Annotated in this window: 50 protein-coding genes and 1 pseudogene (1 of these 51 running past the window's edge); 28 read left to right on the forward strand and 23 right to left on the reverse strand. The window is 48.8% G+C overall.

What is annotated here, in order from left to right; genetic code table 11:
- Positions 1–65 precede the first annotated feature (65 nt).
- On the reverse strand, positions 66–716 hold the full coding sequence (locus tag A8O23_RS17615; protein WP_066624177.1) for a response regulator: 651 nt from the start codon (positions 714–716) through the stop codon (positions 66–68).
- Positions 717–1,234: 518 nt separating this feature from the next.
- On the opposite strand from A8O23_RS17615, the gene A8O23_RS17620 reads away from it, so the two are divergent.
- Positions 1,235–1,570, forward strand: a complete 336-nt coding sequence (locus A8O23_RS17620) for an STAS domain-containing protein (protein ID WP_066624183.1) — start codon at positions 1,235–1,237, stop codon at positions 1,568–1,570.
- 265 nt (positions 1,571–1,835) lie between these two features.
- On the opposite strand, the gene A8O23_RS17625 is transcribed toward A8O23_RS17620, so the two are convergent.
- Both A8O23_RS17625 and A8O23_RS17630 read right to left on the reverse strand, forming a co-directional pair.
- Positions 1,836–4,910, reverse strand: a complete 3,075-nt coding sequence (locus tag A8O23_RS17625) for a PAS domain-containing sensor histidine kinase (protein ID WP_066624191.1) — start codon at positions 4,908–4,910, stop codon at positions 1,836–1,838.
- A gap of 51 nt (positions 4,911–4,961) precedes the next feature.
- Positions 4,962–7,937, reverse strand: coding sequence for a CheR family methyltransferase (locus A8O23_RS17630; RefSeq protein WP_082883144.1), 2,976 nt, complete (start codon positions 7,935–7,937; stop codon positions 4,962–4,964).
- A gap of 364 nt (positions 7,938–8,301) precedes the next feature.
- Here A8O23_RS17630 and A8O23_RS17640 point away from each other — a divergent pair, with 364 nt between their 5' ends.
- Both A8O23_RS17640 and A8O23_RS17645 read left to right on the forward strand, forming a co-directional pair.
- Positions 8,302–9,432, forward strand: coding sequence for a chemotaxis protein CheB (locus A8O23_RS17640; RefSeq protein WP_161486763.1), 1,131 nt, complete (start codon positions 8,302–8,304; stop codon positions 9,430–9,432).
- A 282-nt stretch (positions 9,433–9,714) separates the two neighbouring features.
- Complete coding sequence (locus tag A8O23_RS17645) at positions 9,715–10,008, forward strand: hypothetical protein (protein ID WP_153042266.1); 294 nt, start codon at positions 9,715–9,717, stop codon at positions 10,006–10,008.
- A 79-nt stretch (positions 10,009–10,087) separates the two neighbouring features.
- Here the strand turns inward: A8O23_RS17645 and A8O23_RS17650 are convergent, their stop codons facing one another.
- The gene (locus A8O23_RS17650) at positions 10,088–10,267 is read right to left on the reverse strand and encodes a hypothetical protein (RefSeq protein ID WP_066624199.1); all 180 of its coding nucleotides are present in this window, start codon (positions 10,265–10,267) and stop codon (positions 10,088–10,090) included.
- A 452-nt stretch (positions 10,268–10,719) separates the two neighbouring features.
- Between A8O23_RS17650 and A8O23_RS22005 the strand changes: the two genes are divergently transcribed.
- A complete protein-coding gene (locus tag A8O23_RS22005; RefSeq protein ID WP_262506464.1) occupies positions 10,720–10,848 on the forward strand; it encodes a hypothetical protein in 129 nt (42 codons plus the stop codon).
- Between the two features lie 419 nt (positions 10,849–11,267).
- Here the strand turns inward: A8O23_RS22005 and A8O23_RS17655 are convergent, their stop codons facing one another.
- Positions 11,268–12,203 (reverse strand): isoaspartyl peptidase/L-asparaginase family protein, encoded by a 936-nt coding sequence (locus A8O23_RS17655; protein WP_082883146.1) that lies wholly within the window; start codon positions 12,201–12,203, stop codon positions 11,268–11,270.
- A 566-nt stretch (positions 12,204–12,769) separates the two neighbouring features.
- On the opposite strand from A8O23_RS17655, the gene A8O23_RS21485 reads away from it, so the two are divergent.
- From A8O23_RS21485 to A8O23_RS17670, 3 genes are read left to right on the forward strand one after another with little or no spacing between them, the layout of a single operon-like run.
- Positions 12,770–12,958: a hypothetical protein gene (locus A8O23_RS21485; RefSeq protein WP_153042267.1), complete on the forward strand. Its 189-nt coding sequence runs from the start codon at positions 12,770–12,772 to the stop codon at positions 12,956–12,958.
- Complete coding sequence (locus tag A8O23_RS17665; RefSeq protein ID WP_066624208.1) at positions 12,925–13,113, forward strand: hypothetical protein; 189 nt, start codon at positions 12,925–12,927, stop codon at positions 13,111–13,113. The genes A8O23_RS21485 and A8O23_RS17665 overlap by 34 nt, the downstream gene beginning before the upstream one ends.
- 48 nt (positions 13,114–13,161) lie before the next feature.
- Positions 13,162–13,497: a hypothetical protein gene (locus tag A8O23_RS17670; RefSeq protein ID WP_066624210.1), complete on the forward strand. Its 336-nt coding sequence runs from the start codon at positions 13,162–13,164 to the stop codon at positions 13,495–13,497.
- 114 nt (positions 13,498–13,611) lie between these two features.
- Here A8O23_RS17670 and A8O23_RS17675 read toward each other — a convergent pair whose 3' ends face one another.
- Positions 13,612–14,076, reverse strand: coding sequence for a phospholipase D-like domain-containing protein (locus A8O23_RS17675; RefSeq protein ID WP_066624213.1), 465 nt, complete (start codon positions 14,074–14,076; stop codon positions 13,612–13,614).
- A 165-nt stretch (positions 14,077–14,241) separates the two neighbouring features.
- A complete protein-coding gene (locus A8O23_RS17680; RefSeq protein ID WP_074988429.1) occupies positions 14,242–15,018 on the reverse strand; it encodes an XRE family transcriptional regulator in 777 nt (258 codons plus the stop codon).
- 308 nt (positions 15,019–15,326) lie between these two features.
- Between A8O23_RS17680 and A8O23_RS17685 the strand changes: the two genes are divergently transcribed.
- The 9 genes from A8O23_RS17685 (at position 15,327) to A8O23_RS17725 (ending at position 27,808) form a co-directional block, all read left to right on the forward strand.
- Complete coding sequence (locus tag A8O23_RS17685; protein ID WP_066624219.1) at positions 15,327–15,545, forward strand: hypothetical protein; 219 nt, start codon at positions 15,327–15,329, stop codon at positions 15,543–15,545.
- Positions 15,546–15,590: 45 nt separating this feature from the next.
- On the forward strand, positions 15,591–15,989 hold the full coding sequence (locus tag A8O23_RS17690; protein ID WP_066624222.1) for a YbjN domain-containing protein: 399 nt from the start codon (positions 15,591–15,593) through the stop codon (positions 15,987–15,989).
- Between the two features lie 11 nt (positions 15,990–16,000).
- Positions 16,001–16,735: a PspA/IM30 family protein gene (locus A8O23_RS17695; protein WP_066624229.1), complete on the forward strand. Its 735-nt coding sequence runs from the start codon at positions 16,001–16,003 to the stop codon at positions 16,733–16,735.
- A gap of 340 nt (positions 16,736–17,075) precedes the next feature.
- Positions 17,076–17,267 (forward strand): hypothetical protein, encoded by a 192-nt coding sequence (locus A8O23_RS21655; protein WP_066624237.1) that lies wholly within the window; start codon positions 17,076–17,078, stop codon positions 17,265–17,267.
- A gap of 100 nt (positions 17,268–17,367) precedes the next feature.
- Positions 17,368–18,000: an OB-fold-containig protein gene (locus A8O23_RS17705; RefSeq protein WP_066624239.1), complete on the forward strand. Its 633-nt coding sequence runs from the start codon at positions 17,368–17,370 to the stop codon at positions 17,998–18,000.
- Between the two features lie 11 nt (positions 18,001–18,011).
- Positions 18,012–20,183: a flotillin family protein gene (locus A8O23_RS17710; protein WP_066624241.1), complete on the forward strand. Its 2,172-nt coding sequence runs from the start codon at positions 18,012–18,014 to the stop codon at positions 20,181–20,183.
- 624 nt (positions 20,184–20,807) lie between these two features.
- A complete protein-coding gene (locus A8O23_RS17715; RefSeq protein WP_066624244.1) occupies positions 20,808–21,494 on the forward strand; it encodes a hypothetical protein in 687 nt (228 codons plus the stop codon).
- Positions 21,495–22,089: 595 nt separating this feature from the next.
- Positions 22,090–27,078, forward strand: a complete 4,989-nt coding sequence (locus A8O23_RS17720) for a DNA repair ATPase (protein WP_066624246.1) — start codon at positions 22,090–22,092, stop codon at positions 27,076–27,078.
- Between the two features lie 64 nt (positions 27,079–27,142).
- Positions 27,143–27,808 (forward strand): hypothetical protein, encoded by a 666-nt coding sequence (locus A8O23_RS17725; protein ID WP_066624248.1) that lies wholly within the window; start codon positions 27,143–27,145, stop codon positions 27,806–27,808.
- Between the two features lie 191 nt (positions 27,809–27,999).
- Here A8O23_RS17725 and A8O23_RS21925 read toward each other — a convergent pair whose 3' ends face one another.
- On the reverse strand, positions 28,000–28,155 hold the full coding sequence (locus A8O23_RS21925; RefSeq protein ID WP_239693437.1) for a hypothetical protein: 156 nt from the start codon (positions 28,153–28,155) through the stop codon (positions 28,000–28,002).
- A gap of 160 nt (positions 28,156–28,315) precedes the next feature.
- Positions 28,316–28,519 (reverse strand): hypothetical protein, encoded by a 204-nt coding sequence (locus tag A8O23_RS21930; protein WP_239693438.1) that lies wholly within the window; start codon positions 28,517–28,519, stop codon positions 28,316–28,318.
- Positions 28,520–28,785: 266 nt separating this feature from the next.
- Between A8O23_RS21930 and A8O23_RS17735 the strand changes: the two genes are divergently transcribed.
- From A8O23_RS17735 to A8O23_RS17745, 3 genes are all read left to right on the forward strand, one after another.
- Positions 28,786–29,292: a DinB family protein gene (locus A8O23_RS17735; protein WP_066624250.1), complete on the forward strand. Its 507-nt coding sequence runs from the start codon at positions 28,786–28,788 to the stop codon at positions 29,290–29,292.
- 105 nt (positions 29,293–29,397) lie between these two features.
- Positions 29,398–30,336 (forward strand): alpha/beta hydrolase, encoded by a 939-nt coding sequence (locus A8O23_RS17740; protein ID WP_066624252.1) that lies wholly within the window; start codon positions 29,398–29,400, stop codon positions 30,334–30,336.
- 274 nt (positions 30,337–30,610) lie between these two features.
- Positions 30,611–31,696: a fatty acid desaturase family protein gene (locus A8O23_RS17745; RefSeq protein WP_066624255.1), complete on the forward strand. Its 1,086-nt coding sequence runs from the start codon at positions 30,611–30,613 to the stop codon at positions 31,694–31,696.
- A 91-nt stretch (positions 31,697–31,787) separates the two neighbouring features.
- Here A8O23_RS17745 and A8O23_RS17750 read toward each other — a convergent pair whose 3' ends face one another.
- The 4 genes from A8O23_RS17750 to A8O23_RS17765 all read right to left on the reverse strand — a co-directional run bounded on the left by A8O23_RS17750 (position 31,788) and on the right by A8O23_RS17765 (position 34,201).
- The gene (locus A8O23_RS17750; RefSeq protein ID WP_239693439.1) at positions 31,788–32,042 is read right to left on the reverse strand and encodes a hypothetical protein; all 255 of its coding nucleotides are present in this window, start codon (positions 32,040–32,042) and stop codon (positions 31,788–31,790) included.
- 142 nt (positions 32,043–32,184) lie between these two features.
- The gene (locus tag A8O23_RS17755) at positions 32,185–32,745 is read right to left on the reverse strand and encodes a GNAT family N-acetyltransferase (protein ID WP_066624260.1); all 561 of its coding nucleotides are present in this window, start codon (positions 32,743–32,745) and stop codon (positions 32,185–32,187) included.
- Between the two features lie 60 nt (positions 32,746–32,805).
- Positions 32,806–33,462 (reverse strand): CatA-like O-acetyltransferase, encoded by a 657-nt coding sequence (locus A8O23_RS17760; RefSeq protein WP_066624262.1) that lies wholly within the window; start codon positions 33,460–33,462, stop codon positions 32,806–32,808.
- Positions 33,446–34,201 carry a Crp/Fnr family transcriptional regulator gene (locus A8O23_RS17765; protein ID WP_066624264.1) on the reverse strand — a complete coding sequence of 252 codons (756 nt, stop codon included), beginning with the start codon at positions 34,199–34,201 and terminating at the stop codon, positions 33,446–33,448. Before A8O23_RS17765 ends, A8O23_RS17760 begins: the two co-directional genes overlap by 17 nt.
- Before the next feature lie 162 nt (positions 34,202–34,363).
- On the opposite strand from A8O23_RS17765, the gene A8O23_RS17770 reads away from it, so the two are divergent.
- The gene (locus A8O23_RS17770; protein WP_066624266.1) at positions 34,364–36,379 is read left to right on the forward strand and encodes a glycoside hydrolase family 97 protein; all 2,016 of its coding nucleotides are present in this window, start codon (positions 34,364–34,366) and stop codon (positions 36,377–36,379) included.
- 386 nt (positions 36,380–36,765) lie between these two features.
- On the opposite strand, the gene A8O23_RS17775 is transcribed toward A8O23_RS17770, so the two are convergent.
- Together A8O23_RS17775 and A8O23_RS17780 are read right to left on the reverse strand one after the other, a co-directional pair.
- Positions 36,766–37,116: a hypothetical protein gene (locus A8O23_RS17775; protein WP_066624267.1), complete on the reverse strand. Its 351-nt coding sequence runs from the start codon at positions 37,114–37,116 to the stop codon at positions 36,766–36,768.
- Between the two features lie 277 nt (positions 37,117–37,393).
- On the reverse strand, positions 37,394–37,804 hold the full coding sequence (locus A8O23_RS17780; protein ID WP_066624268.1) for a hypothetical protein: 411 nt from the start codon (positions 37,802–37,804) through the stop codon (positions 37,394–37,396).
- Positions 37,805–37,948: 144 nt separating this feature from the next.
- Between A8O23_RS17780 and arsC the strand changes: the two genes are divergently transcribed.
- Positions 37,949–38,290, forward strand: a complete 342-nt coding sequence (gene arsC, locus A8O23_RS17785; protein WP_066624269.1) for an arsenate reductase (glutaredoxin) — start codon at positions 37,949–37,951, stop codon at positions 38,288–38,290.
- Positions 38,291–38,523: 233 nt separating this feature from the next.
- Positions 38,524–38,847 carry a hypothetical protein gene (locus A8O23_RS17790; protein WP_066624270.1) on the forward strand — a complete coding sequence of 108 codons (324 nt, stop codon included), beginning with the start codon at positions 38,524–38,526 and terminating at the stop codon, positions 38,845–38,847.
- A 189-nt stretch (positions 38,848–39,036) separates the two neighbouring features.
- Here A8O23_RS17790 and A8O23_RS17795 read toward each other — a convergent pair whose 3' ends face one another.
- The 3 genes from A8O23_RS17795 to A8O23_RS17805 all read right to left on the reverse strand — a co-directional run bounded on the left by A8O23_RS17795 (position 39,037) and on the right by A8O23_RS17805 (position 42,109).
- Positions 39,037–39,231, reverse strand: coding sequence for a CsbD family protein (locus A8O23_RS17795; protein ID WP_066624273.1), 195 nt, complete (start codon positions 39,229–39,231; stop codon positions 39,037–39,039).
- 158 nt (positions 39,232–39,389) lie between these two features.
- Positions 39,390–40,475 carry a hypothetical protein gene (locus tag A8O23_RS17800; RefSeq protein ID WP_066624275.1) on the reverse strand — a complete coding sequence of 362 codons (1,086 nt, stop codon included), beginning with the start codon at positions 40,473–40,475 and terminating at the stop codon, positions 39,390–39,392.
- A gap of 170 nt (positions 40,476–40,645) precedes the next feature.
- On the reverse strand, positions 40,646–42,109 hold the full coding sequence (locus A8O23_RS17805; RefSeq protein ID WP_066624277.1) for an aminoacyl-histidine dipeptidase: 1,464 nt from the start codon (positions 42,107–42,109) through the stop codon (positions 40,646–40,648).
- 288 nt (positions 42,110–42,397) lie between these two features.
- Between A8O23_RS17805 and A8O23_RS17810 the strand changes: the two genes are divergently transcribed.
- From A8O23_RS17810 to A8O23_RS17830, 6 genes and pseudogenes are all read left to right on the forward strand, one after another.
- Positions 42,398–43,336, forward strand: coding sequence for an NADP-dependent oxidoreductase (locus tag A8O23_RS17810; RefSeq protein ID WP_066624469.1), 939 nt, complete (start codon positions 42,398–42,400; stop codon positions 43,334–43,336).
- Positions 43,337–43,711: 375 nt separating this feature from the next.
- Positions 43,712–46,006, forward strand: coding sequence for a GH92 family glycosyl hydrolase (locus tag A8O23_RS17815; protein WP_066624280.1), 2,295 nt, complete (start codon positions 43,712–43,714; stop codon positions 46,004–46,006).
- Positions 46,007–46,343: 337 nt separating this feature from the next.
- Positions 46,344–46,409, forward strand: a pseudogene (locus tag A8O23_RS22120) (hypothetical protein); the annotation flags it as partial.
- Positions 46,410–46,562: 153 nt separating this feature from the next.
- Positions 46,563–47,201, forward strand: coding sequence for a dienelactone hydrolase family protein (locus A8O23_RS17820; RefSeq protein WP_455430886.1), 639 nt, complete (start codon positions 46,563–46,565; stop codon positions 47,199–47,201).
- 70 nt (positions 47,202–47,271) lie between these two features.
- The gene (gene mgrA / locus A8O23_RS17825; protein WP_066624286.1) at positions 47,272–48,261 is read left to right on the forward strand and encodes an L-glyceraldehyde 3-phosphate reductase; all 990 of its coding nucleotides are present in this window, start codon (positions 47,272–47,274) and stop codon (positions 48,259–48,261) included.
- Positions 48,262–48,432: 171 nt separating this feature from the next.
- On the forward strand, positions 48,433–49,242 hold the full coding sequence (locus tag A8O23_RS17830) for an NIPSNAP family protein (RefSeq protein ID WP_066624288.1): 810 nt from the start codon (positions 48,433–48,435) through the stop codon (positions 49,240–49,242).
- A gap of 273 nt (positions 49,243–49,515) precedes the next feature.
- Here the strand turns inward: A8O23_RS17830 and A8O23_RS17835 are convergent, their stop codons facing one another.
- The 5 genes from A8O23_RS17835 to A8O23_RS17855 form a co-directional block, all read right to left on the reverse strand.
- Positions 49,516–51,822 (reverse strand): GH92 family glycosyl hydrolase, encoded by a 2,307-nt coding sequence (locus A8O23_RS17835; RefSeq protein ID WP_066624291.1) that lies wholly within the window; start codon positions 51,820–51,822, stop codon positions 49,516–49,518.
- A 214-nt stretch (positions 51,823–52,036) separates the two neighbouring features.
- Complete coding sequence (locus tag A8O23_RS17840) at positions 52,037–52,291, reverse strand: acyl carrier protein (protein WP_066624294.1); 255 nt, start codon at positions 52,289–52,291, stop codon at positions 52,037–52,039.
- 213 nt (positions 52,292–52,504) lie between these two features.
- On the reverse strand, positions 52,505–55,690 hold the full coding sequence (locus A8O23_RS17845) for an efflux RND transporter permease subunit (protein ID WP_066624297.1): 3,186 nt from the start codon (positions 55,688–55,690) through the stop codon (positions 52,505–52,507).
- A gap of 36 nt (positions 55,691–55,726) precedes the next feature.
- On the reverse strand, positions 55,727–56,779 hold the full coding sequence (locus A8O23_RS17850; protein WP_066624300.1) for an efflux RND transporter periplasmic adaptor subunit: 1,053 nt from the start codon (positions 56,777–56,779) through the stop codon (positions 55,727–55,729).
- A 22-nt stretch (positions 56,780–56,801) separates the two neighbouring features.
- Positions 56,802–57,671: the 3' portion of a TolC family protein gene (locus A8O23_RS17855; RefSeq protein ID WP_066624303.1), read on the reverse strand. It continues 489 nt past the right edge of the window; the window shows 870 of its 1,359 coding nt (coding positions 490–1,359); its start codon lies off the right edge, out of view; its stop codon occupies positions 56,802–56,804.

The following is a 57,671-nucleotide window of genomic DNA, read 5'->3' on the forward strand; positions in this document are numbered from 1 at the left end:
TTTAGGAAATTTTACGAAAGTCAGCAAAAACAGACGTCGGATTTTATTTATGCTCTTTAGGAAGGTCAATCAATCAGACCTTGCTGCAGTGCATATTTTATAAGGGTAGCCGTGTTTCTTGATTTCGTTTTTTCAATCAGGTGTTGGCGATGCGATTCAACGGTACGCTTGCTGGCAAAAATCTTGTCTGCTATCTCGGCGTTGGTATAGCCCTCGGCAATTAGTTTCAGAACCTCCATTTCGCGTTTAGACAGCTCTGGCGAAGCAACCTGCCCATTGCCGTTGCCTGAGCCATCACCGTTGTTGGTTCGGTTCAGCAGGTTTAAGGCTACTTCAGAACAGATATAGGGATTATTGTTGGCCACGGTTTTAACGGCATGCACCAGCTCTTCTTTTCCCGCCGATTTTAGTACAAAGCCATGAGCGCCCGCGTCACGCACTTTTTGCACGTAACTGTTCTGGTTGAGCATGGTTAGAACCAGCACTTTAATATCAGGGTGCTTTTTCTGCAGATGCTGCAGTGTCTCAAAACCGTCCATCACTGGCATGTTCAGGTCCAGCATGACTACATCTGGAGTGACTTGTTCCAGCAACTGCAGCAGTTGCTGCCCATTTTCCGCTTCGCCAACAATCTGAATAGACCGCTCAGTTTTCAGCAATGATTTCAAACCATCTCTTATGATAGTGTGATCATCTACAAGAATTAACTTTACCATGTATCTCCTGTCTCTTCGTTTTCATAAAATGTAACTGCCCTTCTAATTTGAAATAGTAAAGGTTTAGGCAATTTATAGATTTTTCAGGTAATGATGCCGTCAGAACTTGCTCTGGTGGCACTTTTGCTAGGAAACCTACCAAATAGGGTATTTATACTTTACGTATAATTCAGTATTTGTGACATCAAAAAGGTAAAATACTTGTGGTAACTTTGTAATAGCAGTAGATGTGCACATAGCTAAGAATAGCAGTAGCCATGTGTGTATACAGTAGGGTAGGAATAATAGCTGTACAATCTTCAGGATTTTATTCATCTTTACACAGCCATTGGTGTAGTTCTTATTCTCAACTTTAATGGTATATAGCAATATAAAAAGACGTTAAACTGGCTCTTTAGCCATTTAGTCTCTCTTTATATAATCACATTAAAGGTAGTAAAGAGCCTCTTTGAATTAAACCAGCCCAGAAGTAGAGTTGCATTACTATAAATATTTTTTTACTTTACTAAAAAAAGTCCATGAAGATTGTCATTGAAGAAGAGCCGCAGGCGTACATTCTGCGGCTTAGTGGGGAGTTGGATGCCTCTACTTGTTTAGAGCTGGATAGGGAGATAGAAATGGCTTTGTGCAAGCCCATAGAGCAACTATGGCTTGATTTTCAGGACTTGAAATACATTTCATCGGCTGGTTTAGGGGTTTTGATTTCCCACTTAGGAACATTTGAGGCCCGCCAGATCAACCTGGTTTTGTACGGAATGAGTGAGCAGGTAAGGAACGTTTTTGAGTTACTGGGCCTGCACGTCATCATGACCATAGTGCCCTCTAAACAAGACGCACCCTTGCAATTAAAATAAACATTTGGTTAAATTTTACGCTGGCAACTCAAAAATTTCTTTTAATGGTGTTTTAAAACATCATTTCTTTGAATGGCTTTAGATGTAACATAGTAAAGCCCGCTTATACCAACCATACAAACAAGCAACAACGCCAGTAGCCTATTAGCTGCTGGCGTTGTTGCTTGTTGCCTGACCAAATTGTATTTTGTGTAGCGGAACGGCCGCTGTTTTGGGCCTCTTTTTCTAAAGACAAGCCCAAAACAGCGGCCGTTCCTCCTTTAATTTATTTGATAAGCTCTACTGTGATAATGGTGCCTTCACCTATTACAGAGTGTATGTGCATAGTTCCTTTCAAGAGCTTTGCCTGGTTCTTAATAGTAGCCAAGCCCATTCCCTTAGAGAGTACTTTGTCAGTTAATTTCATTCCCTTGCCATTGTCTTCTACCCGCACCATAATCTTTGGTCCTTTGTCAGTTACCTGCACCAGCGCTTCGGTGGCGTTGGCGTGCTTCATCACGTTGTTGAGCAGTTCCTGCACCATGCGGTACAAATGAGTCTCTAACACATAATCAGTGGAAAGGTCAAAGCCGGTGACAACGCATTGTACGGTTAAGTATGGAGTGCTTAACCGTTGCGCCAGTTCTTTCAAGGCTGTTTTTAGCCCGAAGTCTTGCAGAGCCCTCGGTATGAGCTCATGGGCCAGGGAGCGGGTTTCTTTAATGGCATCTTCCAGAAAAGCAGAGATGCGGTGCAGCGGATCGCCGTTCTTGCCCTTGTAACTCGCCTCAAAGTTTTCTAAGTTTAGCTTAGCGGCGTACAGCAACTGGGCCAGGCTGTTGTGCAGGGCTTCGGCAATACGTTTACGCTCTTCTTCCTGAGCTGAGATAACGGCGTTGGCCACCGCTTTCTGTTTATCAAGCTTCGTCTTCGTCTCTTCTTTCTGACGCTTCTGTTGCAAGGTGACATCATGCAAAATAGCCAAGGCCCCAATCACTTCTTTTTCTGGATTGAAAAAGGGAACCAAATTAATTTCATATGATCGGTTATTGCCTAACACAGGAGATTGGTACGTGGTAATGCGTTCTCCATTCAACACTCTGGTAAGGTGGTGGCGTAAATAAGCCTGCTGCTCTTTCTGGAAAAGGGAGAGCAGCGGTTTACCCAGTACGTCCGCCTTTTTCTTGGCCATGATTTCTTCCATGGTTTTGTTCCAGGCGGTCACGTTCATGTCAGGGTCAAAGGCAAGAATACCGTCAATGCTGTTTTCCAGAAGGTTTTCAGAGAATTCTTTCTCGGTCAGCAGCTTTTCCTGCATCTCTTTTAGCTCGGTCACGTCCAGGCCAAAGGCAATGCCCATGTTGCGTTGGGGGTCCAGGAACCCGAAGTTCTGGAAATGGACTCTTTTTCCCTGATAAGGGAAGTGGGCCGAGAAGCTCTTCACTTGCCCCTCCAGAATATCAGAAATATTATCTTTCAGGAACGGAAACAAATCAAATACATTTTTTCCGTTCAGCTCATGGTCTTGCAGGCCAAGGCTACGCAAGCCTTTGCCTCTTGCCTCTACATAGTAGCCGTTTTGGTCAATTAGGGCCAGCACCATGGGTATGTTTTGCAGAATCTGGTTCAGGAGCATGGTTTGCCGTTGGGCTTCCACCTCGGCCTGTTTCTGGTGGGTTACATCCAGGCAAAAACCAATGGCCTCGCCCGTTAACGATTCCTGGAACAGGTACACTTGTTTGTACACCTGCCGCCCTTCAATATCAAACTCGGCTAAGGTGTTTATTTTATTCCCCTCCAGCGCTTTAGTAATATGGCGCTCCAGTTCATTGTGCACGGGGGCAAAGGTTTGGCCAATCATCTGGTGCTCCTGCAGGCCCAGGGCTTTTAGGCCCGCGCCTCTTGACTCGCGCACGTGGCCGTCTTTGCCGAAGCGCCAGAGCGTAACGGGCAGGTTCTGCAGAATGGCCGTCACCGTCTCGTTCAGTTGCCGTATCTCGCGTTCGGCCCGCAGCTTTTCAGTGATATCTTGCGCCGTGCCTACCAGTTGGGTGGGTTTGCCCGAGGCCCCGCGCTTGAACACGGTTTCGCGGAAGTAGATATTGCGCCAGCTGCCGTCTTTGGCCAACACCCGCACATGAGACTCCAGAAACACCCCGTCTTCTACTTCTTCAAAACGCTTTGGCCGGTCAAACAGCAGGTGGGCGTCTTCGGGGTGGTAGAGGGTGTCTAGTAAGTCGCGCGGGTGGTTTTTTATGTCGGCTTTGGAGTAACCCAGAAAGGCCAGAAAATCGCGGTTGTTGTAGATGTTGCGGTGCTGGAGCAGGTCTTCCACGTACAGGAAATCGGGCATGGCCTCGGCCATTTTCTTTAGCAGCAACTGGCTTTCCTGCAGTTTCTCGTTGGCAATGCGTTGTTGGGTTACGTCTTCAAAAGTGAGCACGAAGCCGTCTTCCAGTTTTACCGCCACGCAGTTCAACCAAAAGTCCTGCTCTTCTTTTTTGAAATGCGCAGTGAAAGTGGCGGGCAAGCCGTTCTCCACCACCTGCATAAACGTGGCTAAATGGCCTTCGGTCACGGTGCTGGGAAGTATGTCGGTCAGGCGGCTGCGGTGCAACTGCTCCAGCGTATGGTCCAGAAAAAGCTCGGCGGTACGGTTAAGCAAGAGCCACTCAAAATCAATGATGGTCCCCTCGCTGTTGCGCACGGCTTTAAACACCTGTATGGCATTGAGCGAGCTGTTGATGATGGCCGACAGCATGTTTTCTTTGTTAGAAAGCGCAATGTGGGCGGTTTTACGCTCGGTCACGTCTACAAAGGCAACGCGGCACTGGTCGGTATCATTCTCTCGCCGCAGCAATTGCCCTTCCAGCTGGGCATAAAAGACGGTGCCAATGTTGGTCAGTATCTGCAGCTCCACGGTTTGCACGGTCTCTGACAGCAATACTTTCCGGAAGAAGCCGTAATAGGCGTCAAGGCTGTCTGAATGAATGAACTGGCTGAAGCGGCGGGACTCCAGTTGCTCTCTTTTGGCGGAAAGCAACTGCATGCCTTTCTCATTGGCTTCTTCAATGATGCCATGCTCGTCTAGCGTCACATACCCGAAAGGGGAGTAGTGGTAGAGGTTCTGGTACTTGGCTTTGGTGACTTCCAGTTCCTGCGTGGCCTGTTGCAGCTGGTGGTTCTGCATTTCCAGCTCCACCTGGTGTATCTGTAGCTCCTGAATCAGCCGCCGTATCTCATGGTCGGGCATGTTCTGCACATCTTCCATGCTAACGGGTTTCTGCAGTTTTTGCGCCTCTTGCCGCAGCAGCGAAAAGTCATGGGCCATGCCATGGCGGAAATTCTTTTCTTCACTCATAGGAGAACGGGTTCAGGAATTTAAACAAGCTCTTGCAACAGCGGGAGGCGGCTACTTCTCAAAAACCTCCAGGGCCAACAATATTTTAAAGGGTTTGTTTTCGGTTTGCTCCACGCGGCGGGTGTTCAGAGTCATGCGGCGGTAGCCCAGTACCGGAAACTCGTGCTCCAGTTCTTCATTCTGAATTTCTATGCCTTCCAGCAGCACCTTGTTCATGAGTTCTTTGAGCGGCGGAATGTCCCATTGGCCATTGCCCAAATGGTACAGCCACTGGCCTTTCAGTTGCTCTGGTATAAGTTGAAACGCCTGGGCAAAGGCATTGCTGGCGCACTCTACCCGCAGCTGCCCGTCTAGTACCACCAGCGGCTGCTGAATAATGTCTATGATGTTGGCGGCGTACAGGCTGGTGGCGGCTACGCTGGCCTCCAGGTTCTTGAAGGTGGTGATGTTGGTGAACGTGACCACCGCGCCGTCTATAAAGTTGTCGGCGGTGCGGTAGGGGAGCACGCGCATAGAATACCACTGCTGCCCGTCTACGGTTTGCAGGTGCACTTCTTTGCTGCGTAGCCGGTCCAGTACCTCGCGCACGTCTTCGGCAATGTGCTGGTACTTCAGGTTGGAAGCAATGTGCGTGATGGAACGGCCAATATCGGCCCGAATCAGGTTGAAGATCTGTGTGGCCTGCGGCGTGAAATTCCTAATGTTGAGCTCGTTGTCCAGAAAGATGGTGGCAATCTCGGTGCTGTCCAACAGGTTCTTCATGTCGTTGTTGGAATTGGTCAGCTCCTCGGTCTTGGTCTGGTATTGGAGATTGATGGTCATGAGCTCCTCGTTCAGAGACTGCATTTCCTCTTTGTTTGTCATAGACTCCTCGTTGGTGCTCTGCAGTTCTTCGTTTGCGCTCTGCAGCTCCTCATTGGTAGATTTTAGCTCTTCTAAAGAGGAGTTCATTTCTTCAATGGTGGTTTGTAGGCGCTGCTTAGTGTACTGCAGCTCTTTCTCCAGCTCGGCAATGCGCGCGTCTTTCTGTGAGGCGTCTTCGGTGGTGGCTTTGCCGCCCCGCTTGGCTTTGGGCTTTGGCTTGGGCATGTCTTCAAATACCACCATCAGCATGCCCTGTAGCTGGGCGGGCTCTTTGATAGGAGTCACCGTCAGCCGTATGAAATGGTCGCCGTGGTCGGTTTTTACCTGCAGGTTTTCTACCGTGGCTGGCTCATGCAGCACACTGGCCCGGTTCACCAGATTATTCAGCTCAAAGGTGAGGCCCTCGCGGGCCATGTCGAACACGTTGAGGTTGGCTTGGCCCTGGGCGGGCTCCAGATACTTGCCGGTGCGGCCATGTATGTAAAAAATATCGCCTTTGGGGTTGACGATGACCGAGGGCGGGGCAAAATAATGCAGCATGACGCGCTGTACCAACTGGCTCATGTTGCCCTCTCTTTTAACGTGATTGGTGGGTTCTGGGTGTGGTTTCACGGTTTCAAAGGAAGTAAAGTTGAACGGAAACTCTACCAGGCGCGCCAGGGGAACGGCGGTTTCATTGCGGCGGGAAATTTTCCATTTAGAGTCAAGGGTGGTAAACATTTCAGGGAAGCCGGAAATGGTTTCAGAGGAGCCCAAAAAAAGCAGCCCGTGGGGGTTGAGCGAGTAGTGGAACACCGGAAAAAGCTTCTTCTGCAAATCTGAGGAAAGGTAGATGAGCAGGTTGCGGCAGGTGAGCAGGTCAAGCTTGGTAAAGGGCGCGTCGCGGTTTATGTTGTGCACGGCAAACACTACCATATCGCGCAGCTCTTTCTTGACGTGGTAGTGGTTTTCTACTTTGGTGAAGTACCGGCGCAGGCGCTCCGGCGAAATATCACCTGATATATTATCCAAATAATAGGCGGCGCGGGCGCGGTCAATGGCCTCGGGATCAATGTCGGTGGCAAAAATCTGTATTTTCAGGTGCAGGTTCAGTTTGTCAATGCATTCCTGTAGCAGAATGGCAATGGAGAATGCTTCTTCGCCGGTTGAGCAGCCCGCCACCCACACCCGCACATAATCGCCGTCTTTTTTGGTTTTGAGCAGCTCAGGCAGGTATTTCTCCTGCAGCAGGTAAAACGCCTCGGGGTCTCTAAAGAACTTGGTCACGCCAATGAGCAGCTCCTTGAACAGCATTTCCACCTCCTGCGGATTTTCATGCAGCAGCTGTACGTATTCAGAAAATTGGGCAATCTGGTGACTGTTCATACGCCGCTCAATGCGCCGAAAAATGGTGTTGCGCTTGTACAGCGAAAAGTCATGCCCAGTCTTGTTGCGGATGAGCGTGAAAATCTTCTGCAGCATTTGGCTGGACTTGTGCGCCTCTACCACGTGATTGCCTTTGATAGGCGGCATGTTGGCGTAGGCCACCAATTTCTCCGGCATGTTCTCCACGGGCAGCACGTGGTCTACAAACTCGGTTTTAATGGCGTTGCGGGGCATGGCATCAAAGCGGGCGGTGTGGGGGTCTTGCACCATCACCATGCCAAAGTTCTCCATAATCATTTTCACGCCCAGGGTACCGTCTGCGCCCATGCCCGAGAGCACAATGCCAATGGCGTGCTCGCGGCGGTTCACGGCCAGACTCTGGAAAAAGAAATCAATAGGCATGCGCTGGCCCTTGGGGTGCTCTGGGTCATGCAGCCGGAACAGGTTCCGCTCCAACGAGGTTTCTTTATTAGAGGGCACCACGTACACGTGGTCCGGCTCCACTTCCATGTTGTCCTGAATCTGCACCACGGGCAAGGAAGTATAGCGCTTGATTATTTCGGTCATCATGCCCTTGTGGGTGGGGTCAAGGTGCGGCACTACCACAAAGGCCATTCCGGTATTGGCTGGTAAATGCTGGAAAAACGTCTCAAACCCCTCTAAAGAGCCCGCCGAGCCACCCAAGCCCACTACCTGAAAATCAGTGTTGGGTTTGGTGGGGGGGATAATCTCTTTGGTAATTAAAAGACCGGGGTATTTGGCTGACGTGACTTTTTCGTCTGGTTCTGCATTCTCCATAAAGGCTTTACGTAATAGAAGGGCTTCCGTCTTTGGGGTGACTACATTCAGGCCTGGAAATTGGTTAGTTTTCTGCCCTCCCAGAAAACTGTTTCCTCTCTTTTCCTGAACTCTACAAGGTACAAAAATTACCGCAGAAACTTGTTAAATCAGGCTCTTACGCCCGTAAGAATCCGCATAAATACGGTGGGGTAGGAGGTATAAATTGGTATTTAAGTGGGCATTAACCCTACCTGCCTAGTCACCTCAGAAAGAACACTGGTTCAAGCGCAAGAAGTGTTCATTTCCGGTGCTTTCGTGTACCATAGAAACTGTTTCAGAGCGGCAGTAGAGAATGACACAGTCTTGTTCAGGCTTGGCGGTTATGGCATCGCAACTGCCAAGGCATAAAAAGAAGGGTTCAGATGGACTGTGCCCGCCGTTTGCGCGTATTAATTCAAATACCAACCCAACCTGCATGAAACTTCCGCACCACGACATAATAGTGATAGGTACCTCGGCCGGCGGCATGGCCGTCCTCTGTGATTTGCTGGAAAAATTACCCGGCGATTTGCCAGCTTCTATTTTTATTGTGCAACACCTGTCCCACGACTCCAACTCAGATATACTGGTAGAACGGCTGAGTAAAGTAACCGCCTTCAAATGCCAGGTGGCGCAGCACGAGCAAACCATTAAACAGGGCCACCTGTACTTTGTACCGCAAGACAAGCACCTGCTCCTGCAAAAGGGCAGGATGTTGGTGACCAAAGGCCCCCGCGAAAACCTGTTCCGCCCCGCCATTGACCCGCTTTTCCGTTCGGCGGCGGCCGCGTACGGTCCCCGTGTGATTGGTATTGTGCTCACCGGCATGCTGCAAGACGGCACCGTGGGCATGGAAATGATTAAGCGGAGCGGCGGTATTACCATGGTGCAGGCCCCCTCTGAAGCCGAATACCCCGACATGCCCCAGAGTGTGCTGAACGAGATAGAGGTAGACTACGTGGCCACCGTGGCCGAAATGGCCGATTTGCTGCCGGAGCTGGTTTTTGTGCCCGCCTCGGCCACCGCCGAAATTCCGGAGGACATTACTTATGAAGCCAGCATTGCCGAACGCTTGATGCTGGATTCCGGAAAAATTGAGGACACCGACCTGATGGGCCCGCGGTCGCCTTTTTCGTGCCCCAGTTGCGGCGGCGCGCTCTGGGAAGTAAACCAAGGGCACGTAAGACACTACCGCTGTCACGCCGGCCACGCCTTTACCCCTGAGGCCTACCTGAACGCCAATGTGGAGTCTGTGGAAGAGACGCTATGGGTGGCCTTGCGCATGCTGGAAGAGCGCCGCACCATGCTCAGTGCCATGGCCGAGCAAGACCGCCGCAAAGGCCACGCCCACTGGTCAGAGGCGCAGGAAGACCGCGCGAACGAACTCAAAATCCACATTGCCCGCATACGCCACCTGCTGCTCTCTAACGCCAACGCCAAACACCGCCACGACGGCCAGAGCGAAAGTGCTTAGGGAGTGGCGTTTTGGGTCTGTTTTTGGGAAATGGGGCCTAAAACAGGAAAGGCTAAAAGCAGCCGCTTATTTGCTTTTATAATCCGGATGTAGAAAGCACAGGAGAATCTCTCACACGCATGTTAGTTAATTCCTCCTATTGAAAGTAAGGGGTAACCTTTCCCAGTAGGTGAATTGGAAATCCGTTTCTTTCTAATGTTTTTATACCTAGTTTTTTCCGTAGAAATACAACCTCCTCTGAAAGACTCCGTTGAAATACATGCAGTTAAAAATTTGAAGGGAATGATGCGCGCGGAAGAAAAAGTGTTAAAGCAGATATATAAACTTGTAAAGGGAGATACCTCTCCTGTGCATTTGCCGGTGTCGGCGGAAATAGTAGGGGAAGTAACTAACCTACCGCTGGAGCGGGTGCTGGCGTGTTGTAAAGTACTGGAGAACCATGGCTTTTTAGTCAGCAGCAACGGCCTCACCGGGCCCCGGTTCTACATTACCAAAGCAGGCATGGCAGAAGCCCAAAAGCCTAACGTGTCGTTGTTTGTGCATGCGCCAGCCAACGGTTCAAGAAGACGGGTGTAAAACCATTTATTCTAAAAAAGATCTTTTCTCCTGTTTCGGGGCTGTTTTCTGAAAAACAGCCGAAACAGGAGTTTTTGTGTTAGCGGCGGGGATGCTCTTTTCGCCAACCCACCACCAGCAAGATAATCCAGACCGGATAGAAAGGACTCGCCACGGAGCCTAGGTAGGGGTCTGCCACAAAAGGCAGTACCAAAACCAGCAGCAGGTTCAGCACCAACCCAATAGCTCCTATCTTGTAATATACGTTCCAGTTCTTCATACGCGGCTACAGTCTTACTCTTTCTCATTCGGATAAAGGGGAGAAAGGTTGCTTAAAGGTATTTTTGGGCGATAAAGTGGCTGAAGAAGTTTGTAAGAATAGGTATTGGCCTGCTATAGAAAGGTGTGGCTATCGGCCCCTCCTAAACTAGGAGGGAAGTTCTCTGCAGCTGTGTTTTAGGAGAATGCTGATTCCTGAAAACCGTGGGAGACAAGGCAGTGCCTGATCCCTACAGAACCAATACCTCTTGCTCAAATGACCTGGCAGCGTCTGCACCAATGCAATGAACAGTGAACAGTAACCAGTGAGCAGTAAATAGTGAGCAGTGGCGCCAATCTGGAGATTGGCTGTCCGGCAGTGCGTAGAGCGCTGTCGCTAACTCTACGCACAACAACAATAACAACAACAACAACAACAACAACAACAACAACAAAAGAAAGAAAGAAAAGGAGATGCGCGTTAGCGCGAGTGACTCTACCCAGGAACTGCAGAAGCAGAAAACCAACAGCAGTATTTCAACAGCAACACAGGAAGCAGGATTGGAACTGTTACCAGGCGTGGGGATGAGCGCCTCGCTTTGAGCGGTGCCGCGCCAGCGGCAAGACCGAAGGTCTAGTAAAAAGGGCAGTGCGAATCCACAGGGCGGGGCCTCGCGGCCGTGAGCGCACGGAGCCAAAGAGACGGAGAAGGCAAAATGTGAGACCTTGGGTCAGCCACCACCACGCCAGCTCGGCAGCGGAAAAAAGATAATGTACGGACAGGTCGCGACCTGTCCTTTGCGTTGGCTAATACATTGTCGCCTGCAATGGAACATATTCGTTAGATCCCTCGGCGATACTCGGGATGACCACAAAAGAGAAGGATCAGGAATGCGTGGATCGGCTTGTGTAAACATCCCCCTTCGCCCCCTTCAAAGGGGGAGTATCAAATATGCGTCAGCAGCTTTTGACTTAGCTAAACTTAGGTTATTTAAAAGTGTAAAAGCAGCAGCTTCTACCTTTTATCCTTCCTTCTCCCAATTATCTTCGTCATCTGGCCAAACCGCCACATACATAGGAGCGTCTCCTTTTTTGCAGGCCCGGAACATAAGGCTGGTTTCAAAGCTGAATTCCACATTACCTTTGGGGTCCATGGCTATGAAGTTGCGGTCGCCATCTATGCGGTCTTTATACAGAGTCATGGCGGCTTTGCTGGCTTCTTGTAAAGACAGGCCCTTGTATTTCATATGGGCGTACACCTCATGGGCAGTGTTGGCGCGCATAATGCCTTCGCCATCGCCGGTGCAGGACACGGCACAGACGTCATTGTTGGCGTAGGTGCCAGAGCCAATGATAGGGGTGTCGCCTACACGACCCTGGTACTGGTTTACTAAACCGCCAGTGGAGGTGGCGGCGGCCAGATTGCCGGTTTTGTCTAGGGCCACGGCGCCCACGGTGTCTTTTCCTACCGTCTCTTCTTCTTTCTTTGCCTCTTTCAGCGCTTTCTCCTTTTCTTCGGTTTTAAAGTATTCCTCTGCCTTGAACGGTAAGTCATGGTCACGAGCAAAATCTTCCGCACCGGTGCCGCAGATAAGCACGTGCTTTGACTCTTGCATAATGGTCTTAGCCACGGTAATAGGGTTTTTTACGTGCTTTACCCCAGCCACGGCACCGGCTTGCATGGTTTTACCGTCCATAATACAGGCGTCAAACTCGTTGCTTTCATCTTTAGAGAGGCTGCCGCCCCTACCAGCGTTGAAGAGGGGATTGTTTTCCATGCTCCGGACGGCGGCCTCTACGGCATCTACGGCGCTGCCGCCGTCGTTCAGAATATGCCAGCCGGCCATGAGGGCGTTTTCCAGCCCCTGTTCATAGGCAGCCTGTTTTGAATCACTCAGTTCGTCGCGGCTCTTGTTCTCTGCGCCTCCGTGAATGGCAATTCCCCAGTTGTTTTCCATAGTGGTAGTGTTAGGTCGGTCTTTCTGTTGTCTCTCCTGATAAGGAGCGCTCCAATGTACGGACAGAGGGCTGGGTAGTTGAACGGATAAATACCAGTTTAGCCGGTGTTTCTACTGATTAATTTTTCTGGTAAAATGCTGCTTGGCTTATAGAGGATAGGCTTGCCACCACAAAAAGCAACTTTATCTGCTGATTGTAGTGCAGTAATAAGACCAGTTGAGGGAAAAAGCCGTGTTTTTCACCAGAATTTGCCGTGTTTTTTCCGGCACTTTCTGGCGCGGCAAAAGCGTATAATATAGAGCAAGCCTACAGCTGCCCAAAAGCCTACGCTGGCGCAACACAGGCTGCTAAAAATTATATTCTTAACGCAAACCATACAAACTTACTTATGATTCGGCACCCCAGACTAAACAAACAATGGCTGAAAGCAACTCACACTGAAAAGAGCAGAAAGCGGCGGGTAGGCTGGTTTTTTAGAGGGTGGATGCCTTGCCAGGAGTGCAAGAAATAAGGATAAGAGAAATTTTATACATATAAGGCGCAAGCCACACAGGCAGGAAAGGATATGCAGAAAATCATCACGGAGAAGATTGGCAGAAAAGTGATCATAGTGTTGCAGGGTGATGTAGATGCCTCAGATGCCAGGCTGAGCAGGCGCTTGCACCCAGTCCGGCAAGTAATTCAGGAGGTTCATGTTTGGATAGACTGTGCTGAGGTAAAGTGCATAAAATCCACGGCATTTGCCATTTTATAAACCAGCTGCTGCTCCTGAAAGAAGCCAACGTGCGTATTACGTTGCTGAACATGCCCCTACCGCAGCGGCAAATCCTGCGGATAATGGGCCTGGAGCCGCTTTTTACTTTTGTGCCAGACTTTGAAGAGGCGTATCAGTTGGTACAGGCCTCCTGAAAACCTGCCAGAGCAGTTGGATATCATTAAGAGAGAAAGGCAGAAGCTATGAAACTGGAACAATTTTCTGATTTAGATGAAGCATTGGCCTACCTGCGCCAGCACCACTACTTATACTCTTTTAAGTGCAGCAAACGCGGCTGGCGCTGTATCCAAACCAATGACACATTCTTTCCGGAGGAATTGAGCATAGACGCTTGCCACAGGTTCCGGCAATGCGGAGGCGCCCACACTGTGGCAGTACTTTATGCCGTGAGCACGCCCTGCGGTAAAAGAGGGCTAATCCTGGACAACTGCAGTACTTACGGCAACCCGCAGTTCGGCGATTTTCTGGTACGTATGAAGTTACAGCAGATGCTGCCGAGCAGGAAAAACGCCAGTTAGCACAAGCTCTGCCAACAACTCTTTGAGGCTACTCTGTATTTGGGGTAAATCCTGTTTTTGCCTTATTTTGAAGAAAACAGGCCCAAAACAGAATTTCATTCCTGAATTTGCGGCTTATTCAAACGGCACCATTTCTTTCCACAATCTGTCAAACTCCTGGCAATACGCTACAGCAGTATGCTTGTCTGAAGTGATCAGAATGTTCTCGTGGTTGTAGAGGGCTGCGCTGCGGGTCCAGTTGTAAGAGCCGGTGAGCACATGCCGGTTATCTGCAATGGCAAATTTATGGTGCATGTGGTTGTGGGTATTATCTACCCTTATCTCCAGCCCCGCGGCCGCCAAATCCCTAATATCAGAGCCCTTGTCATAGAGTTTCTCGTTGTCGGTAAGCAGCAGTACCTCTACGCCCCGCTCATATGCCTCCACAATGGCTTTTGAAATACGGTCATCAGAGATGGTGAACACGCAGATTTTCAAAGAGGCCTGTGCGCCTTTTATAAACTTCAGAATAGCTTGTAAGCATTCATCGCCGGGGCTAAAGAAAACACCTGTTTCAACGGTAGAAGTCCGGAACAACATAACTGTAGGGTATATTTTAGGGAAGAAGAGAAGAATTGCAACAATTTACAAGCAACAGAAGCAGACTGTAGTTAAAGCGTAGTCATTCAAGCATTTTTGCTGTTTCAGGGCTTATTTTCTAAAAACAGGCCTAAAACGCAATATGTAGTTGTCAGTCAATTAACTTCATTCTGTCATTAGTTTTCTCACCAGGCTTTCCAGTCGTGTGAGCCGCTCCTCAACCGAGGAAGGTGACTTTAGATACGTACTGTACATGCCGTCTACGTGCCAGATCTCCAGAATTTCATCTGCCGGAACGGTAAGGTGGTCGTAGTCTGGGTTATCAGCTTTGAGCAGGAGGTTGTTTTCTTCGGTAAGGCCCTGCAATCGGCGGGCGGTCAGTTTAGTTTGGGTAACTATTACATACACCTCATTTAGCTTCAGCTGACTTGCATCTAAGGGAGTGGCAGAGCAATAGAGAATATCACCGTGTCGAAGACCGTATTGCTGGTACTGCATTTCAGAACCGGTATGTTCAAAGGCGCGGTGCAGCATTTGGGGTTCACCTGGCAAAATGAGCGAGGGAAGGCCATTGATAAACTGTGTCTCTTGCCGCCGCACGAAATACTCTTCCTGCTGGTTAGCCATTACCAACGCGGCTCTATACACGGGGGCGGCTGTCTCCTCTGCTACTTTTATTAGCAGTTGTTCCTGCTCTTTATTTCTTTTAAAGATATCGAAACCGTATAAATCATTGACGGTTAGCTCTTTGGTGATAAGTAAATCAAGGCTTATGCCGAAATGACGGGCAATTTGCACCAACGTTTCAATTTTGGGTTCAGAGCGGCCCTCTTCATAGGCACCCACGCTAGGTCGCGCTAAATCAAAGAGTTGCGCAAAAGCAGCTTGGCTCAAATTCTTGACTGTCCTGATCTTCTTGATGTTCTTCCCGATGCTCGACATGAAAAATATTTTAAAAATATTTGTGCTACAATTTTGAGCTAATCTATTTTTTGTAGTATAATTGCCTTCGAATTCAGGGCAAGTTAAGAAGATATTTTGAAAATGGCTATAAGTATGAGCAGTAGCAGGCGTTTTGAAGAATTTGACTTGTGCCGGATGACAAGAAGAAAAGTAGATAGAGTGGTCAGGATTATGAGCAGTGGAACGGAGAGGGGAAATTAAGATTCCTTTTTTCTTGAGTGGTTTCAGAAGTTAAGCCAGGCAACAGACATTCAACACAAAGCATTCAACCATTGAGACCAGTTACTATGAAACCAGGCAGCAGATTATTTGATTTTGTTTCGCTCACTATCACTTACCTTGTTGTAAAGATAGGGCATGCCGCCCTGGGCTTTCAATATGACTTCTTTAGCAAAGAGATGTTCTCGGTTAACCTGCTTATAGATGTTTTATCTTGGGCGGTGGTGTACACGTTGGTCCGGTATCTTCTAAAAAAGATAGCCCCAAGCAAAGAATCCTACAGTTAAAACAAAGCGAACGCTGCCACTTTTATATTGAATCATAAATAGGATATGAAAAAAAACTACTTTCTGATAGTCAAAAATTATTTGCTGGAACTGGACTTTGAGATTACTCACCAAGACGAGCAAGATTGTGTGTTGGTAGTGGATAAAGAAAGTCTGGGCATTAAAAACCTGGTGCTGGGCTGCACAGACCCGCTCCTGATTATGGAGCAGTACCTGATGGAATTACCCCATGTAACGGTAGAAATTTGCCAAAACCTGCTCCAGAAAAACCGAGACATCATACACGGGGCTTTTGTACTGGATGAGAGCGGTCGCCGGCTCATTTTCCGGGACACCCTGCAAATGGCTAAGCTTGACCTGCACGAAATTGAAGCTTCTTTGAACTCCCTGGCGCTCTTGCTGAGCGAGTACTCTGACCAACTCATCAAATTCTCTAAAAACTAACCCTACCTACCATGAATATTCTGCAACGCATTCTAAAAATAGGCCAGGCCGAAGCGCATGCCGCGGTTAACCAGCTGGAAGACCCCATTAAACTGACGGAGCAAGGCATAAGAGACATGCGCGAAGATCTGGACAAGAGTCTTCTGGCGCTGGGCGAGGTAAAGGCCATGGCCATCAGGGCCCGGAACGAGGCAGAGGCGCACCGCCGGAAAGCCAGGGACTATGAAAACAAAGCTGTGCAGCTGTTGCAGCGGGCTCACCAAGGCGATTTAAATTCTGCCGAGGCTGACCGCTTGGCGGGTGAGGCCCTGGCCCGCAAGGAAGAGTGCAGCCAACTTTCTGCCGCCTCACAAAACGAACTGACCAGCTTTGAGAAAACGGTAGCGCAAATGGAGCAAAACGTGCAGGCCCTGAAAAGCACCATCAGTAAATGGGAAAACGAGCTGCGGGTGCTTAAGTCAAGGGTAACGGTGAGCAACGCCACCAAAACCATGAACAAGCAGCTGGCTCAGATAGATTCTTCCGGTACGGTGGCTCTGCTGGAGCGCATGAAGCAGAAAGTAGCGGTGGAGGAGTCCTTGGCAGAGTCTTACGGAGAAATGGTTCAGGAAAGCCGCTCCCTTGATCAGGAAATAGACCAGGCGCTGGATGTCAGCGCTGCCCAGAGATCAGCCCAAAGCGTGGCAGCCCTGAAAGCAAAGCTCGGTCTCATGCCAGAACCAGAGAAGCCCTCAGAACAGGAATAGCCAAATGCGTTTTAGGCCTGTTTTTCTGAAAACAAAGCCAAAAACAAGAATTGCGTGGTGGTTAATTTAGAAATCCGCTGTCCGCTCTTCCGGATTTGCAATCCGGGAGTTACTGCTCTGGGTTTTGAAATCTCAGTGCCGGCAGTTCCTGATTTGGTCACTGAAGGGGGTTGCAAATCCTGAACAGTAATAAAGGTTTTCTAGATACCAAAGGAAGCAAAACTGCTGGCCAAACAACTCGCTTACCACCCGTTTTAGGCCTGATTTTCACAAAACAGCTCTAAAACGAAAAGATCAGCAACTCTTAACTCATAACTTTTAACTCAAAACTCCTTTCAAGATGGGAAAAATAGGATTCATGTTATCTGCAGCGATTGGTATTTGGGTAATGACGGGTGGAAGTGGAGTAGACCAAGAGGTATTGGCGGTGTGGCCAATCTTTACAGAGGTAAAGATGACAGTGGCCTCTGTCAGCGCTGAAATGTGGCAGACTGTTCTGGTAGAACTGCTGCCTGCTAAGTGGATTCCATAAGGCAAGGGCGCCTTGCCTGTGAAAATTTTCAGCAAGAGCCCATAAATGTCTTTAGAAGTGTGTAGGAATTTGTAGATTTAGAAAGAGAAACAGATTGCGTATGGAAGAACTTTTACAAGCCGCCGTAGCCCCAGCCAATGTCTTTGCCACGGGCTTACTCATCTTCGTGATGCTGTATTGGGTAACTGTTATTCTGGGCGTGTTTGACATCAGTTCCTTTGATATTGAATTTGAAACCAATGTAAACACCGATACCGATGGCGTTTCATCTGTGGCTTGGCTGAACTCCGCGTTGGCTTTCTTTAACCTGGGCAAAGTGCCGCTCATGTTCTTCCTTACGTTCTTTGCGCTGCCTTATTGGGTGCTCTCGGTATCTGTAAACTATTTGTTAGGTACGCAGGATATTTGGCTGGGGCTTGTGCTTATTTTACCGCTCATGCTAGTGTGCCTGGTGCTCTCTAAATTTATGACCTGGCCCTTCGTGAAATTGTTTGACGCCATGGAAAAGGACGGAGAGTCAAATCAGGTGATCATTGGCCAGACCTGTACCATTCTACTGCCTGCCAATCACCAGCAAACTGGGCAGGCCTCAGTGCGCACCAAAGGATCTCCCTTGCTTCTGAATGTGAGAACAAGCCAGGGGCATCTGGTGCAGAAAGGCGATACCGCCCTGGTTATAGAATACCTACCTGAAACCAATCTTTATTTAATAGAACCTTATCAAACTCTTTAACCCTCTATTTTATGTTTGAAGCAATTACGCTTACCTCCACCGTGCTCATTGCGCTGGTGGTCTTTGGGGTCTTCGTCATCATCATAAAGATGTACCGGAAGGCCATTCAAGGCGAGGCACTGGTACGTACCGGTATGGGCGATACCAAAGTGTCTTTCTCCGGTATTTTCGTGGTGCCGATCATCCACAAACTGGAGATGATGGACATCACACTCAAAACCATTGTCATAGCGCGTACCGGGTCAGAAGGTCTGGTGTGTAAAGACAACATGCGGGCCGATATCAAGGTGAATTTCTTTGTGCGGGTAAACAAAACCGCCGAAGACGTGGTGCAGGTGGCCCAGAGCATTGGCTGTAAACGCGCCTCTGACCCTACCGCCCTAGAAAGCCTCTTTGATGCTAAGTTCTCTGAGGCCCTGAAAACGGTAGGCAAGCACTTTGATTTTGTGGAGCTGTACCAGAGCCGCGACGATTTCAAGCGCCAGATTCTGCAAACCATCGGCACCGACCTGAACGGCTACGTGCTAGACGACTGCGCCATTGACTACTTGGAGCAGACTCCGCTCAGCAGCCTGAACGAGAATAATATCTTAGACGCCGAGGGTATCAAGAAGATCATTGACCTCACCGCCCGGCAAAAAGTACAGGCCAACCTTATTGAGCGCGAGAAAGAAAAGACCATTAAGAAGCAAAATGTAGAGGCGCAGGAAACCATTCTGGAACTGGAGAAACAGCTAGCGGAGAACGAAGAAAAGCAGCGCCGCGAGATTGCCAGCATCAAAGCCAGAGAGGCCGCCGAGATTGAGAAAGTAACCCAGGAGCAGCGCATGATAGCCGAGCGGGCCCGCATTGCCACCGATGAAGAAGTACAGATTTCAGAGCAAAACCGTGACCGTCAGGTATTGGTAGCTGAGCGCAGTAAGCAACGCACCGATGCCGTAGAAACCGTTCGCGTGGAGCAAGCCAAAATGCTGGAAGAAAACGAAATGCAGCGCATTGTGGCATTGGCCCAAATTGAAAAGGAGAAGGCCATTGAGGAAGAGCGCAAAAATATTCAGGCTATCATCAAAGAGCGCGTGGTGGTAGAAAAGGCAGTGGTGGAAGAGGAAGAGAAAATCAAAGACACCAAAGCCTTGGCTGAAGCCGACCGGGTGAAAGCCGTCGCCATTAAAAATGCGGAGATGGAAGCCGAAGAAGCCTTGGTGAAAGAGATTAAGGGAGCCGAAGCTGCCCGTACTGCCGCTGAATTCAAGGCCAAGCAGATGCTCATTGATTCTGAAGCAGAAAAAGAAGCCTCATTGAACCGTGCCCAAGCTATAAAACTAATGGCCGAGGCCACCGCCGCCGAGGCTGCCGCCATAGGCCTCTCTGAAGCTCAGGTAATGGAAGCGAAAGCTGCCGCCCAGGAGAAAGTAGGCGAATCAGAAGCCGCCGTGATGGAAATGCAAGCCATTGCCACTGCCAAGGCAATCAAAGCCAAAGCCGAGGCCCAGGCCGAAGCTGATGAGAAATTAGGAATGGTAGCTGCCAAAGTAACGCAAGAGAAGGGTTTGGCCGACGCTTCTATTGTAGCCAACCTGGCTGCCGCCGAAGAGAAACGTGGTTTAGCCGAAGCCCGTGTGAGCGGCGAGAAGTTTGCCGTAGAAGCCAAAGGCATAGAAGAAAAAGCAGATGCCATGAAGAAGCTGGATGGCGTGGGCAAAGAGCACGAAGAATTCAAGCTCCGTCTGGAGAAAGACAAAGCCATTGAACTGGCCCACATTGACATCCAGAAAGAAATTGCCGCATCTCAGGCCTCTGTGATCGCTGAAGCGTTGAAAGCTGCTAAAATTGATATTGTAGGCGGTGAGACCATGTTCTTCGACCAGATTGTAGGCTCCATCACCAAAGGCAAGCAAGTAGACCGCCTGGTCACCAATAGCGAAGTGCTGGGCACCGTGAAAGACGCCTTCTTCCAGAAAGACGGCAACGGCCACATCGACTTCAAAGCCAACCTTCAGCGCTTCATCACGCAGTTCGGTATGGACACCGAAGATGTGCGCAATTTGAGCGTGTCTGCCCTGCTCCTGAAAATGATGCAGCAGAAAACGCTGGATGACGCCACCGCCAACACCCTGAAAGAACTAACTTCCACGGCTACTGCCTTAGGTTTGGGTGACAAGCCGGTATACACGCTGAACTAATTTCCTCAAAATTTCCTCTCTTCCGGTTCGGGAGAGAGGAAAGCAGGGGAAAGTTTTGGAGCTGTTTTTGAGAAAATAGGCTAAAAACGCAGTTGGCACAGACACTGGCAGGTCTATTGGGCAACCAGATATTCGTGGTGACTTTCTTCAAGAAGCACGCATTCCTGATACTCCCTCTTTGAAGGGGTAAGGCTGTTAAATTCTCACCATAAGAGGTTGCTCTTCCGGATTTGCAATCCGGAATCGGGTATCTAGGGGATTTGTAATCCCCGTTGCTGCGCCATAAAACGGAAAAGCCGCGGATTGCAAACCCGCAGATTGCAAACCCGCAGGATACTCAAGTTCGGGATTGCAAATCCCGAACAGCGGAGAACTTAACGGCCCTACCCTTTGAAGGGGGCGAAGGGGGATGTTTACACAGGAGTGTCCACGCATTCCAAACCCTGTTTCCGGGTAAAATTCAGAAAAGGAGACCTAAAACAGAAGAGAAACCACTTTTATTGGGACTCCCACGGTATTTTAAAGGGTAAATGAAAAAGACCGAGGTTTTGTCTTTCGCCCTTCAGGGGAAATCAGTAATTTTATTTTCACAGGTAAAATTTATTGACATTTATTCATTTGCGTATGAAAGCCTTAACCCTTTCTCTGATTTTTTGTGCTGTTGTGGTGACTTCGGGCTTGGCCCAGACGCAAACGGCTGCCCCCGCCCAAAACCGCTCTGCCTATACTTTGCAGCAGCAGTTTAACTCCATGAAGTTCAGTTCTTCGCCTTACAAAGAATTTGGCCATGATTATAGAGTAGTTCGGGAAAGCCGTTTGGAAGCTTTTCTGAAAAGCGTGCAGGATACCCTGAAAGTACGGGAACAAAGCATTAAGAACGCCGGCAAAGAAACCGCTGTGGCTCTGGAGAAAACACAGAAAGAACTGGAAGTCCAGAAAGCACAAGTACAGGCCCTGCAGCAGGACAATGCCAAAAAAGAGCAGCAGCTTCAGCAATTTGACCATGATATAAGCCACTTGTCGGTTCTGGGGCTGGACATGGACAAGCAGCTGTACGTGGTTATTAGCTTGGCAATTATTGTTGGCTTAGGTGCCATGGCTGCCGTTTTTGCCTTCATGTTCAAGAACAGCAACAGCGTTACCCAACAAAAAATCAAAGCTTACGAAGAATTAGACCAGGAACTGAAAGACTACAAAACAGCCTCACGTGAGCGCGAGATCAAGCTAAAGCGCGAAATGCAGTCCGAAGCCAACAAAGTAGAAGATCTGAAGCAGGAGCTGGCAGAGCTGCGCAAGCGCATGGCGGTGTAAGGAGCAAGCCGTTGTCACTTGAAAAGGGTTCAGATAGAAAACCGGCTAAAAACTGATGAAAAAGTACGCATTCCTGATACTCCCCCTTTGAAGGGGGCAGGGGGATGTTTACACAGGAGGGTACGCATTGTGTTAAATTTTTAAAGCTCCATATCGTCATTCTGGGCATTCTTGAGGCGAGAGCCAAAAAGAGCCAGCCTAGCTGCCGAGGAAACCTTCTCGTTTTCGGTGCTAGATTTTGATTAACAAATGTCATAAGCCAATGAAAAGCACAAGCCAAACCAAGTAGTAAACGGTGATAATGCCCTTCTTGTGAATTGGGAACGTAAGTTTCCTCGGCTACACTCGGAATGACCTTAAAAGTAATTGCAATGCGTGTCCTCCTGTGTAAACATCCCCCTTCGCCCCCTTCAAAGGGGGAGTATCGGGAATGCGAACCAAACGGAAAAAAGCATCATACATAACCAGAAAAGTACCTGACCTCGTAGCGTCCGAAGGACCTGCGAGCGTCTCCACCAACTGCGTTTCAAGCCTGTTTTCAGAAAAACAAGCCTAAAACAATACCGTTATCCCTCAAGTAGTCCCATTTCCTGCCATGAACCCAACATCTCCCTCAGCCTCAGAAACCACCCCTCCCGTTCAACTGGAAGGCGGCACCTATGAAGTCCTGCGCAACCGCTTAAGCAAAAGCGGGGGCGAACTGCGGGCATTGCTGGACCAGCTGAACCATGAGCGGAAAGAAGTCTTCGGGGCGATTGAGACGAAGTTGCTGGCTACGGAGCGGGTGACCACCGAGCACAACTGTGTGCCCTATGACATGGTGCCCGTGGGGGAACAGCTGTTGTTTGGGTACAATGTGCATTTGGGGCTGAAGACCGAGGTAGAGCTGAGCGATGTGTTCAGCGTGTACACCTATGAGAACCATCAGTTCCACCACCAGTCGCTGGAGCTGATTAATCACGCCACCTTTCAGGACGAATTTCAGAAGCTGTACAAGTACTACAAGAACACGCAGTTTGTGAAGTTCGCCGTGCAAGGCGTGCACCTGTTCATGGTGTTCCGCATTGGAAAAGGCTTAAATGACATCAAGACGTTTAAATGGGCGCTGCAGGCAGGCAAACTCACGTACTTAGACAATCGCTCCGACCACGAATACACCTTCCCCAATCAGCACGATTTCGCCTGGAAGCGGGTGACCCGCGAGGCGCACCGCCCAGGAAAGCACCCGCACATTTCAATTGAGGACAAGGTGTTCGTGGAAACAATCGGCGGGGATTTGACCATTAAAGTAGAGGATAACACCGAGTCGGGGCAGGGCATTTACGCGGAGCCCGTGGAGGACAAAGACCAGACGCTGGACGACTCGGAGCTGTACTACGCCCTCATCGGCAATTTGATTTTGCTAAAAATCAAGCCGTACCGCGAGAACAACTACCGCTACATTGTCTACAACGCCAAGCTGAAGGAGGCGCGCCGCATAGATGCCATCCAGGATTGCTGCGTGTTCCTGCCCGAAGACCAAGGCATCATCTACGCCTACGGCTACTACCTGCAGACGGGCGAGTTCAAGAGTTTCGACAACGGCCTGCAGGACATGCTGTTTGAGAAGCGCATCGCCTCGCCCAACGGCGAAGATTTCCTGTATGTCTTCTACAACAAGCAAAGCGGGGTGTACTTGCTGTTGAGCTACAACCTGATTACCCAGAAAATAGAAAGCCCCATTATCTGCCACGGCTACGCCATCTACGAAAATGGCGAACTGTGCTATTTTAGAGGTGACGAGGAACCCAAAAAGCACCACGCCCTCCAGATTTGGCAAACGCCGTACATTGGCTCCAACTACACTATTCCCGTCACCAAAGAGAGTTTCCTGTACAAAATAGGCAACAAGGAAATTGTGCGGGCCATGGCCGAGTGTACCGAGATTCTCACCTTGGTCAACAAGGAGGATTCCTACGACAACCTGTACCTGGACCTCATCAAGCTCACGACCGATTTGCTCGATAGCTATCACTGGCTGGATAAAAAGGAGACGTTTGAACTGGCGCAGCCTCTTGCGGCCATCCGCCAGACGGCCACCGCGGCGGTTGAGGAATTTGAGAAGGTCATCAGCATCAGGAGGAGCACCCAGGCCCAGGTGGAACAGGTACTCGGCACCGCCGATGCCTTGATTTCCCGCTTAAAGATGCAGAGCGCGGGCCACATCAACGACTACGTGAAGTCATTGGCCGAACTGCGCTCGGTGCGGGGCGAGGTCATTTCTTTGAAAGAACTGCGCTACGCCGATGTGGCGCGCATTGAAACGTACGAGGCACAGCTGCAGAGTTTCAGCCAGGACCTGGCGAACCAAACCGTTGACTTCTTGTTGAAGCCCGATGCGCTGGTGCCCTATGAACAACGCGTGGCCCAAATCACAGCAGGCATAGACCAGATTGGCAAAGTAGTGGAGGCCGATGCCACCGAAAAGGAAATCTCGGGCGTAAGTGCCGAGCTGGAGATGCTGATTGAGATTGTGAGCAACCTCAAGATTGAAGACGCGACCCAGACCACACGTATCGTAGATGCCATTTCTACTATCTACGCCTCGTTCAACAAAACCAAAGCTACCCTCAAACGCAAGAGGCAGGACTTGTTGAGCTCCGAAGGCCAGGCCGAGTTCAATGCCCAAATCAAGCTCATCAGCCAGAGCGTCATCAACTTTCTGGATGTGTGTGACACCCCCCAAAAGTGCGATGAGTACCTCACCAAACTCATGGTGCAACTGGAGGAACTGGAAGGCCGTTTCTCGGAGTTTGACGCCTTTTTAGAAATAATAGCCGATAAACGCGAGGAGATTTACAGCGCGTTTGAAAGCAAAAAAGTAGCGTTGCAGGAGGCCCGGAACAAACGCGCCACCACCCTACAACAGGCCGCCGACCGCATTCTGAAAGCCGTGCAGAGTCGCCTGAGCAAGCTAGGCACCGTGGCCGAAATCAACGGTTACTTCGCCTCTGATTTGATGATGGAGAAGGTGCGCACCACCGTGGAAGAGCTCCTGGCCATGGGCGACACCGTGAAAGCCGATTCCATCCAGAGCCGCCTGAAAACGCTGCGCGAAGACGCCGTGCGCCAACTCAAAGACAAGAGCGAGCTGTTCGTGGACGGGCAGAACGTGCTCAAGTTCGGCACGCACCACTTCACTGTAAACACCCAGCCGCTGGAACTCAGCATCGTGCACCGCGACGATGCCATGTACTACCATCTCACGGGCACCAGCTTCTTTGAAAAAATTACCGATGAACGTTTTGTGAGCTACCGCCCCGTGTGGGAGCAATCACTCATCTCGGAGAACAACCAGGTGTACCGCGCCGAGTACCTGGCCTTCCAGATTCTGCAGGCCGCGCAACAGGCGAAGAACGTGCCTTCTGCAGCCGAAGCTTCGGAAGGAAGCCTGCATTTGTTGACCCTGGACGAACTGCACAAGCTCCGCACCGAGGAGCTGACCACGTACGTGCAAAAGTTCATGGCCGTGCGCTTCAATGAGGGCTACCTCAAAGGCGTGCACGACCATGACGCGGCCCTGATTGTGAGCGCTCTGGTGCGCCTCTTCAAGACCGCCGACTTGCTCCGTTACCCCGCCATTGACCGCGCCGCCGCCCGTCTTTTTTGGGCTGTTTTCGCGAAAGAAGGCCAAAAACAGCTTTTCCATCACCAACTCAAAGGTGTGGGCGCCATCCTGCAGGTCTTCCCTGAGACACACCAGTTCGATGCCATTAAACAGGACTTGCAGCGCGAGCTCCAAGCCTTCCAACTAGAAACTGGTTTGCTACCCGAGGCCAATGCCGAAGCCGCTGGCGAATACCTGTTCTATGAATTAACCCGCGGCGACCATTTTATTTCCAGCGCTCAGGCGGCGGAACTGGTGCACGACTTCCACCAGTACCTCACCGAAAAGAAAGCCTGGAGCTTGTTTGAGTCTTCAGCCAAGGCGCTGGAGGAAAGCCAAATAGAGCGGTTTGAACTGATGCAACATTGGCTCAAGGCGTTCCTGACGCAAGCCAGCCGGACAGAGGATTTGGAATATGTACCCGAAGCTTCGGTGCTGTTGCTGTTAAAAGAATTGAAACCGACCCACCTGGTGCACGCCAACCTGCGCGAAACGCTGGCGGGAATGCAGGGCAGTCACCCGCTGTTGCAGGAACAGCAATATCCGTTGCATTTCCACCAGTTCCAGCAGAAACTAAGCCATTACGAAACCCACGTGGTGTCCCAGTACAAGGCCTTCCACACGCTCAAGCACCAGATGACGGTTTCGTTTGAGGAAGAACTGCGCTTACAAGAATTCAAGCCGCGGGTGATGTCCTCTTTCGTGCGGAACAAGCTGATTGACCAGGTGTATTTGCCGCTAATCGGCGCGAATCTGGCTAAGCAGATGGGCACCGCGGGCGAGACCAAGCGCACCGACCTTATGGGCATGTTGCTGTTGCTGTCGCCGCCGGGTTACGGCAAGACCACGCTCATGGAGTACATCGCCAACTGTTTGGGCATCATCTTTATGAAAATCAACGGCCCCGCCATTGGGCACCAAGTCACGGCGCTGGACCCTACGGAGGCCCCTAACGCCGCCGCCCGTGAGGAACTGGAGAAGCTGAACCTGTCCTTCGAGATGGGCGACAACGTCATGATTTACCTGGATGACATCCAGCACTGCAACCCCGAGTTCCTGCAGAAATTCATCTCGCTCTGCGATGCCCAGCGTAAGATTGAGGGTGTGTACAAGGGCCGCAGCCGTACCTATGATTTCCGGGGCAAGAAAGTGTGTGTGGTCATGGCCGGTAACCCCTACACCGAAACGGGCGACAAATTCCGCATCCCCGACATGCTCGCCAACCGCGCCGACATCTACAACCTTGGCGACATCATCGGTGATACAGAAGATGTGTTCAAGCTGAGTTACCTAGAGAACTCCCTCACCTCTAACGCAGTGCTGGCGAAACTGAGCACCAAGAGCCAGAAAGACGTGTACGCACTGGTGAAACTGGCCGAAACCGGTAACAGCGAAGGCATGGAACTAGAAGGCAACCACACCGCCGCCGAAATCAGCGAATACGTGACCGTGATTAAAAAGCTTTTGTCCATCAGAAACGTAATTCTAAAGGTGAACCTGGAGTACATCCGCTCCGCCGCCCAAGCCGACGAGTACCGCACCGAGCCTCCGTTCAAAATGCAGGGTTCGTACCGCAACATGAATAAGCTGGCCGAAAAGGTCATGCCCATCATGAACGACCAGGAACTGCACACGCTCATTTTGTCGCACTACCAATCAGAGTCCCAAACCCTGACCACGGGTGCCGAGGCCAACATGCTCAAGTTTAAACAGCTCATTGGTGTGGCCACCCCTGAGGAAAACCAGCGCTGGGAAGACATCAAAGCCGCCTTCGTGCGGAATAACAAGCTCAAAGGTTTTGGAGATGGTAACCAGGTAGGGCAGGTGCTGGCGCAGATGGAGAACATTTCAGAGGGATTGGCCGGGATTAAGCAGGTGTTGGGGGAGCGGAAGGTGGAGCAGGTATTACCTGCATCGGGTGGTCCGCTGGCTAATTAAAGGAGCAATTTAATTGAAGGTGAAAACGAGGTTTAGGTTGTTAACCATTGCATTCAGCATATTGATGCTGGCTGCTTTTGGGGCTGCTCCTTTTTACGTTTTTAAAAAAGCAATTGAAGAAGGCAAGTTAGAACTAAATGTTGCTACCGTGGCTGCGTTTGTTTTGCTGTTGTTGTTCCTAGGGGGAATCGCTGCAATAATGAAATGGGCTAAGGTAATTACAATTGATAAAGACAGACAATTGGTTACCATTCTTCATCCCTTTCTTCTTCAAAAAAGAATGTACAACTTCAATGAAATCTTAGGTTTTCAATGGGATTATGTGAGCGGGAAAGTCACCTATAAATTTTTGAAACTTAAAGCCTCTGATGGAAGAACTTTTCAGTTTCTGGATTTCGAGATGGCTAATTTCAGAGAAGTGGAAGGTTGGATTGCCCAACTCTTTGACCTGAGAGTAGGCAAGAGCTGGAAATTGGCAACGCCGAAGCAAAAAGCCTTTGAAGAGTTAAGAAGTAAGGAATTTGACATTGAACAGGCAGAAGATATTAGATGGTATCTCAGATTTTGTATAGTTGGCGCTGTAGTAAGTATAATAGTACATCTTTATGTGCTCTATGAAAGGGAACTCTCCATTAGTACAGGTAGTGCTATCTTTTTAGCTATCATTTTTGCTTTTACTGTTGGAGTGCTTATTAAGTACAAAGAAATTAACCGCATTCTTAATGAATAGGAGTGGATTGGCAAAGTGCTGCGCTAACTCTATTCAAAACAACAACTGTCGAAGTAGTGGCTAGAGCATAGCCAATTGTTTCAATTGATCCGCAAATCCTGCTCGCAAATAGTTGTGCGTAGAGTTAGCGCAGCGCTCTAAGCACTTACCGGATAGCCAATCTCCCGATTGGCGTTACTAGCAATCCTCAACTACTCAATCAGCACTACCGGCACCAGCCCTCTCAATCCGGCATAATCTCGGGCACTGCTGTACAGGTAATGCTCTGGTTCTTCCACCCAACCGTCTTTCATCGGATTCTGGTGGATATACTGGAGCTTTTGGTCTATAAAAGTATTGCAAAGCAATTCTTCTGCATGATTGCTTTGCTGCCAAAACTGGTAACTGGTGTTTCGGCTGTTGCTTTTGGCGGCGTAGGCAAATTTGTCCAGGAGCCATTCCTGTCGGCTTTCAAAACTACTTTCTTCTATGGTACGGATGATTTGCTGGGCTGTATACTTTTTCAGGTCACGCAGGATTGGGCTCTTTTGTTGAGATGATGAGGTGAACGTGACTGCTCATAAGGCACCAAGCGTGAACTTGTAGTCCTTTGTGTTGGATGCAGAACTTCAGGCTTTCCACGAATATTTCTTTGTATCTGGCTCTAATGAATACGTCTATCCAGAAAACTACCGAGAAGGTGACAAAGTACATGCCTTCTAAGTTCTGCATATGGTAGGGGCGGGGCTGTAGCATAGTAGGCTCGTTTGCTTAGTTCTACGTGTAACGCCAATCGGGAGATTGGCTGTCGGGCAGTGCGTAGAGTGCTGCGCTAACTCTACGCACAACTTCGAACCACCACCACCACCACCAACAACAACAACAACCTTTGATGGGGTGAATTACTTCATATTCAGGCTAATTACTCTTGGCTCTATTTTACCACTCCATAACTTTTTTCTATCTTACGGTACCAACCCTTACAAACACAATAAACTATGGAGTTAAACCACAAACTACTGCGGCAGTTTGAGCAGGAAGCAGCCAATACCAAAAAAATGCTGGAGCGCGTGCCTGAAGAACATTTTGACTGGAAGCCTCATGCTAAAAGCACCTCATTGAGAGATTTGGCGGCGCACGTGGCCGAGCTACCGGGCCTATTCATCACAAGGGCTATTCTGTCGGATGAGCATGATTTCAGCAAGGAAAAGTATGTGCCATTTAGTGGTACCACCCATGCGGAGCTGATGCAATTGTATGATAAAACGTATCAAGGGGCGGTAAAGGCTTTAAACGAAACTAATGTGGTGGAGATGGGGAAATCCTGGACGCTTCGCCACGGAGAACACGTAATCGTGTCTTTGCCCAAGCAAGCCATTATCCGGACTTTAGCTATGAACCACATCATTCACCACCGCGGACAGTTGAGCGTATATCTAAGACTGCTAGATGTACCAGTGCCGGGCATGTACGGGCCTTCAGCCGATGAAGGAATGAATATTTAAAAAATTCACTTTCTATAAATTCTGCAGAAGCCGTTTTTGACCTGTTTTACAGAAAATAGGCTAAAAACGGCTTCTGCCAGATTAAGTAAACTTCCAGCGCATTACATGAAAACACTTCTTCTTCTTTTCGTAGCAGGATTTTTATCCCTTACAAGCTTGGCACAAGACAAACCACTTGAAATTAATTTATACCCAGGTGAAATCCCCAACCAACTTCCGGGCACTGACGAAGAGAAGCTGGAGGTAAGGCCAAACAAAAGTCAAAGCATTACCAACGTAAGAAAGCCTACATTAACTGTTTTTCTGCCGGCTAAAGGAAAGGGCAACGGAACGGCAGTGGTAATATGCCCGGGCGGCGGCTACACCAAACTGGCTTTTAGCCACGAAGGAACTGATGTAGCCAGGAAATTTGCAGAGCAGGGAGTGGCAGCCTTCGTGTTAAAGTACCGCTTACCAGACTCGGCCGTGTCACCTCAGCCAGAGCTGGCTCCGTTGCAAGATGCCCAACAGGCACTTTTAACCGTTCGCAAACTTGCGAAGGAGTGGCAGGTGGACCCAAAGCGAGTGGGGATCATGGGCTTCTCGGCAGGTGGACATTTGGCCTCAACAGCTGGTACCCACTTTATGCGTGAGGCCATTCCTAACCCAGAAAAACTTTCATTGCGGCCAGATTTTATGGTGTTGGTATACCCCGTTATCAGCAGCGATACCACTATTACCCACCGAGGCTCTTTCAATTTGCTGCTGGGCAAGAAAGCGTCTGCTGACAAACGAAAGCAATTCTCTAATGACTTACAGGTAACACCTGATACACCGCCTACCTTTCTGGTACATGCCACAGATGACAAATCGGTTCCCGTGCAAAATAGCCTACTTTTTTACCAGGCGCTGCTCCAGCACAAAATTCCCGCTGAGCTGCATGTTTACCAAAATGGCGGTCACGGGTTTGGGCTGATCAATAAAACCACGCAAGATCTGTGGTTTGACCGCTGCCTCCATTGGATGGCCAGCAATAATCTGCTCCCGCAGGTAAAAAGTAAATAGGTTTTAGTTTCTATAAAATAAACTGAAGCATTCGTGTGGTGGAGTAGGTGCTGAGGTGCTCCATCAGATAAAACAGCTGCTGAAGCCAACTTAAAGTTGGAAACGTTCAAATATAGTAGTTGCCGAGGCCGTATAAGCTAATATTAGAAGCTGTTTTTCGGATTTCGGAATTAATACTTACGTAGAAAGCGTTACCTTGCCAAGATGTTATGGATTTGATTGGCGATTACCGTTGAGATAGCTCTATAGCCTTTTTCAACTTTAATTGTCACATATGGCCACACCAAAATTCATAGCGCCAGCTAATTCTTTTTATTCTGAATTAAAGCGCCGCACCAATGCCTATTTTGAAGAAATAGGTACACACCCCACCGGTAACTATAAACTATACACCAAAGCCGCCGTGTTGCTGAGCAGCATGGTGCTGCTGTACACTCACTTGGTATTCTTTACGCCTCCTGTTTGGTTGGCTCTGATAGAATGCATTGTAATGGGCGGCGTAACGGCTGCCATAGGGTTTAACGTGATGCACGACGGTGGCCACGGAAGCTTCAGTAAGAAGAAGTGGGTGAATGAACTAGCTGGCTTATCATTGAACATGCTAGGCGCGAACATCCACATGTGGACCACCAAGCACAACATCATTCACCACACCTACACTAATATTGATGGCGTAGACGATGACCTTGATGCCCGTCCTTTTCTTCGCCTGTGCGAAAACCAGGAACACCTGAAAATTCACCGCTACCAGCATTATTATTTCTGGGGTGCCTACTCTATGCTGTACATCTACTGGATATTCTTCACCGATTACGTGAAGTACTTCACCCAAAAGGTAGGTGACATTCCAATCAAAAAAATGAGCACCAAGGAGCACCTTTCTTTCTGGGGCTTTAAAGTGTTGCACTTTATGCTTTTTGTAGTGCTACCGATTTACACCGTTGGCTTTTTGCCTTGGTTAATAGGTTTTCTGGTGTACGGTATGTTTACCGGCTTGGTGTTGAGCATCGTTTTCCAGTTAGCGCACACAGTAGAACACGCCCATTTTCCTATGCCGGCTCAGCCTTCGAACAAAATAGAAGATGAGTGGGCATTGCACCAGCTTAAAACAACTGCCAACTTTGCTACCAAAAACAAGATTGTGTCTTGGTTAACGGGCGGACTGAACTTTCAGATTGAGCACCACTTGTTCCCCCGCATCTCGCACGTGCATTATCCTGAAATAAGTAAAATCATTAAAGAGGCTTGCGCCGAATTTGGGGTAGCGTACAACGAGTTTCCTAAAACCAGAACAGCCATACTTTCGCACATAGCGCATTTACGGCAACTGGCTTTGCAGCCAGTATTGCTGCAGCGGTAAACTTAAAAATAACAGAAAAGCCGTTTTGGGCCTGATTTTTTTAAATCAGCAAAACGGCTTTTCTGTTTCTCAGCTTCCTGGTCTTGCTATTCTACTTTCTGGCTTGCTGTATTTGTTGAACCAGTTCTTTGTCAGAGAGATTACTTAGCCAGTTTACTGGCACCTCTAGCCGCACGGTTTGGGCTTGGCCGCTGGGCGTGCACACCACGGTTACTTTGCCTTCATCCGTTTCAGCCAGCTCAGTGGCTTTGTCGGCTGCCTTGTCATTTAAGCCCGCATACGCCTGCACGCAGGTCCAGGTGAGGTTGTCTTGGTCGGTTACTTCCCGTTGGGTCATACTTTTCATGTAAAGTGAGCGTGAGTATTGTCTGAAAAGGTGTAACGCAATCCAGTGGCAAAAGGTAGGAGACTAAACAACAAAACCTGTTTCAGGACTGATTTTCTGAAAACAGGCCTGAAACAGGTTTTAAGTTTAAGTGCGGCTGAACTTAATTGTAGGTATTAAACTTGGCGAAAATATCAATGCTGATAAAGCGACCATTTTTCATTTCGCAGTCTACCATGGTGCCCTCATGAATGAAATTTAATTTACGCACCGCTTTTTTGCAGATGTCGTTGTCAGACTCCACCAGCCCCTCAATGCGGTGAAGGTTCAGTTGCTGAAAAGCGTAGTCGAAAATAAGGGGCATGGCCTCTGGCATGATGCCTTTTCCCCAGTACTCAGGCAAAAGCCAGAAACCAATCTCGGCTTTTCGGTGCTCTAGGCTCATGCTGCTCAGGCCGCCGCCGCCATAAAAGACTTGGTTATCTGGCGAGCAAACGGCCCACCAGATACCAGTTTGGTTCTGCTCGTTTTCCCAGAACCAGTCTAATTGCCGCTGGGTGTCTTCCAGGCTGGTGTAGTTGACGCCATAGTACTTGATCACGTCTGGGTGGGAAAGGCCCAGGAATACATTTTCTAGATCAGATTGTTTGAACTGGCGAAGTAACAGCCTTTCTGTTTTCAATTCAGGAAAAGCGGTGGCCTGTAGAATAGCGGATGCCTCCATGGTATAGGTGCTAAATATTTGCAGTCAGTAATTTAGCGAAATTTAGATTATGTCAGAATCTTAATCAACAAAGCTGAAAGCATTGATATAGCCCTGCATTTGCTGTAGAAACAGGTGCAGGTGGTAACCATCGGCTAGGGCGTGATGCAGGGCTACGCTCAGGGGCAGAGTTACTTTGTCTGGCAGCACCTCAAGCCGTCCGTACGCAATCTTAGGAATTCCCGCCTCCTGCGGGTTCACGGAAAAGGCATGCTCCATGCCGTTGAACTTAAACCAGGGCAAGGTGGTGAGATGTAGCAAATCAGCCCCTTGATAGCCGATAAACAGGTTCTTGCTCTCTTTGGCCTCATTAATAATTTGCCGGGCGTTGGAGCTGAACTCCAGCAGGGTTTCCTGGTAAGGCAAGCTTACAAAGGCAATGGTTTGGTTGTTTTTTAGAATGGTGGTAGAAAGGTCTAAGCCCTCATACAGCACCACCCCGTTGTTCTGCAGGCGTAGCCGGAAGTTCTCAACGGAGCGGGCAGCCTCTAAAGTCACGTACAGATACGCCAGAAATACCGATAGCTGGTGACGTTGGCAATAATGGTAAAGAGGGGTGATGTCTACCTCGGTGTGCACATTAAAGAATGGCTGCGTAAAAGTGCTAAAGAAGCGGAACTGCTCTTCACGGTCCCAACCCTCCAGGGCAATAGGTTGGTGGTTATACTTCGAAGTCATAAATTTCTATTCTTTTTTCAATGTCGCGGCGGTTCATTTGGGTCACCGCGGCCCCAGTTACTGTAATTAGGTTTTCTTCTTCTAGTTGAGCCAGTAAACGGTTCAGGTTACGTTGCGAGGTGCCCAGCAGCTCGGTCAGCAAAGCTTTGGTAATTTGCAGTTCGTTCAGCCGGGAGAGCTCGCGCAGCACAATAAGCAGGGTGTAGATGAGACGATTGGTGCTTTGGATAGAAGTCTGCAACGAGGTGTTGAGCAGCTTAGAGGCCATAGACCGGTGCACGAGCAGGTTGAAGTCTGGCTCCTGGGCCAGCATCTTCAGAAACTGCAGGGAGCTAATGTGGTAGAAGGTGCAGTTGGTGAGCGCCTGCACGGTGCAGAAGTAGGGCATGTGCATAATGGCTTCCACGTCGCCCTCTACCTCGCCGGGACCAAACACACCCAAGGTAAATGATTGGCCGGTGGCAGTAGTGCGCGTTACCTTTACCAGTCCGGAGGCAATAATAAATACCCCCTTCGGCGCAGCCCCCTGTTTTAACAGAACCTGTTGCGCCTGCGCGTGCACCTCTGTAATGTGGTACTGCGCCTGCAGAGCCGTATGCGCCTGCATGAACAAAGTAATTTTTGTTCGGTATTCGGTATAGAAATGCTCTTCCATGGCACAAACATACGCCATTGGCTCGGTGGCTGAAAGGACATTTGTCTGCTCTGAATTAATGACTTTAAAAATGAAAGGGTACATGCTCCTTGATGGTTATGAAAGGTAGAATTTTAACGCCCCAATACCTGCTTTCTCTGCCAAGGTAGTGCTTCATATAGGTAATATTGGCCGCTTAATAGCTTTTACTTTTATCTTCTATCGGTAATTTGTAAGTTAGAACTTGAACAAACCCAACCGCCTTATATGAAATACTATTTGTTGTACCTGCTACTGCTGATGATCTCTGTTGTGGCCGCAAAAGCCCAATCTTCACACATGCTGCAGTCGCCAGACGGCACAATCAAAGTAACGGTAAACCTGCAAAACAAAATCACCTACAGCGTTACCCACGGGTCAGATGAAGTACTGGCACCGTCGCCAATTTCTATGACGCTGGCCAACGGAGAGGTTTTGGGCGGTAAACCAAAACTGCAGAATGCCAGGAAAAATACGGTGAACCAAACCATTAAAGCTCCAATCTACAAAAGAGCTGAAGTAAAAGACCATTACAATGAACTGGTGCTGAACTTCAAGGGCGACTACAGGGTCATCTTCAGGGCGTACAACGATGGCGTGGCCTACCGGTTCGCTACTTCTAAAAAGAAAGATTTCGTGGTGCAAGACGAAGAAGTGGCTTACAATTTTCCCGCCGACCACAAAGCTTTAGTGCCCTACGTGAAACTGGAGAAAAAAACATCTACCGAGAAGAAGTCTACAATTGAATCTCAGTTCTGGAATTCATTTGAGAACGTTTACGCGCACTTGCCGCTTTCAGAAGTTGACCCTCAACGTATTGCCTTTCTGCCGCTGGCCGTGGAGGTGACATCCCAGAAAAAGGTAGTGATAACCGAAGCTGATTTGGAGAGCTACCCAGGCTTGTTTTTAACCAATAAAACTGGGAAAGCTTCGCTGAACAGCGTATTTGCTCCGTACCCGAAACGAATTGAGCAAGGCGGGCACAACAACCTGCAGCTGCTGGTAAAAGAGCGCGAGAACTTTATTGCCAAGGCCAAAGGCAGCAGAAGTTTCCCTTGGCGGGTAATGGTCATCTCGGCTCAGGACAAAGACCTCGCCGACAGTGACATGGTGTATAAGCTGGCAGCACCTAGCCAGGTGAAAGATGTGTCTTGGATCAATCCGGGTAAAGTGGCATGGGACTGGTGGAATGCCTGGAACATTGGCGGTGTGGATTTTAAATCTGGCATCAACAACGACACTTATAAATATTACATTGACTTCGCCTCAAACAACAAAATTGAGTACGTCATTCTGGACGAAGGCTGGAGTGTGAAAGGCGAAGCCGACATGCTGAAAGTAATACCTGAAATTAACCTGAAGGAGTTGGTAGATTACGCCAAGGAGCGCAACGTAGGTATCATTCTATGGGCAGGTTACCACGCCTTTGACCGCGATATGGAGAATTTGGCTAAGCACTACGCCAATATGGGCGTGAAGGGCTTTAAAGTAGATTTCATGGACCGCGATGACCAGCAGGCCGTAGATTTCTATTACCGTGCCGCCGAAGTAGGAGCCAAATACAACCTGCTCATTAACTTCCATGGGGCGTATAAGCCTACTGGCATGCACCGCACGTACCCTAACGTCATTAACTTTGAAGGAGTGCATGGGCTGGAGCAGATGAAGTGGTCTGACCCGGACGTGGACCAGGTGACTTATGACGTGACTATGCCTTACATCAGAATGCTGGCTGGCCCTATAGACTATACCCAAGGTGCCATGCGCAATGCCACCAAAGCAAATTACCGCCCCGTGTATTCAGAGCCTATGAGCCAAGGCACGCGCGCGCGTCAGCTGGCCATGTATGTGATCTTTGAATCGCCGCTGAACATGCTGGCCGACAGCCCCACCAATTACCTGAAAGAGCGCGAAAGCACCGCTTTTATCTCTTCCGTACCTGAAACCTGGGACAATACCGTAGCGCTTGACGGAAAAATAGGGGAACATATTGCCATTGCCCGCCGCAAGGGGAATGACTGGTACGTTGGTGCCATGACCAACTGGAGTGCCCGCGATATGGAACTGGACTTGTCGTTTTTAGGCGAAGGCAATTTTGTGGCAGAGGTTTTCAAAGATGGCATAAACGCCGACAAGATGGCCTCTGATTACAAACGAGAAACTGTTGACGTTCCGCAGAACCGCAAGCTCAAAATCTCTATGGCACCCGGTGGTGGCTACGTTGCCAGAATTTATAAGAAGTAGTTTTTTTGATTCTACCGAAGCAAAAGCAGCTATTGGGAATAACCCAGTTAGCTGCTTTTTTTTGTGTAGACACAGTAAATCGAAGTTTCCACATATCTGAAGCGCGTGGATTAACTATTGTCTCTGGCTAAAAGCTTTTCCTTTCTTTTTCGGTTATCCTGAGCGATGTCGAAGGATCTAACGGAGAGGCATATTAAAGAAAATACTGTTGCCTTTTGTCAAAATAGTAAAAGATTATTGTTCGTGACCTTTGTTACCTCATTTGAAGAAGTCTTCGTTAGATCCTTCGGCTTCGCTCAGGATGACAAAGTGATTATCTATGCTTTAAGCTGTTTTATCTAAAAACAGGCTTAAAAGCATAGATAATCAATGATATCACTGCCCAGCTAGGCTACGGCTCGTCCCCGCTGCGGCTGGGAAGGTGAAATGAGCCATTCTAACGCATCTTGGCTTGCATAAAAGAATTGCAGCTCATAACATACTTCTGAGGTCATCAGGCAACATTCTAAATTTCGGGCGTGATTAGGGTCTTTGGGCACGACCACCGCCAGCTGTCTTACTTCTTCGTCACAAAGAATTGGCGCTACCTGGTGCGAAAGCCATATCAGATCTTGAGGGGTAGGATTGCCTCTTTTGCTACTGTCTAGTATTACTTTTTTGACCCTATACTCATGCAGAAGTTTCAGAAAACCAAGGTGCCCTGTTGATATTTGGCAGGGGAAGGTTCCTGAACCCAAGTAAGTTGCAAAATTTTGTCTCGGGAATAGTGGCAGACGGTGTACAGCTGGTTCTGTTTAAGAATAACGGACTCGCGTTCCATAGCAGTAGTTATTTAGCTTATTCAATTTTGAGTAGACTTTAACTAAATAGAAGGCTGAAATAGGTATGATAGCTCCTGTTGCTTATTCTTAGAAGGAGTATATTTTAGTATATACTTTATTTAACAGAAAAGGTATGTATGAAGAGTAATTTTTGAGCCGACAAATAAACAAATGACATGAAGAAGTGATAAAATTAATGCCCCTTCAACCATGCTAAAGCAGCTTGTTCGTTATCAAACTCCTGAAACTGCATGTTAAAGGTTATTTCTTTATTTACCTCTTCAACCAGCTTATGGGTTCTGTCTTCCCTTACCATGTCATTGGAGGCTATTCGGGCTAGCTTTTCAACCCGGGTTGTCAACAGTTGTACCCCAAACTGGTGTACCACTTGCCGGTGGTCTTCTACCGGTACCTCTATTCTGTTGCCACGGCTGTCTATCAAGAATTTCTTGATATCATAGAACTTGAGTGTATCTATTACTTTCTTCAAGGAATGCATGATTTCTGACTTGGTCAGACCTGTAAGATCAGGCCACTTCATGGACAGTATATCTGTGGTAACATCATAATGTAACTCAACCAAACTATCTTTGAGCAGCAGCATAGGGTAGCGTTTTACTTAATAAGCAAATGAGGGCCGATTTGTTTAAGCTGTTGGAAATATTTTTTTTTAAAGGAATAGAAGCCTAATGTAACAGGTAAATCCCAATAATATTATTCTTACACAATATTTTAAATCTTTGTCTGTATGTTAACAATCTACCACAATAACCGCTGCAGTAAAAGCCGTGAAACTCTGGCACTTTTGCAGAGTAGCGGCCAACCACTTAAGGTAGTACATTACCTCACTGATACCCCTTCTGCCGAGGAGCTGCAAACTGTACTGGAAAAGTTAGGGCTTGGTCCGGAAGATATAATCAGGAAGGGCGAGAAGCTCTACAAAGAAGTTTACGCCGGGCAACACCTTACCCAACAGGAGTGGCTACAGGTGCTGGTGCAGAACCCAGTACTGATAGAGCGGCCCATAGTAGTGCACGGAAACAAGGCCGTAATAGGTCGCCCACCACAAAACGTACTGTCCATTCTCTGAACTAACAGGCAAATGCAGTGCAATTAAACAGCGAAATTGTATCACATTTTAGCTGCAGGCGGTATTCAACGGGTAAAAAGGTGGATTCAACGCGTTTTTAGAAGTGGGTTTTTTACTAACCGTTGATTTGTCCACTTTTATCTAGGTTAAACTACAGCTAATCTAAAATATAAATTGAGCTTAGTTTTTAGGGGCAACTTTGTGTCAACAATAACCCAAAAAAGCTTTGCCCCATGAAAACTTTAGTACTAGCCTTCGCACTTGCTCTTTCTTTTGCCGGTATATCTGTTGCAGGTTCTACCAGCAACTCTAACGCCGCCGCAGCCACTGCTTCTGCTCGTCAAATAGCTAATGCCTTAGAGTTGAATGAGGCCATGTACTTAAAAGTAAGAATTCTGGAGCTTAACAGAATTGAAGCCTTACAGCAAGGTGCTGCTGATGTAGATGTAATTAACGAAAACTATACAGTTGCTCTTCTGCAGATGCTTACCCCTACACAGCAAAAAGCCTACAGAGCTTTAACCGGAACCCAACTGGTAAAATATGCAACAAAATAAACGAAACACACTACCTTAAATCACTTAAAGACCCGCTTTCATAGAGCGGGTTTTTCTTTGTCTGAAGTTGATAAGTAGGTGGTTTTTTGCTGAGAATTTCAGCAATGTTTTGAAGAAATGCTTAGGGCAAAAAAATCCCTGTCTCTACCGAACAGGCCGAGACCAGGGATTGTTGTGGTAAACGAAAGCTTAAAGAGAGTTGAGCCAGGCCTTTACCTCATGCTCTGTTTTCCCTAGCTTTTGCTGGAGCTTGCCAATCCATTTGTCTTCCTGTCCCTCATCATAGGTCAGGTCGTCTTCGGTTAGGTCTGCGTAGGCCATTTTGATTTTGCCTTTCAGTTCGTTCCAGTTACCGCGGGTCCTATATTCTGCTTCGTCATTCATCTTCGTGTATGTATATGGTGAGATATAGGTATGTATTTATATACGCAGTAGCCAGTGCCGGAGTTGGGTGTACAAATACGGAAAAATCACGCCGTTACCTTTTAGACCTGATTTTCAAAAAGTAAGCCTAAAACAGATGGGCTAATTTACATACAAAACTACTGAAGCTCTAGCCCTTTCAGGTATTCTCGCAGCTGTTTAGGGTCTTGAAATTCTGTTATGCTGTACTGTAGCTGCTGAATCTCTTCCCTGATAGCATTTTTAGCTTTTCTGAATTTGGCTTCCATTTGTTTAGGGCTGCCACCGAAGTTGTTATAAAGACGACCTTCCGGACTGAAAAAGAAGTTGCTTTGTTCTTCCTGTAGTTCTCTTATCTGCTCTTTTAAAAGTTGAATGTAATAGGTGAGCTGTTCTTCTGGCACCTGGTCTAAATGCTGTTCCTGCTCATGCATAAACTCCATTTGCAGGCGCAGTAATTCATAAAAGTCGTCTTGGTTATACGCAATGGTCACTTTCTTCATGGCTTCCTCTTTCCAGATGCGGGCCGTAGGGTCCTGTTCTTTATCGGGGTGTAGCAGCTTTACCAAAGTGGTATAGAGTTTACGGGTGGCTTTGCTGATGCTCTGCAACTCCACCTTCATTTTTTCTTCCTTGGCCAACTGCGCTTTAGACTTTTGGCGGCTTGCCTGCTGCTGCTCGCGCTTTTGCTGTTCCTCCAGCATTTGTTTGTCTAGCCGGGCCTGAAGCGCCTCTAAACTATCCATGTCATCGTGCCCGAGTTCTATACCTAGCATTTTTTTGAGCGTTTGCTGCGCTTCTTCTCTGGCCTGGGCACTATTCTGCTGCGTTTCCTCTTTATAAGAAATCCGCACATATTTGTCGTGTAGCGTTTTTAGTTCTTCAATGCCGTTGTTTTTGAGCAGGGCGTGGGCAAGGTCTTTGATCAGGTGCGCCAGCTTCATTTTCTCCTGCTTAGGTAAAAAGTCCTGGTCAAAAGCCTCGTCAAGCATGTGTACATACCGTACCCGTTGCTGCACCAACTTCTGCACCAACGGGTGAATTTCTTTCTGCACTCTTGCTCGGGCTTCTTCCACAATGGTGTTCCGCTCCGCAATCTGAGCTTTTAAGGTGTCAATCTCAGTAATTCGGCTGTTAAACTGCTGCTGCAGCTGAGTAAGGCTAGAGGTTTCCTTCTGCTTAATTTGAGGGAGTTGGTTTTCTGGGGTAGAACTTTTCTTATCCATAACTGGGAAACGTATGAAATAGGCGGAATGGTAGGGGGCGCTTACCTAAGCTAGGTACTTTCTGATCTATAATGTGACTATTATAAACCAGATGCGGATGCTGAATTTTCATAAAAGCCAAAGCCACTCCTAGGTAAGGGGAGTGGCTTTGGCTTTGAAGGTCAATGGGTTTAAGCTTTCTCCGGAATTCGTTTTAAAGTCTCCAGTAAAAAGCCCCAGTACTTTTGAACTGAGCTTATCTGCACTTTTTCGTCAGGCGAATGGGCGCCCGTAATATTTGGGCCGAAGGATATCATTTCCATTTCTGGATAATGTGTGCCCAAAATTCCGCATTCCAAGCCAGCGTGGCAGGCGTTTACATGCGGCACGTCGTCAAATAGCTCACGGTATAGATTACTCATGGTTTTCACGATAGTGGAATCTGGATTAGGTGTCCAACCTGGGTAAGAGCCTTTGAACGTAACCTCGGCGCCAGTCAACTCAAACGTGCTTTGTATGGCTTGAGCTAAGTCATTTTTCTCAGTGTCTACTGAGGAACGGGTGAGGCATTGAATAGAGTAGGAGCCATCTTTCACCAACACACGGGCTAAGTTGTTTGACGTCTGCACCAGTCCCTCAATGGCAGGGCTCATCCGGTATATACCGTTGGGGCAGGCGTAGAGAACCCGTAACAACTGGTTCTGGAAATCAGAGGAAATAGAAACCTGAGGCAGGTCAATGACTTCCGACTTGATTTGGAGATTAGGGTCTGTTAAGGCATACTCAGCTTTGATGATTTCGGCCTGATTTTCCAAAAACTGCTCAAAAACATCGGCACGGGCCTCGGGTACGGCTATCTCGGCAAAAGACTCACGCGGAATAGCATTGCGAAGGCTGCCCCCGTCAATGCTGTACACACGGGCGTGCAGCTTATCGGCGGCCTGGTACAGCACACGGTTCATAAGTTTGTTGGCGTTCCCCCTACCCAAGTGAATGTCCATGCCCGAGTGGCCACCGGTAAGGCCGGTGAGGCTAAGGCGGTAACCTACAAAATCAAAAGGAATGTTTTCTTCATAATACACACCAGTGGCTGTGACATCAATGCCGCCAGCGCAACCAATGGTAAGTTCCCGGTCATCCTCGGTGTCTAGATTCAACAGAATAGAACCGCTGAGCAGGCCGCCTTTCAAGCCCATGGCACCGGTCATGCCGGTTTCTTCGTCAATAGTGAACAGGCACTCCAGCGGCGGGTGGGCAATATCTTGAGAAGTGAGCAGGGCCATCATGGTGGCTACTCCAATGCCATTGTCCGCACCGAGTGTAGTGCCTTTCGCTTTAACCCAGTCGCCGTCTACGTACATCTGTATTCCCTGGCTCAGGAAGTCAAAGTCAGTGTCGGCGTTTTTCTGGTGCACCATGTCTAAATGGCTTTGCAGTACCACGGTTTGCCGGTTCTCCATGCCCGGGCTGGCTGGCTTTTTTATGATGACGTTGCCTGCTTCGTCAGTAATTGTTTCAAAGCCTTGGCTGTTCCCGAAATCCTGCATGAATTTAATGATCCGCTCTTCTTTTTTAGAAGGTCTGGGAACAGAATTTAAGGCGGTAAAATGGCTCCAGAGGGATTTAGGTTCCAGTGATTGTACGTCTGCGCTCATATAAAATAACATGTGGTTTCAGGCCTGGGTAAGGCACGTTAAACCGTGGTGGGGGATATAATTCAGGATAAAGGTAATAAAGGTTTACGAGACCTAAGCGCGAAACAGCTATTGCTAAGCTGCTGTTTTCGGCCTGATTTTGCGAAAACAGACCTAAAACAACGGTTTTTCTAAAGAAGGCTGAGCTTTCCGAGTCGGGTGTTTTAAAACTACTTCTGTTATAAGAAGTAAAAGAGAATGATGAATCAACCGCACATTCAAATAATTAGTTGAACTATGGCAAAAGAAATGAAAGCAGCCTTTTATGAGGAGTTTGGTGGACCGGAAAAGATAAAAGTAGGCCAACTGGAGGTGCCTGAACTGAAAGAGGGAGAAGTGCTGGTGCGTATAAAAGCCGCCGGCGTGAATCCGGTAGATTATGTGGTGCGTGAGGGCTATTTAAAAGATATGATACCCACGCAGTTTCCGGCCATACCAGGTTGGGACGTGGCCGGCGTGGTAGAAGACCGCGCCTTTAGTGCCCGCCGCTTCAATGTTGGCGACGAAGTGTACGCCTACGCCCGCCGCCCTACCGTGCAGCACGGTACCTTCGCCGAATATATTGTGCTACCGGAGAGCTATCTGGCGCATAAGCCCAAGAACCTCAGCTTTGAAGAGGCAGCCGGTATTCCGCTGGTGGGGCTAACGGCGTACCAATCTATGTTTGATGTGGGTAACCTGCAGGCGGGGCAAACAGTGCTGATATTGGGTGCTTCAGGTGGTGTGGGAAGCCTAGGCATTCAGTTGGCCAAAGAGAAAGGAGTCACGGTCATTGGCGTAGCCAGCCAGAAAAATCATGCGTTCATGAAAGAACTGGGCGCCGACCACACCGTCACCTACAAGGACACTGACGTGGGCGCGGCGGTAAAGGAAATTTATCCAGACGGGGTTGATCTGATCTTTGACTGCGCCAGCGGCGAAACCCTGCAGCAAAGTTTGAAAGCCCTGAAATCTGGTGGTACTTTGGTTTCCATTCTAAACCACGGAGAGGACATAGACAAAAGCATAAACTTTCACTACTGGTTTGTGGAGCCTAATTCAACAGAGCTGGAGCATATCAGGGAAATAGCCGAGGCGGGTAAGCTAAAGGTACACGTGAGTGAGAAATATTCTTTAGATGATGCCTCCGAAGCTTTAAAGCAGATTGCCACGCACCACACAACAGGAAAAATTGTGGTGGTGCCGTAGTTCCTCAAGCCCAGAAAGAGGAGTTTTGCGCATATTTTTTGAAAAGCAGCCCCGAAATGCATTACAGTCATTCCCTCTCCCTTGGGGAGAGGGTTAGGGTGAGGGGGCAAACGGCAGCAACGAAGCAATTGCCGTTGAATATTCATAGACCAGCCTCATTTTCTTGAATAGCCGCTTTTACTATATGAACCGTATTTCCCCTCATCCTAACCTTCTCCCCAAGGGAGAAGGAACCCCGCTGAAGCGTTTTCAGGCTGATTTCTGAAAAACAGCGCAAGAATTAAAAGCTCTTGCAAGACCATACAGGTTTTTAAAACCTGTATGGTCTTTTTTATATCTTTAGATTTGCTAAAATTTATCTGTTAGCTAACCTCCATGAGAAAGTTTATTCTAATAGTTTTTTTACTCTGCCAGTTCTTTTCTTTCGGTCAAAAACCAAAGTTTGATTTGGTGCAGTGGGTGAACCCTATGATAGGCACGCACAAGATGGGCCATACGTATCCAGGAGCTACGGCCCCTTTTGGCATGGTGCAGCTCTCACCCGATACCGATACCATTCCGTACGCGGTGAACGGGAAGTACAACAAAGACGTGTACAAATACTGTGCGGGCTACCAGTACGATGACCCTACCATTGTTGGCTTCAGCCACACGCACTTCAGCGGCACCGGTCATTCTGACTTAGGCGATTTTCTGCTCATGCCCACTACCGGTAAACTGCAGCTGAACCCAGGCACTGAAACGCAGCCCGAGAAAGGCTATCGGTCTAAGTTCTTGCACGCCAATGAAAAAGCAGAGCCGGCTTATTACAGCGTGCTGCTGGACGACCACAACATTAAAGCCGAACTCACGGCCACTAACCGTGTGGGCATGCACCAGTACACTTTCCCAAAGTCTGACGAGGCGCACATCATTCTGGATTTGATGCACGGCATCTACAACTATGAAGACAAAAACGTCTGGACCTTCTTCCGGGTAGAAAATGACACCTTGGTGACTGGGTTTAGGCAAACCAATGGGTGGGCACGTACCCGAACTGTATATTTTGCCATGTCTTTTTCTAAGCCAATAGAGAGTTACGGAAACAAAGACTATGGCAAGGCGCAGGTGTATCGCGGTTTCTGGCGGAAGTTTGACCAGAGCAAAAACTTCCCAGAGATGGCAGGAGAGCAGCTACGGGCATACTTCAATTTTAAAACGGAGGAAGGGGAGAAGATAAAGGTGAAGTTCGCGCTTTCCCCTGTAAGTACTGAGGGGGCTCTGGCCAACATGCGCACTGAAATACCGCACTGGGATTTTGACCGTGTGAAGCAGGAGAGCCAGGCGCAGTGGAACCAGGAGCTGAGCAAGGTACGGGCCGTGCTGCCCACCAAAGATGACTACATCAATTTCTACACCGCTCTCTATCACACCTTCCTGGGCCCCACCACTTATATGGATGTTACCGGCCAGTACCGAGGTCTTGACCAAAATAACCACCAGGCCAACGGCTTCACCAACTACACCACGTTCTCCCTCTGGGACACCTACCGCGCCCTGCACCCTTGGTTTAATGTGGTGCAGCCCAAGCGCAACGCGGACATGATCAATTCCATGCTGGCGCACTATGACCAGAGCGTGCACCACATGCTGCCGGTGTGGTCGCACCACGCCAACGAGAACTGGTGCATGATTGGCTACCACAGCGTCTCCGTCATTGCCGATGCCATCATGAAAGGCACCTACACAGGTGACGCTAACCGTGCTTTGGATGCCTGCGTAGCCACCGCCCGCCAAGGCTACTATGATGGTCTGCAGTACTACATGCAATTGGGCTACGTACCCGAAGACAAGAACAGTTCTTCCGTTTCTAAAACTTTGGAGTACGCTTATGATGATTGGTGCATTGCTCAAGTGGCCAAGAAATTGAACCGCCAGGACGTATATCAAGAGTTTAGCCAACGTGCCCAGAACTGGAAAAATGTGTACGACAAGAGCATTGGCTACATGCGTCCTAAAATGAGCGATGGTACGTTCAAAAAGGAGTTCGATGTGCTGAGTACTCATAACCAAGGCTTCATTGAGGGCAACGCCTGGAACTACAGCCTTTACGTGCCGCAAGATCCGGCCGCTTTGATTCAGTCCATGGGCGGGAACAAGAAGTTCGTGCCCCACCTTGACTCGCTCTTCACCATGCACTTGCCCGATGAGTTCTTCGCAGATACGGAAGACATCACCCGCGAGGGTATTATAGGGAACTACGTGCACGGGAACGAGCCGGCTCACCACGCTGCTTACCTTTACAACTGGACAAACCAGCCCTGGAAAACGCAGGAGCGCGTGCGCATGATTCTGAAAAAGCAGTACCAATCCACGCCAGATGGCTTGGGCGGCAACGACGACTGCGGCCAGATGAGCGCCTGGTACCTGTTCAGCTCCCTCGGCTTTTATCCGGTCGCCCCTGGTTCTGAGCAATACGCTTTAGGCAGCCCTGCTGTCAAAGAAGCCACCATCAATCTGGAGAACGGCAAGACTTTTACCGTGGAAGCTAAAAACCAAAGCGATAAGAATGTGTTCGTGCAGAAGGTGGAGTTGAATAGTAAGCCGTTGACCCAACCGTTCCTGAACCATTCAGATTTGGCCAAAGGCGGGAAGCTGACGTTTTACATGAGCAGCAAACCAAGGAAGTAATTGATTGCTGATTGTTTGTTGTTGATTGTTTTATAAAGTTGTGCGTAGAGTTAGCGCAGCGCTCTACGCACTTGCTGGACAGCCAATCTTCTGATTGGCAAAACTGCAAAGGTAACGGCTACTGGCACAGACGCTCGCAGGTCCTCCGGACGCTACGAGGTCTTTTGAGCGGGCAGTTGTTCGTTTAGGCTACTGCATCTAATTTTATTTAACTACCTTGTTTTGAGCCTGTTTTTCAAAAACTAGCACAAAAACACCTCTGCAAATTTCTTAATCATCAAAATTAATAGAAGGAGTTACCCAAAGAACAATCAACAACTAACAATCAACAAACAAACAGATGGACCAGCGCATCATTAACCTCTTTGACGAGTACACCCACACGCCGCTCAGCCGGAAAGAGTTTATCAATAAGCTTACAAAGTTGACGGGCTCTTTGGCCATGGCCATGACGGTACTGCCGTTGCTGGAGAATAATTATGCCAGTGCCGCTACGGTAGATGACAAGGACCTGCTGACAGAAGAAATCACGTATTCTGGGGCGGAGGGTGTGGCTATGAAAGGGTTTCTGGCGCAGCCTAAAGGGAAGAAGAAGCTGGGCGCGGTATTGGTGATTCATGAAAACCGAGGGCTAAACCCGCACATAAAAGATGTTGCCAAGCGAGTGGCACAGGCAGGATTTCTAGCGTTGGCTCCAGATGCCTTGTCGCCGTTTGGCGGCACACCTGCAGATGAAGACGAAGCTCGTACCCTTATCTCCAAACTTTATACGCAACAGAACCTCACCAACTTTTTGAAAGGCTTAGAGTATTTGCGCACGCATAAAAACAGCAATGGTAACACCGGCTGCGTGGGTTTTTGCTGGGGCGGAGCCATGGCAGGACAGTTGGCGGTGCATTCGCCAGAGTTAGACGCTGCCGTGGCGTATTACGGTCGTCAGCCCAAGGCGGAGGATGTACCTAAGATCAAAGCGAAATTGCTGCTACATTATGGTGGACTGGATGAACGGGTAAACGCAGGTATTCCGGAGTTTGAGAAGGCACTGAAAGAGGCGGGCACCAAGTATCAGTTATATGTTTACGAGGGAGCCAACCACGCTTTCAACAATGATACCTCACCCACCAGATACAATGAGGCGGTGGCAAAACTGGCTTGGCAAAGAACCATAGCCCTTTTTGAACGAACGCTTCGGTAGCTAACCCGAATCTAATTTTGCGGTTGCGGATAGGATGCTGTAATTTCCCGTTTAAACAAAGAAATAAACTATGTCTTATACTCCCTCACCAAACCGTTACAGCCAAATGGAATACCGCCGTTGTGGCCGAAGCGGATTGAAATTGCCAGCCCTTTCGCTGGGGCTGTGGCATAACTTCGGGCATGTAGATGTGCTGGAGAATAGCCGACAAATCCTCCGTGATGCCTTTGATGCTGGTGTTACCCATTTTGACTTAGCCAACAATTATGGGCCGCCTCCCGGCTCTGCCGAAGAAAACTTCGGAAAGATTCTGAAAGAAGACTTCCGAGGCTACCGTGATGAGCTGATAATATCTACCAAAGCGGGTTATAAAATGTGGGAGGGGCCATATGGCGAGTGGGGTTCCAAAAAATACATGGTTTCCAGCCTTGATGCCAGCTTAAAGCGCATGAGCTTGGACTATGTTGATATTTTCTACCACCACCGTCCCGACCCAGACACGCCTTTGGAAGAAACCATGACGGCCCTTGACCTGATTGTGCGGCAGGGAAAGGCACTATATGTAGGTTTATCTAATTATGACGTGCCCGAAGCCACAAGAGCGCTGGAGATTCTAAAAGAACTGGGTACTCCTTGCCTTATCCATCAGCCGAAGTATTCTATGTTTGTGCGCTGGGTAGAAGACGGCCTGCTGGACTTGCTGGAGAAGGAGGGAGTGGGTTGCATTCCGTTCTCACCGCTGGCACAGGGCTTGCTCACAAACAAGTACTTGGGTGGAATACCGGAGAATTCACGTGCCGCTAAATCTCACGGCTTTTTACAGCGGGAAGACATAACCGCAGATAAGCTGGAGCAAATTCAACTGCTGAACGAGATGGCCGAGCAACGCGGACAGTCTCTGGCCCAGATGGCATTGGCATGGCTTCTGAAAGACCCACGCGTGACGTCAGTACTTATTGGCGCCAGCACACCTTCTCAATTGGCAGACTCCCTTAAATGCATGGACAATACCCAGTTCGGCACGGAAGAGTTAGACCGCATTGAGCAGATTTTAAAATAAATATAGTCTGCTGTTTTTGCCCTGAATTTAGAAAAAGAGGCCAAAAACGAAGAGCTGTAAGTGTACTCTTACAGCTCTTTTGTTAAATACTTTTTGCAAACTGAACAGGTGAATAATTTTTGAATTTCTCCTGAAAATGCTCCTATAACTCTTAAACATGAAACCGAGAATATGACTTCAACCAATAAGAAGGCAACAGTATTCTTCTTGCTTCTAGCATTCGTTTGTCTAGGCCTTCAGTTACAGGCTGTTGCAGCTCCTAAACCCGAATTCTACCAACTGAAGATTTACCATCTTAATAACCAAAAGCAGGAAGACCGGCTTGATGCGTTTTTAAAAGAGGCCTACTTGCCTGCCTTGCACAGAGCAGGCATCGCCAAAGTTGGGGTTTTCAAACCTGCCGAGGAGTTGGCAGAAAAGACAACCACACCTGCTAAAAAGTTAGTTTACGTGTTCATTCCCTTCAGGTCTTCTGAGCAGATGTTTCAGTTGGATTCTAAACTGCAGAAGGACAAACAGTTTCAATCTGCCGGAAAGGATTATTTAGAGGCGGCGCATAACAACCCAGTCTATGACCGGATGGAAGTAATTATGATGGAAGCTTTTGCAGGAAAGCCTGCTTTTTCAATGCCTAACTTGAAGTCAAATGCTGCTGATAGAGTCTATGAGTTACGGAGCTATGAAGCCGCCACTGAGAAACTCCACCAGAACAAAATTGACATGTTCAACAACGGGGAAATGGCCATTTTCGATAGACTGGGTTTCAACGCTGTTTTCTACGGTCAGGTAAAAGCCGGAAGTAAAATGCCTAACCTGCTATATATGACCACCTTTGAAAACAAAGCAGCCCGTGATGAAAAGTGGAAAGCATTTGGAGAAGACCCAACATGGAAGAAACTAAGCGCTATGTCAGAATACGCCAACAATTTTTTACGCGCCGATATTTATTTGCTTCGCCCCACGTCTTACTCTGATATTTAACCAGTCGCATTTTTAGCTTAATTTTGAAAATTCAGCCCTATAACGGAAACGGCTTCTTCATTTACTGAAGAAGCGTTTCCGTTTAGTAAAGTTACCCCTGCTCTTACTCTTGCTCTTTCGGATTTATCAATCCGAAAGTCCTCTGTCGGGGATTTCCTAATCCCCGTGCCCCATCAGAAGGCGCCAAGGGGATTGATAAATCCCCGACAGAATGGTTCAGGATTAGGAAATCCCGAACAGCGGCTTATTGTGTAGAATTTTCACCCTTACCTATTACTGTTGCCTGGAAAAAGAATAAGGGAAAGCACTTTCCTTTGTGCCTCTTTGCATATTTGGTTTCGGCCCCATCTCAAACTTCAGCTTACCACCTTTCATCAAATCAAAGTGATCTAGCCAATTGCGGTCATAGGTTTTGCCGTTGAACTTGAGCGATTGCACGTAGCGGTTCTCGTCGCTGTTCTTAGGGGCCTCAATGGTCAGCTTCTTGCCGTTTTCCAGAGTAACAGTCATTTTAGGAAAGAGTGGTGCGCCCAACACGTATTGGGTGGTGCCGGGGGTGACAGGGTAGAAACCTAAGGCACTGAACACATACCAAGCCGAGGTCTGGCCGTTGTCCTCATCGCCAATGTAGCCGTCTGGAGTGGGTTTATACATACGGTTCAAGGTTTCGCGCACCCAGTACTGCGCTTTCCAGGGGGCGCCAGCGTGGTTGTAGAGGTAAATCATGTGCTGGATGGGCTGGTTGCCGTGTGCGTACTGACCCATGTTGGCAATCTGCATTTCGCGTATTTCATGAATAACACTGCCGTAGTAGCTGTCATCGAATACCGGTGGCAGCGTAAACACCGAGTCCAACTTTTTTACGAAGTTCTCTTTGCCGCCCATCAAATCAATCAACCCCTGCACATCATGAAACACGCTCCAGCTATAGTGCCAGCTGTTGCCTTCGGTAAAGGCGTCGCCCCATTTGAAGGGGTTGAACGGAGATTGGAACGTGCCGTCTTGGTTTTTGCCGCGCATAAGGCCGGTGCTGGGGTCAAATAAGTGGCGGTAGTTCTGTCCGCGCTTGGCGTATAGATCAATCTCAGCCTGTGGTTTGTTCAGGGCTTTGGCCAGTTGGTAGATGGTGAAGTCATCATAGGAATACTCCAGGGTACGGGCGGCGTTCTCGTTGATTTTCACGTCATACGGAACGTAACCCAATTCTTTGTAATACTCTGCGCCCTTGCGTCCGATGGCGGAAATTGGCCCCTCGTTGTTGGCACCGTGCAACAGCGCCTCATACAGTTTTTCAATGTCATAGCCGCGTAGGCCTTTGATGTAAGCATCTGCCACTACCGAGGCCGAGTTGTTACCCACCATAATATCGGCATAGCCAGGGCTAGACCACTCGGGCAGCCAGCCGCCCTCCAGGTAATCATTCACCAGACCCGCCTGCATTTCTACGTTAATGCTTGGGTACAGGAAGTTCAGGAACGGGTACAGTGCCCGGAACGTGTCCCAGAAGCCGGTGCCGGCGAAGCGGTAGCCGTCATGTACTTTTCCGGTGTAAGGGCTATAATGCACTGCTTTGTTCTGGGCGTTCACCTCGTACATTTTGTGCGGGAAGAAGAGCGTGCGGTAAAGGCAGGAGTAGAAAGTCCGCTGCTGCTCATCGGTGCCGCCCTCTACTTTTATTTTGCCTAAGGTGGTGTTCCAGAGCTGGCGGGCCTTCTCTTTGGTAGCCTCAAAATTATCCTGTGCCAGTTCGCGCTTTAGGTTCAATTCGGCCTGCTCAAAGCTGATGAATGAAGAGGCAACTTTCAGGTTCACTTGCTCGCCGTCGTTTGTCTTGAACCCAATCACCGCGCCTGAGTGGTTAGAGGTGAGTTCTAGGGTGTCATTCCCAGTCAGGCTTTTGCCTCTGAAGGTGCGCGCAAGGGCAATTGGTTTGTCAACGTAAATAACGAAGTAATTCTTAAAGTCTTTTGGGTTAGAGCGGGCGGCGCGGGTGGTATAGCCTATAATCTTTTTTTCCTTCGGAATCACTTTAATGTAAGAGCCACGGTCTAAGGCGTCAATCACAATAAAGGAGCTGTCGGCTTTGGGGTAAGTGAATCGGAACTGGGCGGCGCGCTCGGTGGGGGTGAATTCGGCGGTCACGTCATGGTCGGCTAGGTACACGCTGTAATGATAAGGCTTTGCGACTTCAGATTTATGCGAAAACCAGCTGGCGCGACCATCCTGATCGAACCGCATTTTTCTGGTCACCGGCATAATGACAAACTGGCCGTAGTCGTTCATCCAGGGGCTGGGCTGGTGTGTTTGCTTGAAACCTCTTATTTTGTCGGCATCGTAGGTATACGCCCAGCCGTGGCCCATGGTGCCGGTTTGGGGCGTCCAGAGGTTCATTCCCCAGGGCACGGCTACGGCAGGGTAGGTGTTGCCGGTAGAAAGCTCTGGCTTAGAATCAGTACCCATGAGCGGGTTTACCAGTTCAGCGGGTTCAAAAGGAGCGTCTTTCTTTTTTTGAGCGGTGGCGGAAGAGAAGCAGAAAAAGGAGGTACAAAGGAAAAGACAGAGTCTCAGGCTATTCTTCATTTGTTTTCGGGCAGTTTTTAGAAAAGTAAGGCTAAAATAGAAAACTTCCTTTAGAGCCTCTTCAACTTTAAAACAATTGTGGCATCAGCGAAAGCTTTTTCCAGGAAAAAAAATTGGATTCACCTGTTTTAGACCTGTTTTATTGAAAACAGGTCTAAAACGAAGAAAGGCAGGATGTTCTCCTGCCTTTCTTCGTTTTTTAGATCTACATACATTATTTCTGCCGGTTGGTCTGGCTGGAAACATACTCTACAAAATCACCAACAGTGCGAAGGGGTACTTCGTCGGGAATGTTAATTTTAAAGATTTTCTCTAGTTCCCAAATAATACTCACCACATCAAAGGTATCGAAACCGAATTCTTTGTTGAGGTCAGCAGAAGTGCGAAGCCTGGAGGGCTTAATGGATTTTACGTTGCTGATTACTCTTAAAACCTTCTGGGCGACAGAAGGGGAAGTTGCGGGAATCATATCTGTAGAAAGTAAAGACTTTAATCAAATAAATGGTATTAGAAATTTTTAACCGAAGCACTTTGAAAGCCTTCAGATAAAAGAGCCGCAAAAGTACTCCGTCTGATCCGTATACCCAAGGGCAAGTGCAGTTTCATAAAGGAAAGTCAGAAAAGCGGGCACAAAATGCGCCCGCCTTTCTCATCATTCATGATCTCAGGTGGTGTGTTGTACTTATACTAAAGCCACATGGCCATGCTCTTCTTTCTTGGCTTCCAATTCAGCGGTTTCACGCTCCAGTTCTTCGGCGGTCTTGTCAATCAGCACAATCTCAGTTTGCTTGTCCCAGCCGAACTTGGCCAGTATGCGGTCAAAGCCGTAGTAAATAACTGGTACCACAATCAGGGTGAGGAACATAGAGGAACTCAAACCCCCGATCAAGGCCCAGGCCAGGCCATTCTTGGTGGCGCCTACGGAGCCGCCTGCCAAAGCAATCGGCAACATACCAAACACCATGGCCAGGGTGGTCATCAAAATAGGGCGGAAGCGGATGCGGACGGCTTCTATCAAGGCGTGTTTTACCTCGTGGCCTTCTTTCTTCATCTGGTTTGTAAAGTCTACCACCATAATGGCGTTCTTGGCTACCAGGCCAATCATCATGATAATCCCCAGAATGGAGAATATGCTCAAGTTTTGCGCGGCCAGGGCCAGGGCCAACAAAGCCCCAATAATAGCCAGCGGAATAGAGAACAATACTACCAGCGGGTACACATACGAGTCATACAGGGCCACCATAATCAGGTACACGAAGATGATGGAGGCCAGCAAGGCCAAGCCCAGCGTACCGAAACCTTCGCTTTGGTTCTTCAAGTCACCGGCGTAGTCAACGGTTACTCCGTTAGGTACTTTAATCTCAGCCATTCTTGCCTGAATCTCGGCACCCACTGAACCAGCCGGCCGGCCGATTACCTGCGAGTTCACGTTCACAGAAGTTACCCGGTTGGTACGTTCCAATTGCGACGGGCCGGTAGATTGTTTGATATTGGCAAACTGCGCCAACCGAATCAATTGCCCCTGACTGTTCACAAACGACATGTTGCTGATATCGGAAACGCTGCGGCGGTCAAACTCATCTAACCTAATGTTGATGTCGTAGTCCTGGGTGCCGGAGCGGAAAGTGGCGTTGTCGTCGCCGTTGAAGGCCATGCGCATGGTGGCGCCCACCATCTCCAGTGACAAGCCCAGGCTCGCCATTTTGGCCCGGTCAACTTCCACTTCAATTTCGGGGTTACCGCCTTCAACAGATACCTCCGCATCTACGGTACCGCCCACTTTCTCTATCTCACGCATTACTACTTGTGAGAAAGCCATCAGGGTATCTATATTTGGGCCGGAAAGCACCACCTGAATTGGAGCCTGGGAGTTTCCTACCATGCCTACCGGCACCGGGGTTACCTCCACATCGGGTAGTTTGCTTTCAATGTCGGCTTTGGCCTGGCGGCTGAATTTCTGGGTGCTGAACGCCCGCTTACTTACATCTACCAGCGTAACGGACAGCTCGGCTTTGTTGGCGGAGTTCTGCCCGGCTTGCGCCGATGCCGTGGTGCCCACCGTGGTAAACACTTTGTCTACTTCCGGGATAGACTGTAGGTATTGCTCTACCTGTTTGGTAGCGAAGTTTGTTTGCTCAACTGTGGCATTCTTAGGGAGTTCCAGCTGTAAGCTTACTTCGCCCCGGTCACCGGTCGGGATAAATTCAGAACCGATAAACCCAAGCGGAACAAGAGCAAAAGAGCCTACTAACAATAGGAATGTCACCGCCAGCGTGATGAACTTGTGGTTGAAAGCCCACTTCAGGGCACCAGTGAAACCGTCAATCACTCTATCCAGGAAACGCTCAAAGGAAAGAATAACGCGACCAAAGATGGTTTTATCTGACAGGTGCTCCAATTTAGAGAAGCGGCTAGCCAGAAGCGGAATAAGGGTAAAGGCCACGAAAAGTGAAATCATGGTGGCCACGGCCACTACCACAGCAAACTGCCGAAGAATATCTGACACCAGGCCCGTAGACAAGGCAATAGGGATGAACACCACCACAATTACCAAAGTAATGGAGGTAACGGTGGCACTGATTTCCTTAATACCATCATAAGCCGCCTGGGCCGGAGATTTACCCATTTCCATGTGGCGGTAAATGTTCTCAATCACCACAATGGCATCATCTACCAGAATACCAACTACCAGCGAAAGCGCCAGCAACGACATCAGGTTCAACGAGTAACCCAACAGGAACATCACAATAAACGTGGCCACCAAAGAGGCCGGAATGGAAATCATCACAATCACGGCGTTACGCAGCGAGTGCAGGAACAACAGCATAACAATGGCCACCAGCACAACAGCAATCATTAAGTCATGCAGTACCGAGTCGGCGGCCTCCATGGTGAAGGTGGAATTATCAGAGGCGATGTTGAATTTCAGGCCTTCGGCGGCGTACGTTTCTTCCAGTTGAGCCAGGGCTGCAAGAGTTTTCTCACTTACTTCCACGGCGTTGGCATCTGACTGTTTCTGAATGGTGATACCCACTGAGGCCGAGGAGTTGATGCGTGTGAGTACCTCAATGTCTTTCTGGGTGTCCTGCACTTCGGCTACATCAGAGAGGCGCACTATACCGTTCTGGTCTTCTTTGATAACCAGGTTCCGCATTTGGTCTAATGACTGGAACTTACCGGCTAACCTAATCTGGGTCTGGCCATTCTCGTCTTTGATTTTTCCGGTAGGGAAATCCAGGTTGGAGTTAGCTATTTTCTGTTGCACCTGCAGAATGGAAAGCCCATAAGCTTCGAGTTTGCTGCCGTCAATGTTTACCTTAATCTCACGCTCCTGGCCGCCCAGAATCTTGATGGCCGCCATGCCCGGTACTCTTGACAGTTCCGGCGTAATTTTGTCGTCAATCAGGTCGAAGAATTCGGTAGGGGCCATGTTGGCCGTGGCACCCATTCTAATGATGGGTAAGTCGTCCAGGTCAAATTTGTTCAGCGTGGGCGCCTCTACGCCATCTGGTAAGCGGGAAAGAATGGTGTTGATTTTCCGTTGGGCATCTTGCAAACTCAGGTCAACATCGGTGCCCTGGTTCAGATTGACCACAATCATGGAGAAGCTTTCCAAGGAGGTAGACTTCATCTCCTTCACGTTCTCCAGGCCGGAGAGCGCGTCTTCAATCTCTTTGGTTACGGAGTTTTCCACCTCGTTAGGGGAGGCACCCGGGTAAATGGCGGTTACCGTAATTACCGGCGGGTTGAATTTGGGCAACAGCTCGTAGTTCAGGGCACTGTAAGACACCACCCCCAACAGGGTAAGCACCGTAAAGACCACCACCACCAGGGTTGACCGCTGTATGGATATTTTGGTTATGTTCATGTTCTAGTACCTTCTGGTTAAAAGAATTTATTTCTGTTAAAGCGTTGTCACTTGAATACCTTCACGGAGGTTTATCTGTCCGCTTTGTACCACTTTCTCACCTGCCTGCACCCCTTCAATTATCTCTACCTGGTCTTGCATCACGGCGCCTACTTTCACTTTGCGCAGGGCGGCTTTCCCGTTCTGCACCACGTACACGCTAGGGTTCTGCACGCTGCCTACAATGGCCTGGCGGGGCAGCAACAGGGCGTCGCGCTGGTCGGCTACTTCAAAGAAGGCAGTGCCATACATACCGGCTTTCAAGTTATTGTTGGCGGCATTTTTCACCTCAATCTCCACGTCATATTTCAGGGTGGCATCAGATTGGGCGGCAATGGCGGTCACAGTACCCTCGTATTCAGTTCCGCCGCCGGCGTTGGCGTTTACCTTCACTTTGGTTCCTTTCTTCACCATCAGTACTTCGGCTTCAGAAACCTTTACTTTCAGCTTCAGGCGGTCAACGTTCACAATGTCATAGAGCTTGGTGCCCATGTTCAGGAAAGAACCTACTTCAATATACATCTCATTGATCTCGCCGCTGATGGGGGCTGTGATGCGGGTTTTGGCCAGACGCTGGCGGGCGGCTACTAGCTGGGCTTTCGTAGCATTCACGTTCAGGCGCACTTCTTCCAGCTGGCGTTTGGTGATGGCTTCGCCGGCGGCCAAGTTCTCAAAACGGCCCAGGTCTCTTTGGGCTTTTTCATAGTTAGCCTGGGCGGTGGCTACGTCGGCGGCCATGGTGTTGCTTTCCACCTGCACCAACAGTTCACCGGCTCTTACTTTGTCGCCTTTGCGTTTGAGCACCCGTTGCACCTGACCTGAGGTTTCAGACATCAGGGTGAGGCTTTGGATAGGCGCGAAGTTGCCCTGGGCGGTAAAGGAACGGTCTATTTTAGCTACTTTGGCCTCTGCCATAGACACCGGAATGGCTTCAGATTTCAGCTCTGAAACGGCCGCGTTGGTGGCCATTTCCTGCTTGTTCTTGTTCAAGGTATAGGCGGCGGCGCCGATAAGTAGAACCACTACGAGGATATAAAACAGTTTTTTCATTTTTTTAAAGTGTGCGGTGCGATTAGTTAAGAAGGTTTTTGATTTCGCCGCGGGCTCTGATGTAGTCCAGCTGGGCTATTTGATATTTAAGTTGTTCATTGTTTAAGTTGGTGCGGGCCTCTCGAAGGCTCACTTCGGTGCTCAGGACATCGGTAAGAGGAGCCAAGCCTTCTTTATACAACTCATTCGTGTTGCGGTACACTTCCTGGGCCAGCTCCACATTCCGCTCCTGGGCTTGAATGGAGGCAAGGCTGGCTTCCATCTGGCGGATGCTGTTGTTCAGGGCCATTTGAGTGTTGCGTGCTGCCAGGCTGATATCATAGTCTACTATGCGTACTTCGTTCTGCGCCTGTCTTATCTGGTTTCGTCGCTGGAAACCATCAAAGATGGGAATGTTCAGCTGCAGACCTACCGCCGCCGCCTGAAACCAAGGCTGGCTGCCGTCAAAGAAGTTGAACTGGTTACGCTGGGCATTGTAGTTCAATTGCCCGAAACCGCTTAACGTAGGGAAGTAGCCCGCCTGAATGTTCTTCACGTTCAGCTCGTTCAGGCGCTTCTGGGTAAGTAAAGTCTGGTAATCTACTCTTTGCGCTAATATGGCTTTGGCGTCTTCAACAGGAGGTACCAGAACGTTCAGGAGATTGGCAGTTGCTTCTGGAATCTCAATAGGCTCATCCATGGGCAGGCCCATAAAGAACTTGAGGCCGTTCAATTGCTGCTCATAGGTGGCGGCCAGGGTTTGGCGCTGATTTTCCAGGTTTATCTTGTTTACGGTTACCCGGTTGTATTCCACTTTGGTGGCCACGTCGTTGCGGTACTGCAAATCCAGTATTTTCTCCAATTGGTCCAGTCGGTTCAGGTTAGCCTCTATGTTCTTGAACTGCTCTTTGGT

This window comes from Rufibacter roseus (assembly GCF_001647285.1).
GTDB classification, from domain to species: Bacteria; Bacteroidota; Bacteroidia; order Cytophagales; family Hymenobacteraceae; genus Nibribacter; species Nibribacter roseus.

Excerpts from the sequence above, each read along its gene's own strand:
- A8O23_RS17615 (WP_066624177.1), bottom strand. The coding sequence starts at position 716 with ATGGTAAAGTTAATTCTTGTAGATGATCACACTATCATAAGAGATGGT.
- A8O23_RS17620 (WP_066624183.1), top strand. The coding sequence starts at position 1,235 with ATGAAGATTGTCATTGAAGAAGAGCCGCAGGCGTACATTCTGCGGCTT.
- A8O23_RS17625 (WP_066624191.1), bottom strand. The coding sequence starts at position 4,910 with ATGAGTGAAGAAAAGAATTTCCGCCATGGCATGGCCCATGACTTTTCG.
- A8O23_RS17630 (WP_082883144.1), bottom strand. The coding sequence starts at position 7,937 with ATGGAGAATGCAGAACCAGACGAAAAAGTCACGTCAGCCAAATACCCC.
- A8O23_RS17640 (WP_161486763.1), top strand. The coding sequence starts at position 8,302 with ATGGCATCGCAACTGCCAAGGCATAAAAAGAAGGGTTCAGATGGACTG.
- A8O23_RS17645 (WP_153042266.1), top strand. The coding sequence starts at position 9,715 with ATGATGCGCGCGGAAGAAAAAGTGTTAAAGCAGATATATAAACTTGTA.
- A8O23_RS17650 (WP_066624199.1), bottom strand. The coding sequence starts at position 10,267 with ATGAAGAACTGGAACGTATATTACAAGATAGGAGCTATTGGGTTGGTG.
- A8O23_RS22005 (WP_262506464.1), top strand. The coding sequence starts at position 10,720 with ATGCGCGTTAGCGCGAGTGACTCTACCCAGGAACTGCAGAAGCAGAAA.
- A8O23_RS17655 (WP_082883146.1), bottom strand. The coding sequence starts at position 12,203 with ATGGAAAACAACTGGGGAATTGCCATTCACGGAGGCGCAGAGAACAAG.
- A8O23_RS21485 (WP_153042267.1), top strand. The coding sequence starts at position 12,770 with ATGCAGAAAATCATCACGGAGAAGATTGGCAGAAAAGTGATCATAGTG.
- A8O23_RS17670 (WP_066624210.1), top strand. The coding sequence starts at position 13,162 with ATGAAACTGGAACAATTTTCTGATTTAGATGAAGCATTGGCCTACCTG.
- A8O23_RS17675 (WP_066624213.1), bottom strand. The coding sequence starts at position 14,076 with ATGTTGTTCCGGACTTCTACCGTTGAAACAGGTGTTTTCTTTAGCCCC.
- A8O23_RS17680 (WP_074988429.1), bottom strand. The coding sequence starts at position 15,018 with ATGTCGAGCATCGGGAAGAACATCAAGAAGATCAGGACAGTCAAGAAT.
- A8O23_RS17685 (WP_066624219.1), top strand. The coding sequence starts at position 15,327 with ATGAAACCAGGCAGCAGATTATTTGATTTTGTTTCGCTCACTATCACT.
- A8O23_RS17690 (WP_066624222.1), top strand. The coding sequence starts at position 15,591 with ATGAAAAAAAACTACTTTCTGATAGTCAAAAATTATTTGCTGGAACTG.
- A8O23_RS17695 (WP_066624229.1), top strand. The coding sequence starts at position 16,001 with ATGAATATTCTGCAACGCATTCTAAAAATAGGCCAGGCCGAAGCGCAT.
- A8O23_RS21655 (WP_066624237.1), top strand. The coding sequence starts at position 17,076 with ATGGGAAAAATAGGATTCATGTTATCTGCAGCGATTGGTATTTGGGTA.
- A8O23_RS17705 (WP_066624239.1), top strand. The coding sequence starts at position 17,368 with ATGGAAGAACTTTTACAAGCCGCCGTAGCCCCAGCCAATGTCTTTGCC.
- A8O23_RS17710 (WP_066624241.1), top strand. The coding sequence starts at position 18,012 with ATGTTTGAAGCAATTACGCTTACCTCCACCGTGCTCATTGCGCTGGTG.
- A8O23_RS17715 (WP_066624244.1), top strand. The coding sequence starts at position 20,808 with ATGAAAGCCTTAACCCTTTCTCTGATTTTTTGTGCTGTTGTGGTGACT.
- A8O23_RS17720 (WP_066624246.1), top strand. The coding sequence starts at position 22,090 with ATGAACCCAACATCTCCCTCAGCCTCAGAAACCACCCCTCCCGTTCAA.
- A8O23_RS17725 (WP_066624248.1), top strand. The coding sequence starts at position 27,143 with ATGCTGGCTGCTTTTGGGGCTGCTCCTTTTTACGTTTTTAAAAAAGCA.
- A8O23_RS21930 (WP_239693438.1), bottom strand. The coding sequence starts at position 28,519 with ATGCAGAACTTAGAAGGCATGTACTTTGTCACCTTCTCGGTAGTTTTC.
- A8O23_RS17735 (WP_066624250.1), top strand. The coding sequence starts at position 28,786 with ATGGAGTTAAACCACAAACTACTGCGGCAGTTTGAGCAGGAAGCAGCC.
- A8O23_RS17740 (WP_066624252.1), top strand. The coding sequence starts at position 29,398 with ATGAAAACACTTCTTCTTCTTTTCGTAGCAGGATTTTTATCCCTTACA.
- A8O23_RS17745 (WP_066624255.1), top strand. The coding sequence starts at position 30,611 with ATGGCCACACCAAAATTCATAGCGCCAGCTAATTCTTTTTATTCTGAA.
- A8O23_RS17750 (WP_239693439.1), bottom strand. The coding sequence starts at position 32,042 with ATGAAAAGTATGACCCAACGGGAAGTAACCGACCAAGACAACCTCACC.
- A8O23_RS17755 (WP_066624260.1), bottom strand. The coding sequence starts at position 32,745 with ATGGAGGCATCCGCTATTCTACAGGCCACCGCTTTTCCTGAATTGAAA.
- A8O23_RS17760 (WP_066624262.1), bottom strand. The coding sequence starts at position 33,462 with ATGACTTCGAAGTATAACCACCAACCTATTGCCCTGGAGGGTTGGGAC.
- A8O23_RS17765 (WP_066624264.1), bottom strand. The coding sequence starts at position 34,201 with ATGTACCCTTTCATTTTTAAAGTCATTAATTCAGAGCAGACAAATGTC.
- A8O23_RS17770 (WP_066624266.1), top strand. The coding sequence starts at position 34,364 with ATGAAATACTATTTGTTGTACCTGCTACTGCTGATGATCTCTGTTGTG.
- A8O23_RS17780 (WP_066624268.1), bottom strand. The coding sequence starts at position 37,804 with ATGCTGCTGCTCAAAGATAGTTTGGTTGAGTTACATTATGATGTTACC.
- arsC (WP_066624269.1), top strand. The coding sequence starts at position 37,949 with ATGTTAACAATCTACCACAATAACCGCTGCAGTAAAAGCCGTGAAACT.
- A8O23_RS17790 (WP_066624270.1), top strand. The coding sequence starts at position 38,524 with ATGAAAACTTTAGTACTAGCCTTCGCACTTGCTCTTTCTTTTGCCGGT.
- A8O23_RS17795 (WP_066624273.1), bottom strand. The coding sequence starts at position 39,231 with ATGAATGACGAAGCAGAATATAGGACCCGCGGTAACTGGAACGAACTG.
- A8O23_RS17800 (WP_066624275.1), bottom strand. The coding sequence starts at position 40,475 with ATGGATAAGAAAAGTTCTACCCCAGAAAACCAACTCCCTCAAATTAAG.
- A8O23_RS17805 (WP_066624277.1), bottom strand. The coding sequence starts at position 42,109 with ATGAGCGCAGACGTACAATCACTGGAACCTAAATCCCTCTGGAGCCAT.
- A8O23_RS17810 (WP_066624469.1), top strand. The coding sequence starts at position 42,398 with ATGAAAGCAGCCTTTTATGAGGAGTTTGGTGGACCGGAAAAGATAAAA.
- A8O23_RS17815 (WP_066624280.1), top strand. The coding sequence starts at position 43,712 with ATGAGAAAGTTTATTCTAATAGTTTTTTTACTCTGCCAGTTCTTTTCT.
- A8O23_RS17820 (WP_455430886.1), top strand. The coding sequence starts at position 46,563 with ATGAAAGGGTTTCTGGCGCAGCCTAAAGGGAAGAAGAAGCTGGGCGCG.
- mgrA (WP_066624286.1), top strand. The coding sequence starts at position 47,272 with ATGTCTTATACTCCCTCACCAAACCGTTACAGCCAAATGGAATACCGC.
- A8O23_RS17830 (WP_066624288.1), top strand. The coding sequence starts at position 48,433 with ATGACTTCAACCAATAAGAAGGCAACAGTATTCTTCTTGCTTCTAGCA.
- A8O23_RS17835 (WP_066624291.1), bottom strand. The coding sequence starts at position 51,822 with ATGAAGAATAGCCTGAGACTCTGTCTTTTCCTTTGTACCTCCTTTTTC.
- A8O23_RS17840 (WP_066624294.1), bottom strand. The coding sequence starts at position 52,291 with ATGATTCCCGCAACTTCCCCTTCTGTCGCCCAGAAGGTTTTAAGAGTA.
- A8O23_RS17845 (WP_066624297.1), bottom strand. The coding sequence starts at position 55,690 with ATGAACATAACCAAAATATCCATACAGCGGTCAACCCTGGTGGTGGTG.
- A8O23_RS17850 (WP_066624300.1), bottom strand. The coding sequence starts at position 56,779 with ATGAAAAAACTGTTTTATATCCTCGTAGTGGTTCTACTTATCGGCGCC.